The organism is Thiospirillum jenense, from assembly GCF_014145225.1.
GTDB lineage: Bacteria > Pseudomonadota > Gammaproteobacteria > Chromatiales > Chromatiaceae > Thiospirillum > Thiospirillum jenense.
Genome location: NZ_JABVCQ010000007.1, coordinates 1 through 57671 on the forward strand (window position 1 = coordinate 1; position 57671 = coordinate 57671).

The window sequence follows — 57671 nt, forward strand, 5'->3', positions numbered from 1 at the left end:
CTCCAAAAAACGCGCACTATTCTCAATAAACTACTCCGCCGCCGCTTTGGTGACTTACCCGACTGGGCAGTGAACCGATTAGAACAGGCGAATACTGAGCAATTAGAATTGTGGGCGGAGCAGATTTTTGATGCGAATGATTTGGCAGCGTTGCTCAATATGACGGCGGATTGAATATTCGGCACGTTCCTTATCAATCTACCTTTTTTGATTTATCCTATTGCCATGAACGGTAAACACGTCATCGCTAAACTCGAAGCTGCCGGCTGGACGCTCAAGCGGGTGCGCGGCAGTCACCACCTGATGCAGAAAAATGGCGTCACCGTTCCTGTCCCCGTCCACGGCACAACGGATATTGGGCGCAACTTGCTGGCGGCGCTCGAACGGCAAACCGGAGTCAAATTGAAATGAAAATCGCTTATCCCGCTCGCTTCACGCCACAAGCAGATGGCGGATTTTTCGTGCAATTCGTTGATCTCGACAACGCTTTCACCGAGGGCGCGACCTTAGAAGAGGCACAGTTCAACGCCGCTGAGGTGCTGACGCTGATTCTGGAAGACCGTCTGGAGCGTGGCGACGCCATTCCAGCGCCATCACCGCTCACGCCGGACACCTGCGACATTGCGCCCGAGCCATCAGTCCAGTCAGCCATCCTGTTGCGTCACGCTCGCGGCGAGCGGCCGCTGTCTGATTTGGCGCGGGCGCTGGAAATCTCGTGAGCGGCGGCGCAGCGGCTGGAAAATCCGCGCCATTGGCCGACGCTCAAGCAATTGGATCGGGCGGCGCGAGTACTCGGCAAACGGTTGGTGCGGTCGCTGGAGTGAGTGCGCGCCGGCGATTGGCGTGATCCCCGGGCGCTGCCGCCGTGCGTTTTGTAACACCGTTCGGTTTGGCACTCAGTTCGCAGTGCCATGTTTGCGGTGGCACTCAAAAATGAGTGCCAAATTTGCGGTGGCACTGCTCAGAACAGTGCCACGCACCAGTCGGGCGGCGGGGTTGGCGGGCGGATGTGAGTAACGGCGCGGGTTGGCAAAGTTGGCACGCGATCTGCTCAAGTTTGCCCAAGAGATCGCGGCTTGACTGTCACGTTAATTAAAACCGCCGCGGCTCTTATTTCAATCACAGTCCATTACTCATTCAGGAGTTGACCCATGAAAAAGTATCAACAAGGCTTTACCTTGATCGAACTGATGATCGTTGTGGCGATCATTGGTATTTTGGCAGCAATTGCGATTCCGGCGTATCAGGATTACATCGTACGCACACAGGTGACAGAAGGTTTGAACCTTGCGGCAGAGTTAAAACCCGCAGTAGGTGAGGTACATGGTACTCGTGGGGCGTTTCCTGCAACAAATGCAGACGTTGGTGCAGCTGCAAACACCGATATAACTGGTAATTATGTTGACTCTGTTGGGATTAGTGGTGGTGGAACTACGGGTTCTGTAATTGAGATTACATATAATTCTACTGCGCCTTACAGGGCTAGTGCAAAACTTGGCGGCAAGAAATTAACTCTCACTGCTTGTGAGAATGCCGCTGGGGGCGTGGTATGGGTATGTGGATACGCTACCCCTCCAACAGGTACCAGCAACTGCGGTACGCCTGCAACGAATATTGACGCGAAATATCTTCCTACAGAGTGCCGTCTATAACCTAGCCGCATAGGTTGGGTTGCCAACCGCAACCCAACAAACGACCAACTTGCATTGCAATTGATTTAATTAAACGATTGCCCCCGCAAGTCACACAACCCCCGGAGACGGGGGTTTTTTATTGCGCCAATAATCGTAATTCAGTCAATTTGACTAGCGATCAGTTAAATTTGAACTGCGGATTTAATGCGGTTAAAGCCTCCGATAAAATGGGGGCTTTTTTTATTGGGTGGGAATTAGAATTCGCGTTAAACTGCTGTGTAGGACAATTGAGAGGGATAATGCTGTATGACAATGCACACTTATGACAACGACATTATTGCGTGGGCAAATGAACAGGCGCATTTGCTGCGCAGCGGACGTTTTGACTGTTTAGACATCGTGCATCTCGCTGAGGAAATTGAAGACGTGGGCAAAAGTGAACAACGCGAATTAGCGCACCGCATGGCGGTACTGCTCACCCATTTATTGAAATGGCATTATCAACCTGAACGGCGCGGGGCGAGTTGGGAATGCACCATTCGAGAACAACGGCGGGCATTAACTTTGCGTCTCAAGCGCACACCGAGCCTTAAAGCAATGCTGCGTGATCCTGATTGGTGGGAAGAGATTTGGGCTGATACAATCGCTGCTGCCAGTGTGGAAACTGGTTTAGGGCAGTTTCCCAAACATTGCCCTTGGTCAGTAAATGATATTTTTAATGATGAGTGGTGGCCAGAATAGCAGCGTAGGTTGAGTTGCCAATAGCAACCCAACAAACAAAAACCCCCGGCAACGGTGGTTTTTTGTGCCTAATGACCGGCGGCTTGATTCCCCGCGCTGGAGCACGACACGGACGTCGTGCGACCCCGCAGCGAATTGCGTAACGCAGTGGAGCATGAGCGCCACGGCAATTGAAAACAATTGTCCGCCCCGTCCGGTTTGATTTGCAACGTGTAATAATCAATGCTATTATTCATTGCATGACTAAGTTAATCACTACACAACGCGCTTATCAATTCCGCTATTACCCAACAGCGGAACAGGTAACGGCATTAAATCAATACTTCGGTGCCGCTCGTTGGGTCTGGAATGCGTGTTTGGCATGGCGTTCTCATGCGTATAAAGTGCAGAATGAAAAAGTCACAGGTGTTGACTTTTCGCGTGAATTAACCTTTCTTAAAACGCTAGAGTCATTGGCGTGGTTAAAAGCAACGCCGGCAACCGTTTATGCTCAAGTGCTGCGCGATCAAGACAAAGCATTTGCTAATTTCTTTGCCAAACGCGCTAAATATCCCCGCTTCAAAAAACGCACACACGCGCCCGCTATTCGATTTGCGTTGGATCATCGCGTTATTAAAAACAACTACTGCGCTGGTCAATTATTAAAACTACCCGGTTTAGGTGTCTTAAACATTCGCTGGTCACGGTTGCCGACTGGTATTCCCAAGATGATCACCGTGCGGCGTGATTCATGCGGGCATTATTTTGTCGCGTTCTCTTGTGAAGAAACCATTGCACAATTACCGGCTAACACGAATAGCACCGGTATTGATGTCGGCTTAAAAGATGTTATTGTCACTAAACAAGGCTATAAATCAGGTAATCCCCGTTATTTGCGGCGCTATCAACGGCGCTTAAAATCTGCCCAGCGGCGGTTGAGTAGAAAACAAAAGGGATCACATCGCTGGCAACAACAGCGCGTTAAAGTGGCGCGGATTCACGCCAAGATTCACAATTGCCGACAAGACTTTTTGCATAAGCATACAACGCAATTGGTGCGTCAATACGGCGCGATTTCAATTGAAGATTTGAATATCAAAGGTTTAGTTAAAAACCGACATTTAGCTAAGTCAATGCACGATGCAGCTTTAGGCGAATTGCGGCGGCAATTTGAATACAAGACCGCGTGGTACGGGCGCGATTTGTTTATTGCAGATCGTTTTGCTCCGACCTCAAAAACTTGCTCCAAGTGTAAAGCGGTGATGTCTATTATGCCGCTGCGTATCCGGTATTGGATTTGTCCGGTGTGTGGAGCCTTCCATGATCGAGACGTTAATGCGGCCACGGAAGTAGAAGATTACGCTACGGGCGGTAGGCCCGAATGTTATGCGCATCGAGGGCAACAAGCCCCAAGCGCCCAGCAATTAACGTTGCCGGGAATGCTGGTGCCCATTGAAGTGCGAATCAAACCGGCACGACAGACCGATTGTCATGGATGACAAGCGGGCTGGCGTGAGGGGCGGACTCCAAACCGCCTTCCGACCAAAGAAGAGGAGGCACGCATTCGCGCCGGCATTGCTGCCGACCCCGATGCGGTCGAATTAACTGAGGCGCAGTTGGCTGAACTGCGCCCGTGGTCTGAGATGCGCTCGCAAATAATGAAAGAAAAAAAGGAACAACTTGTCGGGCAATTGATTGAATAAACGATTGCCCCTGCAAGTCACACAACCCCCGGCAACGGGGGTTTTTTATTGCGCCAATAATCGTAATTCAGTCAATTTGACTAGCGATCAGTTAAATTTGAACTGCGGATTTAATGCGGTTAAAGCCTTCGATGAAATGGGGGCTTTTTTATTGGGTGGGAATTGAGATATTCGAGCAGGATTGAATCGTTTTGCGCTGCTCGCTCAATGTTCATAAACCTAGCATACTGTGAGAACCGAGGCGCACAAGTTGCAATGTGTTGTCATCCGGTTTTCGATAAATGAGTACTAAATCCGGTTTGACATGGCAATCCCGATACTCTTCCCAATGACCATTGAGCGCATGATCGCGGTACTTCGGAGCCAGCGACTCATCTTCAGCCAGTATTTTAATGAGAGCAATAAAATCTTCTTGCAGCGCCAGGCGATGTAAACCCTTAGCTTCGCGTTTCAAATCACGCTTGAACTGAGTCGTTTGTTTAATGATTCGCATCCAGCACCGCTTGTAATTGGTCGAGAGTGACGGATTCCAGATTGTCTTTCTGCGCTTCCTTCATCGCTAAAATAGTAGCGGAGTTTGGTATTAGCGGCTCAAACGGCAGTACTTTTTCATGGGCGATGTGAATCAATAAAATGCGCAAAGCGTCTGACACTGTCAACCCCATCGTTGCAAGCACAGCGCTGGCTTCTTCTTTAATGTCCGTATCAATGCAAGCGCGAACAACAGTATTTGTTGGCATGATTTTATTCTCTGGTAGCGTAGCAATATAGGTTGGGTTGCCAATAGTAACCCAACAAACGACCAACTTGCATTGCAATTGATTTAATTAAACGATTGCACCCGCAAGTCACACAACCCCCGGAGACGGGGGTTTTTTGTGCCTAATGACCGGCGGCTTGATTCCCCGCGCTGAGGTGTTTAGGCTTTAACTATGAAGATTGGGTTTGATTCAGAAAAAGACCGCCGCAACATTGCCAAGCATGGCGTGTCGTTGGCGTTGGCGGCAGATTTGGAGTGGGATCAGATGGTGTGCCGCGAAGATCATCGGGAAGACTATGGCGAGCTTCGGCTGCAATGCTTCGCACCCATCGCAGATCGGCTGTATTGCCTGATTTGCACCGAAAACGACGACAACTACAGAGCAATTAGCCTGCGAGAGGCTACACCGCAAGAGGTTAAGTATTATGTACGTTACAGACAGCACAGGTAGAGCATACCGCCTCCCAACCGCCGCAGAAGAGGCGCGCATTTGCGCCGGCATTGCTGCCGACCCCGATGCGGTCGAATTAACTGAGGCGCAGTTGGCTGAACTGCGCCCGTGGTCTGAGATGCGCTCGCAAATAATGAAAGAAAAAAAGGAACAACTTGTCGGGCAATTGATTGAATAAACGATTGCCCCTGCAAGTCACACAACCCCCGGCAACGGGGGGTTTTATTGCGCCAATAATCGTAATTCAGTCAATTTGACTAGCGATCAGTTAAATTTGAACTGCGGATTTAATGCGGTTAAAGCCTTCGATGAAATGGGGGCTTTTTTATTGGGTGGGAATTGAGATATTCGAGCAGGATTGAATCGTTTTGCGCTGCTCGCTCAATGTTCATAAACCTAGCATACTGTGAGAACCGAGGCGCACAAGTTGCAATGTGTTGTCATCCGGTTTTCGATAAATGAGTACTAAATCCGGTTTGACATGGCAATCCCGATACTCTTCCCAATGACCATTGAGCGCATGATCGCGGTACTTCGGAGCCAGCGACTCATCTTCAGCCAGTATTTTAATGAGAGCAATAAAATCTTCTTGCAGCGCCAGGCGATGTAAACCCTTAGCTTCGCGTTTCAAATCACGCTTGAACTGAGTCGTTTGTTTAATGATTCGCATCCAGCACCGCTTGTAATTGGTCGAGAGTGACGGATTCCAGATTGTCTTTCTGCGCTTCCTTCATCGCTAAAATAGTAGCGGAGTTTGGTATTAGCGGCTCAAACGGCAGTACTTTTTCATGGGCGATGTGAATCAATAAAATGCGCAAAGCGTCTGACACTGTCAACCCCATCGTTGCAAGCACAGCGCTGGCTTCTTCTTTAATGTCCGTATCAATGCAAGCGCGAACAACAGTATTTGTTGGCATGATTTTATTCTCTGGTAGCGTAGCAATATAGATTGGATCGCCAATCGTAACCTAAAAACAACTGTTTTGCACTGCAAGCAAAACGACTGGTAACGGGGGTTTTATTGCGCCAACAATCGTGATGCAGCAGCGTAGGTTGGGTTGCCAATTGCAACCCAACCAATGACCAACTTGTCGGGCAATTGATTTAATAAACGATTGCACCCGCAAATCACCCAACCCCCGGCAACGGGGGTTTTTTATTGGGTGGGAATTGGGTTAGAGTGATGGGTGGGAGCTGTGCTGATTTGCAAACAGCACTCTGTTTTAACAACCATGCAGTGAACAACACATGAGCAGTGAATACTTAGATCAACAAACATTGCGTCTTTTAATTGAAGAAGCAGTGCATACAGCGCTCGTTAATCACCGTGACCTCATTGAAGCAGCGGTGAGTGAAGCAATTTTAGATTTGAAATTTGGTCTTGCCATTGAAGCAGGCGATCAACATGATTATGTTGCCGCTAATGTCATTTGGGCAAAATTAAACGACACAGCACCATGATATGCGGTTAATTTACACGCAAAGTTTTAATCGTGATCTTGATAAAATTGCTCACTTGCCAGTCATTAAACGACGATTAGCAAATCTGTTATTGCTATTGCAAAACGCGACTACTTTGACTGAATTATCTGATGTAAAGAAATTGCAGGGCTATGATGATTACTACCGTATTCGCATTGGCGATTACCGACTTGGATTGAAAACAGGTGAACACCACATTGAAATCATACGCTTTCTGCACCGTAAAGACATTTATCGTCAATTTCCGTGACGAATTGCCAATCACAATCCAACCAACGACCAACTTGCATTGCAATTGATTTAATAAAACGATTGCACTCGCAAGCACCACAACCCCCGGAGACGGGGGTTTTTATTTAATGCAAAAATAGGACAATGCCAGTATTGTTAACAAATGACTAAATACACTAAACAATTGCAATCATTAAAACAACACCCACATAACGTGCGCTTTGATGATGCTTGTCATATTGCTGAAAGCCTCGGTTTTATACGGCGCGGCGGCAAAGGTTCACATCAGACTTACGGTAAAGAGAACGAACCAATTTTATTGAATTTTCAAAATCGGCACGGCTATATTCCCACCTATCAAGCCAAACAACTGTTAATCATGGTAGAAAAATATGCAGCCTTATTTGATTGAAATGTTGTGGAGCGCAGAAGATAATGCGTATTTGTGTATTGCGCCAGATTTACCGGGTTGTAGTGCAGTTGGTGATACACCCGTTGAAGCAGTGCGTGAAATGCAAGATGCAATGACGGCATGGCTAGAGGCGTGTGTTGCAATGGGGCGTGAACAACCACAACCAATAGCGCAATTCCGGCGGGTCGCATAGCCGCGCCAATTGAGTTGCCAATCACAACCCAACCAATGACCAACTTGTCGGGCAATTGATTGAATAAAACGATTGCCTCCCCCCGCAAGCACCACAACCCCCGGCAACGGGGTTTTTTATTAAGTTAAACAATTGTGCCGGCGGGCACTGAACCTGCTAGAATGATTAAAAGTTTTCGGCATCGTGGTATTGAACAATTCTTTTTAACTGGTTCAAAAGCCGGGATTCAACCACATCATGCCGCAAAGTTAGCCCGTCTTTTGCACCAACTCAATCGTGCCAAACAACCCGCAGATATGAATCTACCCGGCTGGCGATTACATCCATTAACAGGTCAATTAAACGGTCACTGGTCTGTTTGGGTCAATGGTAATTGGCGCTTGATCTTTACATTTCAAGATGACAATGCTGCACTGGTTGATTATCAGGATTATCATTAAATAAACGCAACGATTATGATGCACAACCCCCCACATCCGGGCGAAACGTTACGCGAAGATGTTTTGCCAGCACTTGGATTAACCATTAGTGCGGCGGCACGTCAACTCGGCGTCAGTCGCACGGTGTTATCACGCATTTTGCGCGGACGAACTGGTATTTCACCCGATATGGCGCGGCGTATTGAAGCGTGGCTCGGAATAGAACGCGGTGGACGAGCGGATATTTGGCTAGGAATGCAAATGGATTATGACCTATGGCAAGCACGCCAGCGTCCATTAACCGCAATTGAAAAAGCACCAGATTACCCAATGGCACCAGGTTGCCAATCACAACCCAACTAATGATCAAATTGTCGGGCAATTGATTTAATTAAACGATTGCACCCGCAAATCACAGAACCCCCGGCAACGGGGGTTTTTATTTGGGCGGGAATTGGGTTAGAGTGGTGGGTGGAATCGTTGATAAAATATGAGTAGAGGTGTCTAATCTCAATTCATGGAAATCGAATTTGATCCAGATAAACGCAATAAAACTCTTATTGAACGCGGCTTGGATTTTGCCGATGCGCATCAAATTTTTGCCGGACGATATTTTACCGCCGCAGATACCCGTGAAAATTATGGTGAATTGCGTTACATCACGGTTGGTCAATTGCATGATCGGATGGTGGTGATAGTCTGGACACCGCGTGGCAATCATCGTCGTATTATCAGCATGAGAAAAGCAAATGAACGCGAAAGAAAACGTTACAGCAACCGACTGGATTGATCCAGACGACGCCCCCGAACTCACGGATGATTTTTTTGCTCAAGCGGATGAGTACATTGGTAATCAATTGATACGTCGCGGTTGTACCCAAACGGAAAATACAACGCAGGCGTTGACGATTGCTTATGATAACGATGTCATTGCAGCATTCAAAGCGACCGGAGAAGGCTGGGAAGCGCGTATGAATATGGCATTGCGCGATTGGCTCAATTCCCATTTGTTGAATTAAATAGGTTGTCTGCATTAGTCGGGTGCCCAATCACAATCTAACCAATGACCAACTTGTCGGGCAATTGATTTAATTAAACGATTGCCCCCCGCAAATCACACAACCCCTAGCGACGGGGGTTTTTATTTGTGCGTGAATTGCGTTAGAGTAATGGGTGGAATCGTTGATGAGAGAGAACACGGTATGCAACCGCATAACTATGATGATGACGTGATTGCGTGGGCAAATGAACAAGCGCAGTTTTTGCGCAGCGGACGTTTTGATTGTTTAGATATTCAACACCTCGCCGATGAGATTGAAGACGTGGGCAAAAGTGAACAACGCGAATTAGCACATCGCATGGCGGTATTACTCACACATTTATTAAAATGGTATTATCAACCGGAACGGCGCGGGGCGAGTTGGGCGCGCACGATTCGAGAACAACGGCGGGCATTAACGTTGCGTCTCAAGCGTACACCGAGCCTCAAAGCAATGCTGCGTGATCCTGATTGGTGGGAAGAAATGTGGGCAGATGCAGTTGCTGCTGCAATCGCCGAAACTGGATTGAATATCTTTCCTGAACACTGTGCTTGGACGCCAAATGAGATTCTGACTCCAGAGTGGTTGCCAGAATAGAGAATAGATTGAATTGACAATCACAACCCCATTAATGACTAACTCGCAGAGCAATTGATTGAATTAAACGATTGCCCCCGCAAGTCACACAACCCCCGGAGACGGGGTTTTTTGTTGGGTGGGGATTGGTTTAATGCGGGCTGGCGTGAGGGGCGGACTCCAAAGACTGATTTGTGCATAGTATTATTTTTTGATACTGTCAGGGCATGAACAGTACGCACCGCAAGACGCTCGCGGCGATTTTCGCCAACCCCATCAACGGCAACCTGCCGTGGCGCAAAATTGAAGCGCTGTTGTTAGCCGTCGGCGCGCAGAAAGATGAAGGTGCTGGTGCGGCCGTGACATTTTTTCTCAACGGTCAGCGCGCCGACTTCCACCGTCCGCATCCACAAAAAGAAGCGCTGAAATATCGAATTAAAGCCGTGCGTGAATTGCTCGAAAACGCTGGAATCGAACCATGAATGCAATGACTTATCGCGGCTATGCTGCGCGTATTGAATACGATGCCGAAGATCGAATCTTTGTCGGCCGCTTGGCCGGTATTAAAGATATTGTCGTATTTCACGGCACCACCGTTGATGAATTAGAAACAGCTTTCCACGAAACCGTTGATCATTATTTGGAGGTCAGCGCCCGCACTGGGCGTCCGGCACAAAAACCGTATTCGGGGCGGCTATTGCTACGCATTGATCCAGAAACGCACGCCGCAATGGCAGTTGCCGCCGAATTGTCTGGTTTGAGCCTGAACCAGTGGGCAGTTGGTGCGCTGAAGAATGCTGTGCAACATTAGCCGCAGCAATTGAATTGCCAATTACAACCCAACCAATGAACAACGTGTCGGGTAATTGATTTAATAAACGATTGCCGCCGCAAGTCACACAACCCCGGCAACGGGGTTTTTATTTGCGCATGAATTGAGTTAGAGTGGTGGGTGGAATCGTTGATGAGAGAGAACACGGTATGACACTGCACACCTATGATGATGACGTGATTGCGTGGGCAAATGAACAGGCGCAGTTTTTGCGCAGCGGACATTTTGATTGTTTAGATATTCAACATCTCGCCGATGAGATTGAAGACGTGGGCAAAAGTGAACAACGCGAATTAGCACATCGCATGTCAGTGCTACTCACGCATTTATTAAAATGGCATTATCAACCAAAACGGCGCGGGGCGAGTTGGGAATGCACTATTCGGGAACAACGGCGGGTATTGTCACGCCGTCTGCAAAAGACGCCGAGCTTAAAAACATGCCTTAATGATTCTGATTGGTGGGAAGATGTTTGGCTAGATACCAGAACTGAAACTGCTAAAGAAACAAAAATGGGGTTTAATCAGTTTCCAGAATATTGTCCCTGGTTAATTAGCGATGTTTTGAATCCCGAGTGGTGGCCGGAATAGATTAAGCTGCCAATCACACCCCAACCAATGACCAACTCGCGGGGCAACTGATTGAATGAAACGATTGCCATCGCAAGTCACACAACCCCCGGCAACGGGGTTTTTTATTAGGCGGGAATTGGGTTAGAGTGGTGGGTAAGGGAATGTGCTGGCACACTGTTTTTCACCAGCATTACAAAAGGGATTAAGCAAATTGCCAGCGCTGTGGCACGGGTATTCAATTCAGTGCGGTGCTTCGCATGAGGTTATTTAATAAAACCAGTTGCCAAAAATGGTCTTTAATCTTAAATACACAACGCATTACAAGTCATGTTCAAAACAAAAATATTAAAATTAGCATTTAGCGGGCTTGAAAAAATTCACGTCCTTGATAATTCAAAACCACGCCATTTGGCAGAATTTCTTTTAATGTCACACCCTCGGATGTTGTGTCCCGTTCACGCATTTTGCGGTGATTCAAATAAATAAAACGTTGGCGTGGATCACGATGATAAACATGCACAGTCATGGTTAATGTTAATTCGGGACGCGCCGCGGTATTCGGCGACTTTTTTGCGGTAATTGGCGCCGACTGCACACCAATATCACGACTGGGTGAGCGCGCCTCATCAGTATGCGTCGCCGCTGTCACAACCGTGCGCGATGGTGGCGGATTGCGGCGAATTTCATGCTTAAACGCCTCAATATCGGCGCGGATGTCCGCCGGGATTTGCTGCGGCGGTATCGGTGGCAACGCCGACCGAGCGGGCGATTTTGGCGCGGTTGAAGCGTGCGGTGGGGGCGGGGGCGACTTGCGCGGGCGCTGCTTAACTGGCGGCGCGGCATCCAATTCGGCAAGCGCCGCCGCGATCTCCGCCTCAGTTTGACGCAAAACCGCCTGCCGCAACTCATCCGCCCCGCGGGTCAACGGTGGGCGCTGTTCAGCCGCATCGGGCGCCGGCACGACCACCACCATAGGCGACGGCGGATTGATTGATGCAGGTGAATTGATTGATGTAGGCGGATTGATTGCCGGAGCAATTGGCACCGGGTCAGGTGTGATTGGTACAGGTGGCAAGGGTAATGGACGCAATAATAAATAAACCGCAATTGCCAATGCTGCGCTGGCTAATAACAACGCACTAATCATACCCCAAAACTGCCAGCGTGAATAGAATGGCTGGACATCATCAATGTCAAAATACGTCGCAGTGACATGCGGCACTTGACCTAATGCCCGCGTGTGTTGCGATTTTTTTAATGCTTCCAAAATGTAAGACATGTTGAAGACTATTTAATTACTTGTCCTATTAAAAAACCACTGTCATCCTCAGGCACTATGATTAAATCATCATACAGCACGATGCCATCCTATTCATCATTATTATCTCATACTCCTGTCCAATAAGCCGTTTAATACACTGGCATGTCAGCAACCACAACACAATTCCGTCCGTCCGCTTTGGCTTGATATAATGCTTGATCGGCACGGTGCATTAACTCATCTAAAGATTCTAATGAATGCGCTAATTCTGCTACACCACCGGTAATAGTTACCGTCACTGATGATGCGTTGAATTGTAGGGGCGTGGTGGTCATGGCAATACGAATACGTTCCACCACTTGAGTGCCCTGTTCACCATTCGTTTCAGGTAATAATAACGCAAATTCATCACCACCAAGCCGGGCAACAACATCTACATCGCGCACGATTGATTGACAGGTATGGGTTAATTGAATGAGCGCCGCATCGCCCGCCGCATGACCGTATTGATCATTGATTTGTTTGAAATAATCAAAATCTAATAAAGCCAGCGTCATACCGTGCTGAAAACGTTGGGCGCGTTTTAATTCGGCTTGCGCGGTATAAATAAAATAGCGCCGGTTGAAAGCACCAGTTAATTCGTCAGTCATTGCCTGCTGTTGTAATTCCGCTTGCAATTTTTTGCGGTCGGTAATATCGCGCCATGTTGTAAAAAAAGTCTTTTTACCATTCAGTGTAATAATAGCTAATGACACTTCAACATGAATATATTGACCATCAAAACGCCGATGCATCCATTCAAACTGATTACGCCCATTCTCTTGCGCTTCGACTAATTTTTCTAGTGCTAGGCTCACAGATAACTGACCATTTGCCTGATATTCAGGGGATAATTCTGCTGGCATTTTTCCAATAATTTGGTCGCGCTGTCCGCCTAACATCATTTCGGCAGTATGATTACAATCAATAAAATAACCACCTTGAATCATTAGATACGCATCGGGTGAATCCATAAATAAAATGCGATATTTTTCTTCACTATCACGCAAGGCTTGTTCGGCATATTTTTGCTGCGTAATATCACGCACAACACTGATGACATGAGCCATTTCTTGCAATTGAATAATTTTAGCCGAAATCGCAGCAATACGACGACTGCCATCTTGGTGACAAAACTTACTCTCAATATGATTGCATGCTCCCTGTGTTGCCAGTAATGCCATGACCTTATGACAATCATGCGGATCATCCCACAATTTGAGATCAAGCGGTGTTTTACCTAAAACCTCGGTGCGAGATAACCCAGTCATTGCACTAAAGCCATCATTCACTAAAGTAATTTTACCATCAATATAACGTGTAATTAAAAACGCATTTGGACTGGTGTTAAAAATCAATTTCAAATTATCATGGGCTTCGTTATTTTCGGCTTGTAAACGTTGATTGATTAGAACGATAAACCCAAATGTCCACAAAATACTGACAATAAAACTACTTAAATAAGTGCTGACTTGTACCAACGATGGCGTGAATAAATCTCCAACAGGGCCGCCTAACAGTGGACTAATGCCGCGTACCAGTAGAAACAAGCCATAGCTAAAAAAAACAAACCCTAAAAATCTGGCGGCTTCGGCAATAGCGCGGGTTTTGTACACCGATAACGCATGTGTCATTAAAAAACAAAACAACGCTAATCCAAATGAAATATTAATGCGGCGGGCGAATAGACTGTCATCAAAATAGGTGAAATAAAGCGAAATGGATGTGTAGATAATACTGCTAACAAGCAACAACGGCAGGTTGGCGCGGCGATTAAGAAACCGTAATACGCCAATGTATAGCAACAGCAGGCTAATAAAAAAGAGTAAATTGTTTGCAGAAATAGCGAGTAATTTTATTGGACCAGCACGCAAATAAGTAAATGCAAACCCCAGTGAAAAAGCTAATGTCCCTAATACCCACCAGCCAGTGCCAACACAACTGCGCCCAATGCGATATTGCAGGAATAGCGCAATTACTAACAATAAGTTTGACACCATTAACACAACCGTTAAAGTATAAATGTCTAATTGCATGTATCCTGTATCTCTGTTGTTTATAAAATGATGTTGTTAAAAGATGACGATACGCATCAGTCACACCTGAAATGATAGATTTTTAACTACGCCGTATTCAATCACGCACCACCTGATGCTATTTAACGCCCGCGTATTTCAATTCGACTCCGTCCACCGCTATGCCGCTGCAAATACACCTGCACCCCAATCCGTTCGGTCATTTCCTGTAAATGAGAAATCACGCCAACTTTACGCCCCTGCGCTTGCAACCGATCTAATGCGTCTAATGCCACACGCAAGGTCTCTGCATCCAAACTACCAAAGCCTTCATCAATAAATAATGATTCCACTTTAACACGATGTGATGATAATGATGCCAATCCTAACGCCAATGCCAATGCCACCAGAAATGATTCACCACCTGATAAAGAATGCACCGACCGCCGCTCATCACCCATATCCTGATCGATGACTTCTAATCCCAATCGCCCGCCCTCACGTTCTAACCGATAACGCGGCGTGATTTCAATTAAATGCCGATTAGCATACCCCAGCAAAATATCCAATGTTAATTGCTGCGCATAATTGCGAAACTTTTTACCGTCAGCTGATCCAATCACCTCGTTTAATTCCTGCCACCGCCGAGTTATATTTGCTTGGTTAATAGATCGCACCCGTAATTTAATTGAATCTGCCGCCCGCGCATCATCCTGCCGTCGCACAAATTCACATTCGTTCATTTGCTTGCGCAGGTGTTCTAATTCAGCATTCAATTGCACTTGCTGCTGCGTTAATTGTTCACAACTGACATTTGAATCGCGTTGCCGTGCGTGTTGTTGACACTGCCACTGCCGATCATTCAATAATAATTCAGCTTGATTCAATGCTGTTTTCAATGCCTGCAATGCCGCCTGCTCCCGCGCCATCCAATAATGATCGTGCGCTAATAACTGCCGCAACGTCGCCAAATCAATTGCCATCACTGCCGGCATTTCTATTATCATTTCGCCTGTGATGTCCAATGGTGGCGCATTTAACCACTGTTGTAATACCGCGACAGAGTGCGTCGCTGCCTGCTCCCGCTCCGCCAGTTGCGCCACCGCCGCCGTCACCTTTTCATCGGCGCTGACCAACGCCTGCCGCGCCGTTTGTACCGCTGCAACATGTTGCTCATACACCGCCCGTGCCGCCTCAACCGCCGTCGTCAGTCGCGCTGTCACCGTCGCTACCGCCTCACCATTCAACAACTTGCGCCGCTGGTGTTGCCAATTCGTCAACTGTTGCGTCAATGACGCAAACGTCGTCGTCGCCCGCTCGACCTGCCCCTGACGTTCTGCCGCCGTCACTTGCGCATTCGCCAAATTAAGCACGACCTGCGCCAATGTTCGCTGCTGATCAGTCGCCCGCTGCTGGTGCGCAAGCCACGTCTGCGCCGCCTGTTGTTGGTGTAAATAAAACTGTTGCATATCTGCCAACCACTGCACCCGCCACGCGGTTTGACCTGACAAATTCGACGACTCAGCCCCCGCAAATGCACCGTCCAACCCGCTTAAATACTGATCTAATTGCTGTTGCAAATCAGCCAGACGCGCTGTGTGCTGCAAAACCAACTGTTGTAACTGCGCTAAATCTGCCTGTTGTTTGCCCAACCTTACTTGACTAACCTGCTGCCGCTGTTGCAACTGATTGACCTGTGCCTGCGCCCGCTCGACCGTCTTAACTCGTTGACGTTGCACCGATTCTGCCTCTTTAAGCGCCGTCAATTCGCGGCGCACCGCCTGCTGTTGCTGCGCCAACCACGCCGCCCGCGCTGGCGGGTCAATTGCCGCCAATTCGGTCACGAGTGGTTGTGTTTGCCACACCTGTTCCAATTGCGCAACAGTCGCCGTCACCGGCCCCAGCGCTGCATCAAGTTCCACCGCCCGCTGCCGTTGCGTGACCGCCTGCGTTTGCCAACTCGCCTCAGTCGCCAGCGCCGCATCAAATTGGTCACGCAACGTCCGCACCCGCGCCTGATATTCGGACAGCACCTGCGGCGATATTGCTGTTAATTCAACAAGATAGGGATGCGCCGTCGCCCCGCACACCGGACAAGGTTCCCCCGCCAACAACTGCGCCCGCAACGCGACGGTGTGTTCAGCGGCGGTCAATTCCACCTGTCGCAACGCCTGTTCCGCCTGCGCCAACTCCGCAGTCAACGTCTGACGTTGCTGCACAATCGCCGCCAATTGCGGCACGTTCGCGTCCAATGCCACCGTGATCGCGTCCAATTCGGCACATAATTCGCGCTGCCGCTGCAAGTGCGCAGTCAACTGCGACCAACACTGTTCGGCGTTGTGTAATTGGTCACGACGCATTTCCGCTACACTGCGCTGATTTGCCAACTGATCGGCATCCTGTTGTTCAGCTGCAACATGCGCACTATTCAACACAACCATTGCCGCGTCTAACTGCGCCACCAGTTCAGCATGAGCGCCCGCAGCCGCTGTAACCTGTTGTTCTTGTTGACTTTTATCTGATTGCACCTGCGCCAACTCAGCGGTGAGCGCCGCTACTTGCGATTGCAACGCGGCTGCACTGGTCAGCAGGTGATCCCAGTGCGACCAATCCCGCGCCAGTGCTGACAAATGCGCGTGATCCGCCAACCAAGTGACCAGCGTCTGCTGCTCAGAGTGCAACTGGTCATGGTCATGTTGCAACTGTGCGACCTGTTGATTTGACGCAACAGATGACTGCTCGGCCGTCGCCACAGCCGCTTGCGCAGCCGCGTAACTTGGTTGTAAAGCCGCCACAGCCGCGTCCAATTCCCGCGCCCGATCAAGGTCAGGCGTCATCGCGGTACGTTGTTGCTCGGCTTGCGCCATTGCATCCACTGCTGTGGCCAGCGCACATTCTAACTTGTGTCGCTGATCTGCAACAGCGGTGCGCTGTTGTTGTAAAGTTGTCAAGTGTTGCTGTTGACGCGACAATTGCATCTGCGCCTCATCATGCGCAGTCAAGAGCGGTCGGGCGGTTTGCGCGGTACGCATTAATTGCAATTGATAACGGCGCGGTGCGGCCGCTGCATCATTCAATTGCGCATCAGTCAATTGCTGCTGTGCAATTCGTTCTAATTGCGCTAATTCATCAGCGCGATGATGCCAATCTAATTGCTGTTTAATTGCATTAATGCGATTTTCAATTGCCACATTGATTGCCCGCGTCGCCGCTAAACGCTGTTCTAATTGCGCCCGCTCCGAATAAGACAGTGGTTGTTGTTCAGCGTGTTGACGCGCTAAACTATCCAGACGTTGTTGCTCATCTTTAGCACGATAAAAGGCACGATGAGAGAGCGCGCTGTACAATTCTAATCCAGTCAGTGTTTCTAATAATTCGGCACGTTCATTATCATTCGCTTTCAAAAAGGCCGCGAAATCATTCTGTGCTAATAACACCGAGCGGGTGAATTGTTCAAACGATAAACCGAGCCGTTCAATCATGGCAGTCTGCACTTCGGTTTTCGTGTGAGCAATGCGTTGACCAGCGAGCGTGTGTAATGTATGTTCAGCGAATTGCAATTTACCGCGCCCATGCGCACGGCGGACACTCCAGCGGGCGCGATAGATGTCATTATCATTGCCAATAAAATCCACTTCGGCAAACCCATTGCTGGTGCCGCGTCTTAATAAGGTGCGGGCATCACGCGGAGCAATGGTATCTAATGAAACTGATTGTGTAACTGCGGCGTTTTTATTCGCACTTGGGGCGCGTTGTAATCGGGGTGTTTGTCCATACAATGCTAAACAGAGTGTATCGAGTAAGGTACTTTTACCCGCGCCAGTGGCGCCGCAAATTGCAAATAATCCTGCATTAACTAATGGTGGCTGTTGAAAATCTAATTCAAATTCGCCAGCGAGTGACGCTAAATTCAGACCGCGAATAGCGAGTATTTTCATTGCTATCATTACCTTGTTAAATTATTCACTGCCATCAACCAAGTGAACCGCATCGCTTAAATCACCACCATCATTCAACTTGACTTAGATCAAGGCGGGACATCGGGCAGTCGTGCATAGTGTCGCTACTGTACGCATCATTTCGCGTACCGTGTTAGTTTTATTGCGATTATCAATATAGTCAACAATCGCTGCTACTAACCAGTGTCATTAATCATTTTGCACCAAAGGGCTGCTGCTATGTACTGTAATCAATGCGAACAAACCTATCATCAAACCGGGTGTGTCAATAATCCAGGCATTTGTGGTAAGACTGAAGATGTCCAGTCATTACAAGAGCTATTGCTATACGGATTAAAAGGCATGGCAGCGTATGCGCATCATGCGCGGCGTTTAGGTCAATCCGATGTCGTGGTGTCCGAGTTTATTGAAGAAGCCTTATTTGCCAGCATGACCAATGTTAATTTTGATGAAGAGACTTTATTAGGTTATTGTCTCAAGTGCGGTGAAATGAATTTGCGCGTGATGCAATTACTTGATGCTGGTCATTTAGAACACTTTGGTGAGGCACAACCCTATCAGGTAAAAGAAGGAACGCAAGCCGGCCCCGGTATTTTAGTCACTGGACATGATTTATTAGATTTATGGCATTTATTACAGCAGGTTGAAGGTACAGAGATTAAAGTTTATACGCATGGTGAAATGCTACCAGCGCACATGTACATCCGCTTTCAACAGCATCCCAATTTAGCTGGTCATTATGGCGGTGCCTGGCAAGATCAAAAGAAAGAATTCGCCGCATTCCCGGGGCCAATTGTCGGTACAACCAATTGCGTCTTAATTCCACCCGACAATTATAAAGCACGGTTATTTACCACAAATGCCGTCGCTGTGCCACATGGTCAGCATTTAGCGCCCGGTGATTTTGCCCCAGTTATTGCAGCCGCTCTTCAATGCCCGCCATGCGTTGAACAGATCACCGGTGAATCACAAGTTGGCTTTCATCGCACCGTGTTATTAAAGCAAGCGGGGACAATTGTTAATGCCGTTAAAGCCGGTCAAATTAGTCATTTCTTTGTAATTGGCGGCTGTGATGGTGCAGAAAAAGGGCGCAATTATTTCAGTGATTATGCCCAAGCCACCCCGCCCGATTCATTCATTTTAACATTAGGCTGTGGCAAATTCCGTATTCGGGATTATGATTACGGCACCCATTTAGGATTACCGCGCTTACTCGACATGGGACAATGCAATGATGCGTATGGCGCAATTATGGTAGCAGTCGCACTCGCCGAAGCATTCAAATGCAGCGTAAATGAATTACCGCTCACGCTAGTCATTAGCTGGTTTGAACAAAAAGCGGTGGCGGTCTTATTAACGCTATTGTACTTGGGCGTCAAAGGAATTACATTAGGTCCCAATCCACCAGCCTTTATTACGCCAAATATCTTTAAACAGTTGCAAGCTACTTATGACCTAAAACTCAGTGGCTCTGATGCACAGGCGGATGTGCATCAAGCATTAGCCGCCTAACTTTTTTATGTGTTGGACTAATTAAAATCATGGCGCTTGAATAATGATTTTTTGATTCAAGCGCCGCATGATAATTATCATTACGTCATACATAAATTAAACCCGCTGACTACATGCTATTGGACATTTGGCGCTGAATGGTAGATGCTAGACTAACAACAGTCGTTGATCTAGCACGAGACCGCCGCCATGCGCTATCCACCCAGCGCCGCACTCCCAGACCGTCCCGCCACCCGCAATTTATCTGCCCTCCGTCGTTTATTGCATTTTATTCAACCCTATCGTTGGATATTAACCGCCGCATTTATAACACTCATCATAGCCGCCGGTTCGGTATTAACTTTTGGACAGGTACTGCGCACCCTCGTTGATAGCGGTCTAGCAAGTGGTTCAATTGCTGAACTCAATCACGCACTGCTCTTTTTCTTTAGCATCGTTATCATTACCGCTATTGCCATCACTTTACGCGCTTATCTATTAGATTGGATTGGCGAGCGCGTAGTCGCGGATATTCGCAGCGCCGTTTTCACACGGGTATTACAACTCGACCTGATTTATTTCGAGCGCATTCGCACTGGCGAATTGATTTCGCGCCTCACCAGTGACACCGCATTATTACAAATTGTGGTCGGTTCAACACTCGCAATGGCGGTGCGCAGCGCCCTGTTAATGCTCGGAGGTATTATCATGTTGGCAATTACTAGCCCGGCGTTAACTGCACTCGTATTACTCGGCGTTCCAATTGTCATTGCGCCGGGTTGGTGGTTAGGTTCACGGGTGCGCCGATTAGCACGCGGTAGTCAAGATCGCATTGCGGATATTGGCGCTTATGTTGATGAAACCATTCACGGCATTCGCACTGTGCAAGCGTTTAATCACGAAACGATTGATAGTCAGCATTACGGCGAACGATTAGAAGCGGCGTTTTCTATTGCGCGTGAGCGGGCATGGAATAGCGCGTTATTATCCGGCGTCGCCACCTTAATGACTTTTGGCGCCATTGGATTAGTGATTTGGGTTGGCGGCCATCAAGTATTAACCGGTGAACTCAGCGGCGGGCAATTATCGGCCTTTTTATTTTACGCCGTATTAGTGGCCAGCTCAGTTGGATCATTAAGCGATTTATCGGGTCAATTATTACGCGGCGCGGGTGCTAGTGAACGATTAATGGAATTATTGGAAATGCAGCCGCGTATTACTGCACCGCCAGTGCCAATATCATTAGCGCCGCCAGTGCGCGGGTGTATTGAATGCGAGCAGATGTCGTTTTACTATCCCAGTCGTCCAGAGACCCCAGCATTAGATCAAGTGCATTTCACGATTGCCCCGGGCGAGCGGGTTGCATTAGTTGGCCCATCCGGCTCTGGCAAATCAACTTTATTTCAATTATTATTGCGTTTTTATGATCCGAGCAGTGGGTTTATTCGCTTTGATGGAATTGATTTACGCGCCCTTGATCCCAAAGAATTGCGCACTCATATTGCATTAGTCCCGCAAGAGCCGGTGATTTTTGCCACCAGCGCGTGGGAAAACATTCGCTATGGATTAAACACGGCAACAGATGCGCAAATCCGTCAAGCAGCGACCGTTGCTCATGCAATTGAGTTTATTGAAAAACTGCCGCAGGGTTTTAATACCGATTTAGGCGAACGTGGCATTCGTTTATCGGGCGGTGAGCGTCAGCGTATTGCAATTGCGCGTACTATTTTGCGCAATCCACGATTATTGTTATTAGATGAAGCCACCAGTGCATTAGATGCTGCGAGTGAACAGTTTGTTCAAGCAGCATTAGAACAATTGATGCGTGATCGTACCACTATTGTCATTGCACACCGATTAGCAACGGTGCGTCATGCCGACCGCATTTTGGTATTAGAACACGGGCGCATTGTGGCAACCGGCGACCATACCAGTTTAATGCGGGACGGTGGTTTGTATGCTAAATTGGCGGCATTGCAATTTCAAACAACGGATCAAGTTATTTGAAATGAATAAACCACACGCTGTCAGATGTATAAGATTGTTCTCTCATGTAACATGTTTGACAATGTCAAAAAGACTGGTATAGTACAATTAGTTTTCTGGCAGTGCTTAATCCAGTGCAACAAATAACAATCGCAGATAGCATAAACAGATTGCATTGATTCATTACACCGCCACCGTATATTCACATTCTACTGATTCACAAGGATTTTCATCATGCCGACCCTCACCGAAATTAACTTACATCGCACTTCCCGCGTATTAGACCTGAGTTTTGACGACGCCACTCAATTCAGTTTACCCATTGAATTGTTGCGTGTTTATTCACCATCAGCAGAGGTCATGGGGCATGGACCCGGACAGCGGGTACCGCAATTAGGCAAGGAAGCAGTGAATATTGAGCGTATTGAACCGGTTGGTAATTATGCCGTGTGTTTGCATTTTGATGACGGTCATAATACAGGCATTTTTTCTTGGGAATATTTATACAAATTGGGACGCGATCAAACCCAATTATGGACTGCGTATTTAGCCGAACTCGAAGCGGCTGGTTATCAACGCAAAACTGACCGTCCTAACTAATCACAACGTGCATCATTTTTTAATTAAACCACTTATTTTATTTTGATTTTGAGGAATCACACATGTCCGAAGAAGACTCACGGACGCATTTTGGCTATCAGCAAGTCCCAATTGAAGAAAAACAGCAACGGGTGCGTGCCGTTTTTGATTCGGTGGCAGATCGCTATGATGTGATGAATGATTTAATGTCATTAGGTATTCATCGCCTATGGAAACGCAGGGCTATTAGTTTAGCCGGCGTGCGGCGTGGTCAACATGTATTAGATTTAGCCTCCGGCACCGGTGATCTTGCAGCGAGTTTTGCGCAGATTGTCGGCACCAGTGGGCGCGTGATTATGTCTGATATTAATCAAGCCATGTTAATGCACGGGCGCGAGCGTTTAGATAATCGTGGCATTGTCGGTAATTTAGAGTATATTCTAGCCAATGCCGAGCACTTACCCTTTGCGAATAACAGTTTTGATTGCGTCACCATTGCATTTGGCTTGCGTAATGTGACACATAAACAAGAAGCACTCAATGAAATGCAGCGGGTATTGCGTCCTGGTGGGCGGGCATTGGTATTAGAATTTTCTCATCCTACGAATGCACCTTTGCAGCGCATATATGATTTATATTCATTCTCCGTGCTGCCATTACTCGGGCGGTGTGTTGCCGGTGATTCTGATAGTTATCGCTATCTTGCCGAGTCCATTCGGATGCACCCCGATCAACCCCATCTTTTATCCATGTTGGAACAGGCTGGGCTAGAACGCTGCGAGTTTTTTAATTTAACAGGCGGTATTGTTGCCATTCATCGTGGTTATAAGTTATGAGCGAATCTTTATTTGCCATTCCCGATCCCGTTTTATTAGTGCTGCAAGAGAGTGTGAATCGTTTTTTAGCATTGGATCCTGAAGGTGCTGAACGCCTTTCTACGATGCAAGGGCAGGTGTTGCTTATTGAAGTATTGGGACTAGAAACGCGGTTGTTTGTTGTCCCGGGGCGACGGTCATTGCAACTGTTTAGTGCTTATGATGCCGAACCGGATTGCACTGTACGCGGGACACCAGTGGCATTATTGCGTTTAGCACTTGGGCAGCGGCGTGAAGAACAACTCTTTTCGGGTGATATTGAAATCATTGGTGATAATCACAGTGCGCAACGATTGAGTGATGTATTTAAACACCTCGATGTGGATTGGGAAGAATTATTAGCGCAAGTGGTTGGAGATCATTTAGCGCATCAAATTAGTAGCCAAGCGCGTACTGGTGGTCATTGGTTGCAGCGCAGTGCTGAACGCTTGACGCATGAGGTACGAAACTATCTATATGACGATGGTCAATTATTAGCAACCCATTACGAGTTACAGCGGTTTTTAAATGATGTTGATCATTACCGTGATGCAGTAGAACGCTTGGCAGTGCGAATTGAACATTTAACGCCGCGTATTCTTGGTATATCCACATTATGACACCAATTCGCCAAACATTGCGGTTGCTGCATATCAGTGTGGTTTTATTACGGCACGGATTAGATGAGGTGATTCTAGCCACTCACTTATTCCGCCCGCTGCGGTTTTTATTATTTATATCTCCCTGGTATTGGCTGCGCAAACCATTACCCGCTTATCCAGTGCGGGTGCGGGGTGCATTGGAAGAACTCGGCCCAATTTTCATTAAATTTGGTCAATTATTATCCACGCGCCGCGATCTATTACCCGATGATTGGGCAGATGAATTGGCGCGGTTGCAAGATCGCGTTGCGCCCTTTCCATCTGATCAGGCACGGGCATTAATTGAAAAAGCCTGGGGGCAGCCAATTGCGACGGTATTAAATGATTTTAATGACGTGCCACTCGCTTCAGCATCTATTGCGCAAGTGCATACGGGTCGTCTTAAAGACGGCCGCGAAATTATTGTCAAAGTATTACGTCCTGGTATTGAAAAAATCATTGATCGTGACATTGCGCTAATGTACAGCATGGCGCGACTACTAAATCGCTATTCGCGTGATGCACGGCGCTTGCGTCCAATAGAAGTGGTCAGTGAATATGAAAAAACCATTTATGGTGAATTAGATTTGCAACGCGAAGCAGCGAATGCGTCACAATTACGGCGTAATTGGTTAAATCATTCGGCATTGTATATTCCTGATGTGTATTGGGATTGGACGCGACCCAGTGTCATGGTGATGGAACGCATTTATGGTACACCGGTTAGTGATATTGCGACATTAAAAGCTCAGGGAATTAGTATGCGTTTATTGGGTGAACGCGGCGTGGAAATCTTTTTTACCCAAGTATTTCGAGATAATTTTTTTCATGCCGATATGCACCCGGGCAATATCTTTGTCGAATCAAACGGGCGCTATATTTCGGTAGATTTTGGGATTGTTGGCAGTTTAACTGAAGCAGATCAACGCTATTTGGCAGAAAACTTATTAGCCTTTTTTGACCGTAATTATCGCCGCGTTGCTGAATTACACGTCGAATCTGGTTGGGTACCGCCAGGAACGCGAGTGGATGAATTCGAGGCAGCAATCCGTACCGTGAGTGAACCGATTTTTGAAAAACCGCTGGCTGAGATTTCTTTTGGTCATTTCCTCGTTCGGTTATTCCAAACGGCACGGCGTTTTAATATGGAAATACAACCACAGCTCGTGTTATTAGAAAAAACGCTATTGAATATTGAAGGGTTAGGACGGCAGTTATATCCTGAATTAGACTTATGGACTACCGCTAAACCTTTTATGGAACGTTGGATGAAAGAACGTTTAGGACCCAAGGCATTATGGCGGCGTACTCGCGCTAATCTTGGTCCAATGAGTGAACATTTACCTGAATTACCGTTATTAGCATGGCGGGTGCTATCTGGATTAGATCATACGCAGCAAGAAGCGCGCTTGCGTCGAGAAGAGAATGAACGGCGTGAACGTGAACAACGCGAGCGGCGCACGTTAATTGCTAGTTTAACTGGGGTTACTTTTATTTTATGTGGTACCTTGTTAATCCTGCTAGGACCTGGTGAATTATTAGAGCCATTGACGGCAAAAGTATTTGGTATAGTCAGCGTTATTAGTGGTGCATGGTTATTATTGCAACAATGGCGAATGATGGCATAAACAGCATTGATATAATGAATACCAAATATCCAACACTCAGTGCATTTGCCAATTATTTTTATCGTTGATGAACAACATTGAATTGCCCTGCCTTTTAGGTCATTATTAATATGCCTGTTTTGTCATTACGCGGTGTTACCTTAGGCTACGGTGGCGCTCCATTGCTCGATGCCATTAATCTAGACCTTGAACGCGGTGAGCGCATTTGCCTAATTGGGCGTAATGGCGTTGGTAAATCTACCTTATTGAAACTCATTGCCGGCGAATTACCGCCCGATAGCGGTACAATACATGCCACGTCGGGATTGCGTCTGGCACGTTTAGAACAGGAAGCTGAAATTAATATTGCTTTAAATAATGATCAGCGGGTACTTGATTTAGTCGCGGCAGGATTGGGTGAATTAAGCACATTAATTAGTGATTACTACCGGCTTAGTCATCAACTGAGTACGGCAGCAACGGATGCTGAACTAACGCAATTGGCAGTTATTGGTCAACAATTAGAAAGCCACGGTGGCTGGGAAATTGAACAACGTGCCGAGCGGGTGATTAGTCGTTTGGGATTGGATGCGGATGCGCGTTATTACGCATTGTCGGGCGGCTTGCGGCGCCGCGTATTATTAGCCCGCGCATTGATTCGTGATCCTGATGTATTGCTGCTTGATGAACCAACTAATCATCTTGATATTGATACGATTGATTGGTTAGAGGAGTTTTTATTAAACTATCATGGCACACTTTTATTTATTACACATGACCGCCGTTTTTTACGCCGATTAGCCACCCGTATTTTAGAATTAGATCGCGGTCAACTCACCGATTGGCCGGGAGATTACACGAATTTTACTCGCCGTCGTGAAGAACGCTTACATGCAGAAGCAATGAATCGAGCGCGGTTTGAACAGCAATTAGCGACCGAAGAAATCTGGATTCGGCAAGGGATTCAAGCGCGGCGCACTCGTAATGAAGGGCGGGTGCGCGCATTAGAAATGATGCGACGTGAACGGGCAGCGCAGCGGCAACAATTGGGTACAGCGCGAATGCGATTGGATAGTAGCGAGCGCAGCGGGCGATTAGTAATTGAAGCGCAAGCGGTACAGTTTAATTGGTCAGCCGATCAACCCCCACTCATTACCAATTTAAATACCATCATTATGCGCGGTGATCGCGTTGGGATTATTGGCGCGAATGGCGCGGGCAAAACCACGTTATTAAAACTGCTGCTCGGTGAATTAACGCCAACGCAGGGCGAATTGAAACGCGGCAGCAATTTGCAAATCGCTTATTTTGACCAATTACGCGCCCAATTAAACCCAACTGCCAATGTGTGCGATAACTTGGCCGGTGGACGCGACCGAATCGAAATTGCCGGGCGTAGTCAACATGTCCTATCCTACTTAAAAGACTTTTTATTTACACCAGAGCGCGCTCGTCAACCCGTCATGGCATTATCTGGCGGTGAACGTAATCGTTTACTATTAGCTAAACTGTTTTCATTACCCGCCAATGTATTAGTATTAGATGAACCGACCAACGATTTAGATAGTGAAACATTAGAGTTACTGGAAGAGTTATTGCACCAATTTGATGGCACATTATTATTAGTGAGTCACGATCGTGAATTCCTCGATCATTTAGTGACGACAACTTTGGTATTAGAAGGGCAAGGGCGCGTTAATGAATACGTCGGCGGTTATACTGATTGGTTGCGGCAGCGTCCACCATCGCCATCATTATTGGCGCCAATACGACCCGCAGTGACAACGCGTTCAACAACATCTGCACCCGTTAAATTAACTTTTAAGCAGCAACGTGAATTGGCGGCGCTTCCAGCGCAGATTGAATTATTAGAACAAGAGCAGAGCCTATTACGGCAACGATTATTAGAACCGGGGCTGTATCGGCAAGCTGGCAACGAAGTCGCCGGAATTCACGCTCGCTTATTGGCACTGGAAGTGGAATTAAATACGCTGTATCAACAGTGGGAAAATTTAGAAACAGTAAAACAAGCAAGCGGCGGATAATTCAATATGTTTTTATAGCGCATGTAAACATTTAGCATCTATTCACTTTATTATTTATTGTTAATTCTAAGGAGCCGCGTTTTGAAATTTACCGCTGAAGAATTTCGTCATTGGCACAATCGCAGCATTACATTGTTAGGCATGTCCGGCGTTGGTAAAACGTATTTATCGGGTATTTTGCGCAGTCACGATTGGTTTCATTATTCAGGTGATTACCGCATTGGTACGCGGTATTTAGACGAACCGATTTTAGATTTAATTAAAACGCAGGCCATGTGCGTCCCTTTTTTGCGCACCTTATTGCGTCGTGATTGGATTGCTATTACTAACAACATTAAAGTTGATGATTTAGGTCCAGTCTTAAGTTTTATTGGACAGTTGGGCGATCCTGACCTCGGTGGAATGAGTTTAACGGAATTTAGTCGTCGCCAGGCGCTATACCGCGATGCGGAAATTCGTGCAATGCGTGACGTGCCGGAGTTTATTGACAAGGCGCGTCTGATTTATGGGTATCGCCATTTTGTTAATGATGTTGGTGGAAGTTTATGTGAATTGGATGAGCCGTCGGTGATTGATTTATTAGCACAACACACGCTGATTTTATACATTCGCGTTCCTGAAGAAGATGAAATTAAATTAATTCAGCGCGCCCAAGCGGATCCCAAACCATTGTATTTTCGCCCGGCATTCTTAAAAACAGCGGTTAAAGAGTATTTACAACTGGAACAGTTAGAATACGTTGCAGATATTGATCCTAATGCTTTCACCCGCTGGGTATTTCCCCGTTTATTTCATTCGCGGGTGCCACGCTATGAAGCCATTGCACAACCCTATGGCTATACCGTCAGTTCTAATGAAATAGCAAGCATTCGTGATGAGCAAGATTTTTTGACATTAATTGAATCTGCCATTGTTCGTCAAATATAAGTAGGGGCTGTGCAATTGTAGATTTGTCGCTCAAATTGTAGGATGCGGTGCGCTTGCACACCGTATCACTCGCGGCAAGTTTATTGGTGTGCTTTTTAGCTCAACACATTTTACGCAAGCGCAATTGCTTAAACTCCCAAATAAAATGATGTCAGACGCTAGTATTTATTTTCAAAATGATTCTGTGACACTTATTAAAGGTAATATACTGGCGACGAATGTAATTGAGAATCATAGCATTGATCTAATAGTGACTTCCCCGCCGTACAATGTTGATATTCAGTATAATTCTAATAAAGATGATTTATCTTACGCTGAATATTTAGAATTTTCTCAAGCATGGTTGACCAGATGTTTTCATTGGTTAAAAGACGATGGACGTTTGTGTTTAAATATTCCGCTGGATAAAAACAAAGGGGGGCAGCAAAGTATTGGGGCTGACATCACCACAATTGCCAAACAGATTGGTTTTCAATACCACTCTACCATTATTTGGAATGAAGGCAATATTTCACGGCGCACTGCGTGGGGGTCGTGGTTGAGTGCGTCGGCGCCCTTTGTTATTGCCCCGGTGGAATTAATTGTCGTGTTGTATAAACATGATTGGAAAAAAACGAGCGGGAGTCGCATCTCGGATATTAATAAAATTGAGTTTATGGATTGGACAAATGGGTTATGGAGTTTTAATGGTGAAAGCAAAAAGCGTATTGGTCACCCGGCGCCATTTCCACTTGAATTACCGAAACGCTGTATTAAGTTATTTAGTTTTGTGGGGGATACGATATTAGACCCATTTAGTGGGAGTGGTTCGACGATAATTGCAGCGGCACTGCATCAACGCCAAGCAATTGGCATTGAAATTGATAGCAGTTATTGCGAACTCAGCAAACAACGGTTGTTAGATTGCACTCGTCAGAATTGTTTGGTGCTTGAGGATACGGAATGACACAATCTATTAAAGACTTACTCATTACATACTTTAAAAATCATCCATTCCAAGATTGTGAACATGGGCCCGTTGTGGATTGGGTTACAGAACAGTGGCTGCTTGAACATGATAACCCGCCGCGAGACCCATGGCGGAGCATTCGTCATCTTCATGAAGAGGGTTTTTTAATCAAAGTTAGCAAAGGAATATACCGTTATGATCCCAATTATATTGTAAATAACCAGCTAGAGAACTTTACTGACGAACAAAGAAAAGCTATTTTTGAACGCGATCATTATCGTTGTGTTATTTGTGGACGCGGTTATGCTGAGGGTGTTGAAATCCATGCTGACCACATTAAACCGAAGAATAAAGGTGGCGAGGCGAGTATTTTAAATGGACAAACGCTGTGTGCTGAACATAACCTGAGAAAGAAAAATTATCAGCAAACGGAACTAGGGAAACGAATGTTTATTCGCTTGGATGAGTTGGCAACAGCAAATCAGGATGATAATTTAAAACAATTTTGTACTGAGATTTTCAGAGTATTTGAAAAATATCATATTGACGATCACATTAAATAATAAATGCGGATCATTTAAATTTTATAAAATTCAGCAGAAAATTAATGCTATTCAATAATTTATTTCACTTTATGATTCCGCCGTTGTGCCATTAACGTCTCAATTGCGGCGACCTCTTTTGGCACCTCACGCGATAGGATTTCATTACCGCCGGCGGTAATTAACACGTCATCTTCAATCCGAATGCCAATGCCGCGATACTCCATTGGCACGTCAGCATCGGGTGCAATATAAAGCCCCGGTTCAATAGTCAAAACCATGCCCGGCGTGAATTGTCGCCACTGTTGATTCGGTTTGTAATCACCGACATCATGCACATCCAATCCTAACCAATGCCCGGTGCGGTGCATGTAAAAGGGTTTGTATTGCTCTTCTTTAATTAAACGCGGCACATCTTTGCTCTGTCCAGCCAATAAACCCAATTTCACTAATCCGCGTGTTAATACCTTGACGGCCGCCTCATGCGGGGCATTCCAATACTGTCCGGGAATCGCGCAAGCAAGCGCGGCGGCTTGGGCATTTAAGACCAATTCGTATAATTGACACTGCGCAAAATTAAAGCGCCCATTGACGGGAAAGGTGCGGGTAATATCGGATGCGTAACCATTGAATTCGGCGCCGGCATCAATTAACACTAAATCCCCATCGTGCAATGGTGCATCATTACTGACCGAATGCAGAATGCAGGCACGTTCACCGCCGGCGACGATGGGTGAATAGGCTTGATGGCGGGCGCCGTGTTGGGCGCAGGTGCAAATAAATGCTGTTTCTAATACCGCTTCAGTGCTGCCGGGTTGGCAGGTGGTCATTAACGTGCGATGGGCAAGAGCGGAGATTTTAGCCGCCCGCCGCATTAAAGTTAATTCAGCCGGGCTTTTAATGAGTCGCAATTCGTGCAGGATACGATCTGATGAGACGCATTCACTCGGTGCAGTGATTCCACCTCGGGCTTTATTGCGTACTACGCGCAGCCATTGCATGATTTGCGCATCAAATTCTGCATTAACAGCGAGTGGATAAAACACGCGCCGGCGATTAGACAACAAGTCAGGAATCTTTTGTTCTAATTCGGCGAGTGAATAGGCAACATCGGCTTGATATTGCGCAACTGCCCCATCAATTCCAATGCGTTCTCCATCCCAGCGTTCGCGTTCGGGATCACGCGGGCGGCAAAATAAGGTGTATTCAGCGCCGCGTTGGCCGGGGGTAATGACGGCAATGGCGTCGGGTTCGGGAAACCCGGTTAGCCAAATAAAATCGCTGTCTTGGCGGAATGGATAGGTGACATCCCGGTTGCGGATCATTTCATGGGCAGCGGGTAGAATTAAGACGCTGTCGCTGCCGAGTTGATTAATGACTTCGCGGCGGCGGCGGCGGTATTCCTGCGCGGTGATTCCTAATGCCATGCAATTAAACCTAATTAAATAAACGGTCAGAATTGGGTATTAAATCCCCACTCGCTGCACGAGCGTCTTTTTCAAAAACGGGGCTGTTAAGTTTTTGATTAACGCCAAAAGTGACGCAGTTTAGAGTATAAGTAATTGATTTTCTTATCAATGGCGCTGTATATCGTAAGCAACCCGACTCTTGGAAAATCAAACACTTAGAGTCCAACTGCGTAATTCCTGAAATCATCACCACCGGCAAACACGGTGTCGGCATTGTGCACCGCCAGGGCAGATAAATGGCAAAGCGGTTTATTCTTAATCCACCTTTTCAAAGGCAGAGCGGTTAATCAGCATTTAACAGCCCTGCCTTTCTTTTCAAAAGGCGGTCATTCGCTATTGCAAACGGGGAGTTAACTCATCACACGCTACGAATATGACTGGGTTGATCACGCAATAGATACGCCTCCTCTTCAGCACTGAGTTCGATTTCATCAAAGCCATTAAACATCGGGCGCAGATGTTCAACAAATGAATGCCCGGTGGTCAACATATACACATGCACCACCACGAATACTAATAACGCATAGGCCGCGCCGGTGTGAATCATTGCAATGCCGTATAGCCAATCCGCCGCTTGCGGATGATCGCGCCATACAAAGTAGAGCAAATACAATAGCCCTGAAACCCAAATCACGGGAAATAACATCAATTTGAGACTCAAATACGCCAGCGCCTGCAATGGATTATGTTTGCGCCAATAGGCTTTGCGGTACGGGTGACGCTCGCCTTTGAAAATGCCGTAAAAATAAAACCGCGCTACCTTAATGATGCCATTGCGCGTCGGGATGTAATGTTTCCATGTCCCGGTGGTGAAGTGCCAAAAGATGGCGAAAATCCACAATAAGATCAGCAATAACGCGCAAATAGTATGCAGTGTCACGGCGGTACTGAAACTCACCCAATGGTGAATACCGTGAATAGCAAAGCCGGTGAACATCAGCATGAAAATTAACGCCATTTGCATCCAATGCCAAAAGCGTTCAAAGCGGGTGTAAATCAATACAAAACGGGAAATCATGCGTGCGGTTCTCCTTGATGACCAAATTTGCGCAATAAACTATGACCGGTAATACCGGTGGCGGCGCTGACTAATGCAACAATGGCGAAAACATCTAACCAATGATTGCCGTCGCGGCCGGGTAAATAAATCCCGCTGACGCCGGCTAAGCGACTGTCTTTTTGATGACAGGCGCTGCATTTTAATGCCTGTTCTTTCGGCGCCACCATGTGCGTAATTGGCCAATAAGAGTAGGTTTCAATAAACCCGAATTGCCCCGAATACGGCAGATTAAAGGCTTTCATGCCATGCGCAATGGATTTGCTCATATCATAATTGCCCCAATACGAATCGCTGTCCTCGCCCCACAGGTGATTATAAACCAGCGTGCCATAACCAATATCGGCCGGCTGCCAAGTGTGCATTCGTTTGAATGGCCAAATCCGCGAGCGGCCGTCGTAGCGTGAACCGGTAAAGCTATTAATTGCAATTGGTTGTTTATTCAAATCAAAGCGCGTGTCAATCGTGGTGTATTGCATTTGTCCATCAAACCACGCATACAGCGGCACGAGGTTTTCATCATAGGTGAAATTGCCTTTAATTGATTTATACACATAGCGATGTTCACCATTGCCTTGAATATAACCGTGTTCGTGATAGCCCTCGCCATTGCGCGTTTTACCCGCCGTGCGCCAATCCCAATCAATCATGGTCGCCACGCCGCCGCGTGCAAAGGTCGGGATGTGGCAGGTTTGACACGCCACCGAGGAGACGTGATCGTTGAGTTTAATGGCGGCAATTGAGTTGCTCGGGTGCGGTTCGAGACCGTGACAGGATTCGCAACTGGCCACGTCGCGGCGCTGCCCGGGCTTGCCGACGCCTTCGGTATCGCGGGGATCAATGTCGTAGCGGCTGCCCGCCCAAACATGCTCGCGGGTGATGTGGCAGGCGGTGCAGGCGAAATTCTCGCCCTCGGGTGACATGTGAACGTCTAATTCACGCGGCGGATTGGTCAGCGCGGTGGACAGATCGCCGTGTTTGACATTATCGCCGCCGCCGCCCTGAAAATGACAGGTGCCGCAATTAGCACGTTTTGGTAATTCAACATGCTGCGCCACCTTTTTCCAATCAATTGGCGCCAATCCTTCAAACATCACCGAGCAGGCCGCGCTGCCATTACTATTCGGCGTTTTATAATAGGTGCCGGTGCTGTCATGACAGACTAAACAATCAATGTTGTTTTGATTGGTGAAATCAAAGTTCTCATCTTTCCAGCCATAGCCGGCGTGGCATTGTGCGCACATGCCTTCATTGCCGCGTGAATTGGTGCAAAAGTTATTGATTAAATACCGTTTGCCCAATTGTTGACCGGTTTTAGGATTGACATAATCCCACGTCCAATGAATGTTGCGCATGAATTGATGACCGGTTTCGGTGTGACAACTCAAGCAGGCTTTGGTCACTTCCGGCCCCGAAGTGAATGGCTGTTTTAATGCCTCGAACTTGCGATGGTCAGCCGTCGTACCCGTGGCCGAGTCGGAGATTTGCACCCGCTGCTTGTCCAAACTGACCGGCGGGGTCGGCCAATTGCGACTGCTGGTGGCGTGTGCGGGGGAGAGGAGGTGCGGGAGATTCGCAGCCAGTGCGACGAAAAAGATGAATGCCGCGTAAAGCGGTCGAGCGGATCGCATAAGACAGGCTCCGTGAAGGCGTGATGGGGAAGAACCAGTGCGCCCGATACAGCCTGTGACGCGCCGCCTCCAGCATAAGCCAAGTCTGCTAACTCTGCACGATCATCACGTCACCGCGGCGCCGCGTCTTGGCAATTCCATCCCGATACTGCAACCGCATTTCGGTTAGAATGCCTGTTCATACGCATTTATAAACCATGACCGTCACCGCCCGTCGGTTGCGGCACTGGCTAGATTGTCGGATGGCGGCGGTCGGTCATACACCTGAAGAATTGGATAGCACAGTGAAATTGATAATTAAAAAACCTCGCCCCCGTCGCCGCTTAGATTTATTTCGTGTTTTGTGTCTGTTTATTTTATTAGCCGCACCCTTATCGGTGCTGTATCAAATCTCAGTGCATCATTTCGGCATTACCCCCACGCTGGTGTTAGCCGATTTACCCAAACTGCGCCAGCCATGACGGGTTAATAGCGAATAAAATAAATATTTTCACCTAAGCGCGTGGGAACAGATGATTAAGGCGTAATCTGCAATGGAAACGCCGGGCAAGTCACCTTTAGCATGGCATTTATCCCCCCAATTGATTGATCGTTCTCACCACAGCGCGGCGGAACGATCAATTGAATTACCAAATCACATTAAATCGTAATATGAAATCCCGCATCAACATACAGCACATCACCGGTAATGCCGGCCGCTAAATCCGAACACAAAAACGCCGCCGCATTGCCCACATCATCAATACTCACATTCCGCCGCAATGGCGCGCGATCTTCGGCTTGTTTTAACATCGAGCGAAAATCACTAATCCCCGACGCCGCCAACGTGCGAATTGGCCCCGCCGACACAGCATTCACCCGAATCCCCTCCGGCCCGAGCGCCGCCGCCATGTAACGCACATTCGCCTCCAAACTCGCCTTCGCCACGCCCATCGCGTTGTAATTCGGCACCGCCCGCAGCGCTCCGAGGTACGTCACCGTCAACAACGCCGCCTTACGCCCGCGCATCAGGTCACGTCCCGCCTTCGCCAGCGCGGCAAAACTGTAGGAACTAATGTCATGTGCCAACGCAAACCCCTGCCGCGTCACCGCATTCAAATAATCGCCCTCCAATTCCTCACGCGGGGCAAACGCGACGGCGTGAATAATCCCATCCAGCCCATCCCACTGCTGCCCGAGCGCGTCAAAACACGCGGTAATCTGCGCATCACTGCCAACATCCAGCGGCAACACCCCCGCCGCACCGCATTGTCCCGCCAATTCCTCCACCCGCCCGCGCAACTTGTCGCCCTGATACGTCAACGTCAACTCCGCCCCCTGCTGGTGCAACGCCTGCGCAATCCCCCACGCAATCGAACGATTACTCGCAACGCCGGTAACCAAAAACCGTTTATCAGTTAAAAAGCCCATCATGCTATCCTATTGTTTTTACGTTTATTTTAAATCAGATCAATCGCAACTTCATTGCGGCATTTGCCAGTGGCAATTACAGCGCAACGGTGCGATTATATTGCCATGAACTCGCCGCCTCACCCTACCGCATCTGCCGCAATTAAAACAATGCACGCGCCCCGGTCGCTTCCCGCCGCTTTATCATTCACCGTTTTATTACTGGTATTGAGCGGCTGCGAATTGAACACCGCCTGGAATAATCCCTATCCACCCGAACACGCGCAGTCTAATCGCATTGACAGCGCCTTTAGTGAACAACCGGCGCATCTTGACCCGGCGCGCTCTTATAGCGCAGATGAATACGCCTTCATTGCACAGATTTATGAACCGCCGCTGCAATATCATTTTTTACACCGCCCGTATCAATTAGAGCCACTCACTGCCGACTCATTACCCGTGCCGCGCTATTTCAATGCCAAAGGTGAATCGTTATCAGCCGCCGCCCCGACCGATCAAATTGCCAGCAGTGAATACGTCATTCGCATTCGCCCGGGCATTCAGTATCAACCCCACCCGGCCTTTGCGCAAGATGCGACGGGCAATTATCGTTATCATCACCTCACCCCCGCGCAATTGACCGATATTAAAACCTTAACAGATTTTCCCGCCACTGGCACCCGCGAATTAACAGCGGAAGATTATGTCTATCAAATAAAACGCCTGGCCACGCCCTGGCGTCATTCGCCCATTGCTGGATTATTAACTGAACGCATCGTTGACTTTGCCGATTTAACTGCGCACATTACCGCCGCCGCGCCGCCGGCAATTGACGGCAACCGCCCGTTTTTTGATTTACGTTCACTCCCATTTCGCGGCGCCGAAGTGATTGATCGCTACAGTTATCGCATTCGTATCAACGGGCGTTATCCACAATTTTTATTCTGGTTAGCCATGCCCTTTTTCGCACCTATGCCCTGGGAAGCCGAAGCCTTTTATGACCAACCCGGCATGGCAAATAAAAACCTCACTTTAGATTGGTATCCCATTGGCACGGGGCCCTTTTTTCTCAGTGAAAACAATCCCAATTTGCGCATGGTTTTAACCCGCAATCCTCATTATCATGCCGAGCATTACCCCACCAGCGGATCAGATGAAGATCGGGCGGCTGGATTATTAACTGATGCCGGCCAACGCCTGCCCTTTATTGACCAAGCGGTGTATAGTTTAGAAAAAGAAACCATCCCGTATTGGACCAAATTTTTACAGGGGTATTATGACAGTTCCGGCGTCTCGTCTGATGCGTTTGATCGCGCCATTCAATTCGATAACGACGGCAGCGCGGCCCTCAGTCCCGAATTAACCCAGCAAGGTATTCAATTAACCACCGCCGTCAATACCTCGATTTGGTATTTGGGATTTAATTGGCGGGATCCAGTCGTTGGTGGCACGTCAGAGCGCGCCCGTTTATTACGTCAAGCCCTCGCGATTGCGATTGATTTTGAAGAATACATTGCCATTTTTGCTAATGGTCGCGGCATGATTGCGCACAGCCCTATTCCACCCAGTATTTTCGGTTATCGCGCTGGTGAAGCGGGCGTTAATACCGCTGTTTATACTTGGGAACAGGGTCACGCTCGGCGGCGTAGTTTAATAGAGGCGCAGCAATTACTCACCCAAGCGGGGTATGCCAATGGTCAGGATCCAACGACGCACAAGGCATTAACGTTGTATTATGAAGCAATGGATAGCGGCCCCGATAGCAAAGCGCAATTGAATTGGATGCGCAAACAATTTGCCAAACTCGGCATTGAATTGGTCATTCGCGCAACGGATTATAATCGCTTTCAAGAAAAAATGCGCGATGGCAGTGCGCAAATATTTATGTGGGGTTGGAATGCCGATTATCCCGATCCCGAAAACTTTTTCTTTTTATTATATGGGCCGAATCGCAAACAAACTGGCGGCGAGAATGCGGCGAATTATCACAACCCCGAATTCGACCGCTTATTTGAACAAATGAAAGACATGGATGATAGCCCGGCGCGGCAGGCAATGATTGACCAAATGATTGCTATTTTGCGCCATGATGCACCCTGGGCATTCGGTTTTTTCCCGCAATCCTATAGTCTTAATCACGCTTGGCTGCATAATGTGAAACCTAATTTGATGGCCAATAATACACTCAAATATCGCCGCGTTGATCCGATTCAGCGTGACCAATTGCGCACACGGTGGAATCAACCCATTCTGTGGCCGCTCGGGGTATTCGCAATTTTATTGGGCGGGTTATTACTGCCGGTCATCTTCATCATTCGCCACCGCGAGCGGCGGAGTGCCTACCAATGACTGCTTATTTAATCCGCCGTATTTGGCAAGCGCTGCCCATTTTAATTGGCGTTAATGTACTAACTTTCATGCTGTTTTTCGTGCTGAATTCACCCGATGATATGGCACGGATGCAATTGGGCGATAAGCGGGTGACGCAGACGGCAATAGACAATTGGAAAGCAGAACACGGCTATCATTTGCCGTTATTATACAATGCCAGCGCCTCGGGTATTGAGACTGTCACCGATACTATTTTCTTTCAAAAGTCGGCTAAATTATTTGTGTTTGATTTCGGTTTATCGGACAGCGGCCGGGATATTGGTTATGACATCAGCCAACGCTTATGGCCAAGTTTTGCGATTGCCGCGCCATCATTGGTCATTGGTTTAATGGTCAATATCAGTTTAGCATTACTAATTGTCTTATTTCGCGCCACAGTGATTGATCTAATGAGCGTTGCAGTCTTGGTCGTGCTGCTCTCTATTTCAGGTTTATTTTACATCATCGCCGGTCAATTCGTGATGGGCAAATTATTACACCTCGTGCCAATCTCCGGCTATGACACCGGATTAAATGCCATTAAGTTTTTAGTATTGCCCATTCTCATTGGCGTGGTGGCCGGCATTGGCAGCGGCGTCCGTTTATATCGCACCTTCTTTTTAGAAGAAATCGAGCGCGATTACGTCCGCACCGCCCGCGCTAAAGGCGTGCATGAATGGGTGGTTTTATTTCGCCATGTATTCCGCAATGCGTTAATTCCGATTTTAACTGGCGTGGTGGCGATTTTACCACTGTTATTTATGGGCGCATTATTAACCGAATCCTTTTTTGGCATTCCCGGCCTCGGCAGCTATACGCTCGATGCCATTAACCGCCAAGACTTTGCCATTGTCCGTTCAATGGTATTTTTGGGCGCCGTTCTCTACATTGTTGGATTAATATTAACCGACATTTCCTACACCATTGCAGACCCGCGTATTCGGCTTGCCAACTCATGACTCTCGTGATTTTAACCACTGATGCGCTGCTGTTTTTATTAGTTATTGGCATCATTAGCTTTGGCATCTATGCCGCACGGCGTGAACATTTACGCGCCCCGTGGCGGCATGTTGTGCGCTCATCCATTGCCGTTGCCGCGCTCATCATTTGCAGCAGTTATCTCATCATCGGGCTATTGGATTCAATTCACCTGCGCACCAGTCCGACCGCGACTCAAGTTGTTTCTGTATTCGATCTGTGGTGCGATTCATTGCGCACTCGGGATGAAAAAACCTATTCAGCGCCGTTCGCCACGCACGCGCTGGCTAAAGAAACTGTGATGCAAGCGGACGGCACTGTGATGCGCGTTTATCCACGTTTACAATACGGCGGGGCGCATTTAATTGATCCAGTCCACGACCGCAATAGCGATATTTTGCGCACTGCACTATTGGGCATGATTCAAGGTTTATTTGCCTGGACGTTGGTAGTTTTAGCGGTAATTCAATTATTTGCGTGGCATTCGCGGCAGCCATTTAATACCGCGCTGACTGCCGTGTGGCGAGGTGACACTGACATCCCCTGGCGCACTGCGTTTATCACTTGTGCGGCACTGTTCATTGTCGGGTTTATTTCCGCTGAATTATCCCAGCATTATCACATTCTCGGCACCGATAAGGTCGGCGGTGATGTGTTTTATCAAAGTTTAAAAGGCATTCGCACTGGTTTAGTCATTGGCACCCTGACCACATTAGTCATGTTACCCGCCGCAATTGTATTAGGCATCATGGCCGGTTATTTTCGCGGGTGGGTAGATGATGTCATTCAATATTTATACACCACGTTAAGCTCCATTCCCGGCGTGTTATTAATTGCCGCCGCCATTTTAATGCTGCAAACTTACATGACCAATCACGCGGAAGACTTTAATAGTCTGGTCGAGCGCGCCGACCTGCGATTATTATTCTTATGTTTAATTCTGGGCATCACCAGTTGGACGGGATTGTGTCGGTTATTACGCGGCGAAACACTCAAATTGCGGCAAGCCGATTATGTGCAAGCGGCGCTATCGCTCGGCGTGCGGCATTCCACCATTTTAAGTCGGCACATCCTGCCCAATGTTTTACCGCTGGTGATGATTACTTTGGTATTAGATTTTAGTGGTCTGGTATTAGCCGAAGCGGTATTATCCTACGTCAATATCGGGGTTGATCCGACCATGCACAGTTGGGGCAATATGATTAACAGCGCCCGTTTAGAATTAGCGCGAGAACCCATCGTTTGGTGGTCACTCACTGCCGCGTTTTTATTCATGTTTATATTAGTATTAGCGGCCAATTTATTTGCCGACGTGGTGCGCGATGCCTTTGATCCACGAATGAGCAATCGCCGATGACTACGCCCCTGCTTGCCATTGAAAATCTATTCGCCGTTCAAAATTTATCTATTCATTTTGAACGCCACGCGCAGCCGCCAATTGCGGTGGTCAGCGGCGTTGATCTGCACCTGCAACGCGGCGAAACGCTGGCGTTGCTGGGCGAGTCGGGTTGCGGTAAGTCCTTGACTGCATTGGCATTAATGCGGCTGTTACCACCGGCAGCGCGCATCAGTGGTGGGCGGGTGCAGTTGGAGGCGACCAACCTGCTGGCGTTGCCCGAAGCGCAGATGCGGCAGGTGCGCGGCGGGCGGCTGGCGATGATTTTTCAGGAGCCGCAGACCTCGCTCAACCCGGTGCTGACGATTGGCGCGCAAATTGCTGAGGCGGTGCGGCTTCATGCCAAACCCGCTGATCGGCAGCCGGCGCGAGTCACACGACGGGTGTTGCAACTGCTTGATTCAGTAGGGATTTCAGCGCCAGCACGGCGGATGCGCGACTACCCGCACCAGTTGTCCGGCGGCATGAAACAGCGCGTGATGATTGCGATGGCGCTGGCCGGTGATCCGCAGGTGTTGATTGCCGACGAGCCGACCACCGCGCTCGATGTCACGATTCAGGCGCAAGTGCTTCAGTTAATCAAAGACTTACAGCGCGACACTGGCTTGGCCGTGTTACTGATTACGCACGACCTCGGCGTCGTGGCGGAAACGGCGGATCGGTTGGCGGTGATGTACGCTGGGCAACTGGTAGAAGTCGCTGATTGTGCGCAGTTTTTTGCGGCACCGGCGCATCCGTACAGCCGCAAATTATTAGCGAGTGTGCCGACGGCGGCGCAGCGGCACGGCAAATTGGCGGCGATTCCCGGCCGCGTCCCGCCGCTTGACCAGGTGAGCGGCGGCTGCCGGTTTGCCGAGCGGTGTTTTGCCGTCCAGCCGCGTTGTCAGTCAACCGTACCAAATTGGCAACAGGTGCAAAATGCGCAACAGGTGCGCTGTCATCTGTGGCAAAACGGCGCAGTTGACTGGACGCGCTGGGACACGGCGCCGCCCGCGTCGGTAGTCACGACGCCGCCAGTTGCCGAAATCACGCCGCCCGCGCATCTGCTTGAAGTGATTGATTTGAAAGTACATTTCCCGATTCAACGCGGGTTATTCAAGCGCACGGTTGGGGCGGTGCGAGCAGTGGACGGGGTGAATTTGACGCTGGCCGCGGGTGAAACGCTGGCGCTGGTGGGCGAATCGGGCTGTGGTAAAACCACCGTCGGTAAGGCCATTTTGCAACTGGAGCGCCCGACGGGCGGGCAGGTGCGCTACGCAGGTGTGGAGTTAACGCAACTGCGGGGTGAGGCATTGCGGCAACAGCGGCGGGCGTTGCAGATCGTGTTTCAAGACCCGTTCGCCGCCATGAACCCGCGTTTGCTGGTCGAGGACATCGTGGGCGAAGGGTTGCAGGCGCTCGGGATTGAACCGCAGCGGGCACGGCGGCGGCAGCGCGTGACGGAACTGCTTGATTTAGTTGGGATTGATGCGACGGCGTTACAGCGTTACCCGCACGAGTTTTCGGGTGGCCAGCGGCAGCGGATTTGCATTGCGCGGGCGTTGGCGGTGATGCCGCAGGTGCTGATTTGTGACGAGCCGACCAGCGCGTTGGATGTGTCGGTGCAGGCGCAAATTCTGAATCTACTCAAGGAGTTACAGCAGCAACTTGGCATCAGTTATTTGTTTATCACGCACAACCTCGCCGTCGTTTCCTACCTCGCGCAGCGCGTGGCGGTGATGTATTTGGGGCGCATTGTCGAACTGGGCATGGCGGCGGAGGTGCTGACCGCGCCGCGTCATCCGTACACGCAGGCGTTGCTGTCCGCGGTGCCGGTGATTGATCCGTCCGCTCGTCGCCAACCCGTGCGGCTGAGTGGCGACCTGCCGTCCCCGATCACGCCGCCGTCGGGCTGTCATTTTCACCCGCGCTGCCCGCTGGCGCGCCCGCAATGTGCGCAAATGGAGCCGCCGGTGGTGGCAGTGAGCGCGACTCAACAGGTGCGGTGTTTTGCGGTGCAGTGGTCAAATCATTGCGTCAAACCGGCCAATGATGCCAAATGAGTGACAAATACCTATGTGGCAACCGTCATGTTTATCGCATTAAATCGCCGCCGCTGCCGTAAACAACCTGTAGGTTCGGATAAACTTGATTGTTCTTTTCACGGGTGACTGCAATGCGTATCAATGACTTTAAAGTAAGAACGAAAATTCTATTCGGTGCATTATTACTGGTTATTATTACTGTCGTGCTGGGTGGATTGGCGCACCTGTACACAGGACAGATTGCTGGGGCGTTATTTGGCATTACGGATAATAATGCCAAAGCAGTGGAATATGCCACCGGGGTGGAACGGATGGCGCTGCAAACTATTTTAGAAGAAAAGAATTATTTGTTATTAGAACAGGACGAAATTCATCAACGTGCCGAAAATACGGTTAAACAACTGCTGGATTTTTTGGATCAGGTGGATACGTTAGCGCAGACGTACAACAATCAAGACTTATTAAAACAATCGCACACCGCCCGTCAAGAAACCAACCGCTATGCCGACGAATATCGCAAAGGGGTTGCGGCATTAAAAACCAATCAACAGCGCGTCCAAGTGATGAATGAAAAGGGGCGCGTGGTGATTGATGCCGCGCAGCAGTTTATGGAAATTCAAGAAAATGCCTATGCGGATGTATTAACTAAAAGTCAGGCGGCGATTAATCAGGCAGTAGCAACCTATGGTATCACTGCGCAACAATCAACAACCGATGTCAATCAATTGGATGGCTATGTGCAACGCTACATTGCCACCGTTGCTATTCGGATGACAGCCAATCGGATTATTCGCTTGGAAAAAGAAGAGATTCGCGCTAAAGATCGGGTTGCTTGGAAACAGATGCAAGATTTATTGCCGCAATTGATGACGCAATATGATGCGTTGGAAAAAATCAGCACCACGCAAGCCGAACATGACTTAATTAGAATTGCGCGTACAGCAACGGTTGAATATCACAAGGCGGCGGAGAATTGGATTGCCAATGATACCGAATTAGCGGCAATTCTTAAACGAATGCAAGAATACGGTGATACAGTCATTGCAGCCGCTCGGGGTGCGCAAACAGCGGGTTATCAACAGTTAGATATTGCACGCCAATCCGCCCAGCAATTAACTCAACAAGCCCAATGGATTATTTTAGTTGCAATTGTAATTGCTACGCTTTTGGGAGTTGGAATTGCGCTGATTTTGTCTACGTTGATTACCGGACCAATTGTGATCGGCGTTGCGTTTGCTAAAGCCATTGCCGAAGGGGATTTAAGTCAAGAGTTGGATATTGACCAACATGATGAAATTGGGCAATTGGCAACCGCATTAAATCACATGGTGAGACGCTTACGGCAAATTGTCGGAGAAGTGCGCGTGGGAGCTGACAATTTATCATCGGCATCGAGTGAAGTTAGCTCGACAGCGCAGGCATTAAGTCAAGGTGCGACTGAACAAGCAAGCAGTGTTGAATCCACGACAGCCAGTATTGAAGAATTGAATTCGTCGGTGCAGCAAAATACCGATAATGCGCGTACTACTAATGCCATTGCGCGTAATTCAGCAATTGAAGCGCGGCAAGGTGGTGAGGCGGTGGCGCGCACGGTGCAGGCCATGAAAGAGATTGCGAATAAAATTGGGATGATTGAAGAGATCGCGTATAAAACCAATTTGTTGGCATTAAATGCGGCAATTGAAGCGGCGCGGGCGGGTGAACATGGTAAAGGCTTTACGGTCGTGGCGGCGGAAGTGCGTAAATTGGCAGAGAATAGTGGAATGACGGCGCAGGAAATTAACCAATTGGCGACGCAAAGTTTATCTATTGCTGAGGAGGCTGGTGAAGTATTAAAAAAGATGGTGCCGAATATTGTGAAAACGGCAGATTTGGTAGAAGAAATCACGGCCGCATCGGGTGAACAAGCAACCGGTATTGGACAAATTACTGATGCGATGGGGCAATTGGATAAGGCGACACAACAGAATGCTGCATCATCAGAACAATTAGCGGCTACGGCTGAAGAATTGAGTGGACAGGCAGTGCAATTGCAAGAAACGATGGCTTTTTTTAGAATTGATTCTAATCAAACCGTTCATCCGCGGCTGCCCGCACCCATTCATCATGCCGCCCATCCGCCAACCAAAGGGAATGGAAAAGGTAACGCAATGAGTGGCAAACGCAATGGTCGTGAGCGTATTAAAATGGAAGAGCATGATGATTTTACCGCCGGCGATTTTGAACGGTTTTAAGCGCCAATTAAGCGGCATTAACTGTGATGAATCGTGTCAACTATTCATTTAATAATGTGATGACGATCAACAGCCTGGTACGCGATTTGTGCAATGAAATGGGCTGAATACTGACACAACGTCTTGAATGAGGATTAATCAATGACAGTGCGCGTGGCAATTGCCGGGGCGGCCGGTCGGATGGGGCGGGTTTTAATTAAAACGCTCCATGAAACGCCCGGGTTAATGGTGACGGTGGCGACTGAAATGGCCGGCAGCAATTTGCTCGGTTGTGATGCGGGTGAATTGGCGGGGATTGGCGCAATTGGGACGCCATTACGCGCAAATTTGCACGATCTTGTGGCAGAATTTGATGTATTAATTGATTTCACCACCCCGGCGGCGACGCAGCACCACCTTGCCCTGTGCCATAACGCAGCGCGGCGCATGGTGATTGGCACGACGGGATTGTCGCCTGATCTGCACCAGCAACTTGCTCGCGCCGCGCAGGACATCGCTATCGTTGCCGCGCCTAATATGAGTATTGGCGTCAATTTATGTTTCAAATTGCTCGACATCGCCGCTCGGGTGATGGGACAAGAAAGCGATATTGAAATTATTGAGGCGCATCACCGGCATAAAATAGATGCGCCCTCGGGGACGGCATTAAAAATGGGCGACATCATTGCAACCGCATTGGGGCGTGATTTAGCTGAGGTTGCAGTCTATGGGCGACACGGACACACTGGTGTGCGTGATCGCCACACCATTGGGTTTGAAACGATTCGCGCCGGTGATGTGGTGGGTGAACATAGTGTTTGGTTTGTTGTGGATGGCGAGCGAATAGAAATCACCCATAAAGCCAGTCACCGTATTAACTTTGCCAATGGTGCGGCGCGGGCGGCTAATTGGATTGCCCAACAAAAATGCGGATTATTTGATATGCAGGATGTTTTAGGATTGCGTGACACGTCATTGCGGTTTGGTGAATAACGCAATGATATTAGAAATAAAAGTTCATTGGAGTTGTGCGTTTTTAATCCTATTATGAAGGACGAGTTGGCGCATTAGTGGATTGATGCTTAACTGGCTTTTAATGACAACGAGCGATGAACTGATGCGGGTTGTGGCAATCAATATCCTTCACAATGTTTGCCATGACTGCAATGATGACTTGAAGCATGATTAAAACAAGTGCGTTCTACAATTAGCTCGCACCTAATTTATTAAAAACACTGAATCGCGCTTTTGAATAGCGCCTAGATAATTTGAGTGATGCGTTATGGCGACATCTGAATTTTCAGATAAAAAATTTCTTATCGTAGATGATTTTGCCGACATGCGTTCCGTGTTGCGCAATATCTTGCGTTCAATGGAAGTGGTGCAAATTGATCTGGCGTCCAATGGTCAAGAAGCCATCTCCCGCCTAGAAAAGCGGCGTTATGATGTGATCCTATGTGATTATAATTTGGGCGAAGGTCGTGATGGTCAACAGATATTAGAAGAAGCCCGCCATCGGCAATTGATCGGGATTGATACCATCTTTATTATGATTACGGCCGAAAACACCCGTGATATGGTCATGGCCGCGGTTGAACATACGCCGGATACTTATCTCACTAAACCGTTCACCCGTGAATTATTACAAACCCGCCTGAACAAATTATTCGGGCAAAAAGCCAATTTATCAGCCATCAATCGTCATTTGCTCGCAAAAGATTATACCGCGGCAATTACAGAAATGGATGCACTGATTGCAAAAGCACCTAAGAACGTGTCCGAATTATTAAAATTGGAAGCGGAAATTTGCCTCTCGGCCAATCGCTATGATGATGCAATGGCGATTTATCAAGATGTATTAAGTGAACGCGACGTGCGTTGGGCGCGCCTCGGCATTGGTAAAGTCTTGTTTTACACTAAACAATACGCGCAAGCAGAAGAAAACTTCACCAACTTATTGGCGCTCGATAATAACTTATTAGAAGCGTATGATTATCTGGCTAGAACTCAAATGGCATTGGGTCGTTTTCAAGATGCCGAAAAAACACTCACCACGGCGGTGCGCATTTCTCCACGGGGATTTAAGCGCCAATGTTTCCTAGCCGATGTTGCCCTGACCAATGGTAATACAGAATTAGCCGAAGTTGCTTATACACATGCCAGCAGTATTGGGCGCCATTCCATTCATAATCACCCATCTATTATGGGCGGGCTGGCAAAGTCATTAACAGCGAATGGCAAACATCCAGAAGCATTAAAGGTCGCTGGACAAATTCAAACAACCTTCCCCACCCATCACGAAGCGATTTTTTACGAAGCAGCGGTCACAGCAGTTATTAAAACGAATCAAGGCGAGCGTGCCGCTGCCGATGAGGCATTGAAAATTGCCGAGCAAGCAATGGGAGAATCTGGCATTGCATTATCGTCCACATTAGGTTTAGAAATGGTGAAAACCTATTCGCAATTAGGGGCGCATGACAAGGCAAAACGCATTCTCGAAAAAACCATCGCAAATAATCATGATGACGAAGATTTTCTGACTGAAGTGAAGCAAGTCTGTCATACCGCCGGTATTGCAGAAGATGGCATTCGTACCATCCGCGAAATTCAACAAGAAATTGTTAAAACCAATAATGCCGGCGTACAGTTAATTAAACAGGGACAGTTCGATGCTGCAATCCACTTACTTGAACAAGCGGCTGATGACATGCCTGGCAATAAAACGGTCAATCTTAATGCTGCAAAAGCCTTAATAATGAAAATGGAAAAATTAGGTCCAACTGCCGCTGAAGTACAACAGGTGCGCGGGTTTGTAGAACGTGTGCAGCGCGTGGCGCCAGATGATTGGCGATTGTCAGACGTCGTTTCTCATTTACAGAAGCTCGCTAATAAGGTTTAAGCACATGGCGATGGACTTTCCTGATATGTTGGCTTCTTCGATTCACGATATTAAAAATTCGTTGAGTCTTATTTCAAATACTCTATCCGATTTAACCACTAATGCGGATAATCATTTTGCCGATTCGCGTCAGGTCAATTTATTACAACATGAAGTACTGCGCGTGAATAATAATCTCGTGCATTTGCTGACGTTGTATAAATTAGGCAATAATGGTCTGATGATTGATATTCGGGCGCATAATGTCGAAGAATTATTAGAGGAAGTGGTGGCAAGTAATCAAGCTGTTTGTACTGCACTCGGCATTGATCTGCGTTATCAGTGCGATCCAACGTTATCAGGGTATTTTGATTTTGAATTAATGCGCAGTGTGATTGAAAGCAGTATTGGTAATGCGCAGCGTTACGCCCGCAAGCAAATTTTGTTGACAGCCAATCACGAAGATAATTATCTAGTCATTCGTATTGAAGATGATGGCACCGGCTTCCCCGCCGCCTTATTAGAATTACCCAAAGAATCCGAATATGCAATTAGTATTATGCAGTTTTCGGGACGTACACGCCTCGGCTTATTATTCGCTTATAAAATTGCCCAGTTACACCATGTGAATGATCGCACTGGTCATATTCAATTGCGCAATCGTCGCACTTTACCCGGCGGATGTTTTGAACTGTGGTTGCCCTAATTTATTCACCCGTTAAAAAGAATGTGCTACGATCCACTATGGATAGTGCGTGGCGTGTTTGTTTGATATTTGGGTTATTAGTTGGATTATTAACCGCGCCGTTTCAGGCAATGGCTAGTGATGTACATTTGTTAATTGACGTATCCGGCAGCATGAAACAAAACGATCCAAATAATTTGCGTGTTCCCGCGTTACGCTTAGTGAGTGAATTAGCCCCTCTGAATGCGGATATGGGCGTGTGGTTATTTTCGGAACGACCAGAGGTATTGGTGCCATTCGGTAAAGTGAATGCGCGCTGGAAAACCACTGCCCGCAATCGTTTATCGCGTATTCATTCACGTGGGCAATTCACTGATATTGAAGCGGCATTAACAACAGCAAGCGCCGGCTGGTCAGCAGCGACAGATGATGATACACGCCATATTGTGTTATTAACTGATGGATTAGTGGATGTCGCTCCGCCAGCGGCCGATCAGACAAATAATGAATTGAATGCCGCCTCACGCTCGCGTATTCTGAATAAACTATTACCTGAATTAAAACAAGCCGGTGTGAAACTGCATGTTATTGCCCTATCCGATCAAGTGGATAATGAATTGATGACAGAATTAACAGCACAAAGCGGTGGCTGGTTAGAACACGCAAAAGATGCGGCGGCATTGCAACGCGCATTTCTGCGGTTATTAGAACAGACCAGCCCGCCGATCACCGTACCAATTCAAAAGGACAATCGTTTTACAATTGATGCGAGTGTCACTGAGTTCACGCTATTAGCATTCCGCCGTCCTGATCGCCCGATTGAATTGGTGACGCCCGCTAAAGAAACGCTGTCAGCTGACCGGCATGATAAAACCGTCGCATGGCGTAAAGAAAATGATTATGATTTAGTGACTATTAGCGCCCCGGCGACTGGAGAGTGGCAATTACAAGGCAGTCTTGATCCAGATAATCGTGTTGCGGTATTAACGGATTTGGGGATGGAAATGACCGCCGTGCCAGTGAATATCCCGGCGCAGGCGCCAGCGTGGCCATTAAACATTTGGTTAACCGATCATGGTCAACGAGTGACGCGCATTGATTTTTTGCAATTAGCAGCCGCCAAGGCATCATTGATTCACGCGCCGGATACTAATAAAGTTTATCCAATTAGTTTGGCATTAGACCCGCAGCAAGCGAATTATCATGCCAATGTGGCAGTTGGCAATTTGCCGGCCGGTGATTATCAATTGCAGGCACAGGTGATTGGCGGCACCTTTCAGCGTCAATTAACTCGCCAATTGCGTATTGCCGCGGTGCCAATTGAAATCAATTATACTTTGCAATTGCCTACCGCTGCCCAACCGCAAGCAACGTTGCAAATCACGGTGACGCTTGATCCGTCGGCGGTGTCGTCGGTGTCGGGCTATGTGCATTTGACCGCCACGACGGCGCAAGCGTCTGATTTAGTGATTAATTTTGACGGACAAACGCAGGCAACGGCGGAATATTGGCTGCCGCTGACTCAGCCGGGTGAGTATCAAGCACGGGCGCGGTTGCAGGCGATGTCGCTGGCGGGGGTGCCGCTCGCTATTGCCCCGCCGGATCAACGGTTAACTCTTGATTTTCCAGCAGTATCCGGCGCTGATGATGCGGCAGCCAGTCGCGTTGAAGCGGTGGATTGGCCGCAGTTGGGGTTGATGGTTGGTGGCGCTAACATCTTGTTTTTAGTACTATTATGGCTAGTATTCCGCTTGACACGCCCCAAGTTGGCGACTGATGCCAATTTGACCTCAGCAACCCCGACTGGGCGGCGGTTAATTAAACGAACGAAATAAAAAAATTGCTGTTGGGACATCAAAACCATGACAACGCTTGAATTAGCAAGCGTCATTTTGACGAGTGAGTTTGCATTCGCAACGGTATTGATTGCGTTTTTATTACGCCGTCAACAGCGGCAAGTTCATCATGCGCAAACCGTTGAAGTGACGGCGCTGCATGAAGAATTAACCACCCATGAGCCGACGCGCCGTGAGGCGTTAATGGATATTTTTGAAACTACTTATGGATTGCGCGGGCGGGCTTTAGCGGCACAGGTGGATGAATATCTCGGCCGTGAAAAGGCGTTTTATGAAGCGATGTTAAATGTGTATTTACGCCGCGATGGTAAACAACTCAAAGATGTGCCACAGGAATTGCTCAAGGTATTATCGCCCTGGGTTGAGATTGCGCCAACAGCAATGCGTAATGACATTGTTGGGGCATTACAAAGTGAAAATGTGCGCTTGGCTACTGAATTAGAAACCAACCGCTACACCATTGCTAAGTTATTAGATGAATACAACGCTGCATTTCACCGTCATCAAATAGATAAGTCAGAAGAAAGTGCTTCTGTGCCACCGCCGCAAGAATTGTCCACTATTCAATCCACCGCGCCGGTGCTATCTGATGACGCTAGTGATGAGCTAGATTTTTCTTCGGAATCAATTGCCCCAACTGATGTGAATTCTGACATTGATAAATCACCGCGCCCAATGCCCGTTGCAGAGAAAGCGGAGAAAGATGATTCACGCGATGCGGATGGGTTGGCAGATTTATTTGACTCAACCGCGCCAGTGGCGGGATCAGTACCTAAATCATCACCTACGAATTAGCATCATAGATACGCTTAATTTGGTCAATTTAATAGTGCAGTCAATTGAATTGACGCATTTTAGTTGAGTCGTTGCAATTCAGGCGGGGTGAAGTGGGCGTCACCTCGGATACATTTTAATTAAATGGAAGCGTCCCGTTATGAATGATACTTTGAGTAAAATCCGTGCTAAAGCGGAACACGCATCGGATTCACAGGTCACGCAACAACAAACTCAGCAGGTGGCGGCGGCAATTCGAGCGCGAGCGGCGGCACCATTATTCGCGGCATTTAACGATATTAAAAACGAGTTTGTCCGCGTGGATTTATTAAAACAAATCTGGCCAACTGATTTTGATCGCCGTAATGATCGAGTGATTGGGTTGGTAATTGAAATCATTGGTGGCGATGCGCATCCGTGTGGATTGAAACTGCAAATCCCGGGCGGGCATCGTAGCTTTGCGGTTGAATTAGCGGCAGATGGATCAATTGCGTACACCTCCACCCGCGAGGCGCAAGGTGGCCGGCCACAATACATTACGTTTCAAAACGAAACGCAGTGGATGGAGTTCTTTTATAAAACGATGGCATATATCCTTGAAGTTTAATTGCCATTCCATTTTGTTATCTCAATTAATCACTCACACGCGCTCGTTGCGAATAATAATAACGGTGGCGGCTGTTTTATTATTGATAACACCTGCGCACCCGACAGAATCGCCGCCCACGCCGTCTGCTGCGCCCGTGCCGTTGGTGGAATCTGACCCTGATGTGTTGCGCTGGCTGCCGCCGGGTTATCCTATAACGCGAGTGCAGGTCAACGCGCAAGCCTATCCCTGGCGCTCGATTGGGCGGGTGACGACCTACGGCGGGCAACAGTATTGCACTGGGACGCTGGTGGGCGAGCGGTTGGTGTTGACGGCGGCGCATTGCGTGTGGCGTTTGCGGCAATTTCCCTCTGAAATCAATTTCTTAGCGGGATTTCAACGCAACCAGTACGTCGCCCATGCCAAAGCCCAGCGACTGCATTTTGCGCCCAATTACGCCGGTCCACCGACCAGTCCCGCGCCGCATGACGCCAATCCTCAAGCGCTGGAGGCGGCATTTGGCGATGATTGGGCATTGGTGGAATTGGGCGAACCGATTGGTCAGCAGGTCGGTTTTCTCGACTGGTTGGCGTTGGATGAGGCGCAGGTGGCGCAACTGGGCGGTTTGGCGCAGGCACAATTTGCGATTTCGGGCTATCGCAGCGACCGAGCGTTCGTGCAAACGGTGGATCACGGCTGTCGTTTGGCGGGTTTTACGGCGGCGGGGCGCTTGATTGTGCATGATTGTCCGCTGATGCCAGGCGATTCCGGCGGGCCAATTTTGCTGGCACAGAACGGGCAATATCGAATTGTTGGCATGGACGTTGCTGGAGTACCCGATAAAACGAGCGTGGTGCCGGCGCTGCGCAATCAACCGCGCATGAAACGGGGGTTTGCGGTGCCCATGACCAATTTAGCGGCGACCTTTGCCGCGCTGAAACAGTTTTAATTTAATTTTTAATAGCGGTATTTTAATTATTAGTGATCGGTTCCACGCGCTCGCCCGAGAACAAAAACAGTTCCAGCGCAAGAGCAATTAAATCGTTTTTTATTCATTAAATGAGGTGAATAACACACCAAGAATTGTCTTTGCAAAAACAGCGAGTTCATACCGCGCCGCCGAATGCAGCGGCAATTACCACGATGTTTTGGCAGCAATGATGCTGACCGCGCTCTTGATGAGGATTGATTGACAATGACCACCACGCATGATGGTAAAAACCGTACCCGCAACGCCAAATTACTTGCTTGGGTTGATGAGATGGCGCGATTGTGTACACCCGACCGCATTTATTGGTGCGATGGCTCGCAAGAAGAATATGAGCGCATTTGTCAGCAAGCAGTTGAAAGCGGCACCTTTATTCGATTGAATCCAGACAAACGCCCGAATAGTTTTTTAGCCCGCTCGCATCCAAGTGATGTGGCGCGAGTAGAAAATCGCACCTTTATTTGTTCAGAAAAAGAAGAGGATGCTGGACCAACTAATAATTGGATGGCACCAGCGAAAATGCGGGCGCGCTTAAAAGAATTATTTAGCGGTTGTATGCGCGGCCGCACCATGTACATCATTCCGTTTAGTATGGGTCCACTCGGCTCACCAATGGCACATATCGGAATTGAAATCACCGATTCGGCTTATGTTGTCGCCAATCAACGTATTATGACGCGCATGGGTCAAGCGGCGCTCGATGTATTAGGTGAAGATGGCGAATTTGTGCCGTGTATGCACTCAGTCGGGGCGCCATTGGAAATTGGTGAACAAGATGTTCCCTGGCCCTGCACGCCAACTATTGAAGATAAATACATTACCCATTTCCCCGAAACCCGCGAGATTTGGTCATTCGGCAGCGGCTATGGCGGCAATGCGTTATTAGGCAAAAAATGTTTTGCATTGCGCATTGCATCAGTCATGGCCCGCGATCAAGGCTGGTTAGCTGAACACATGTTAATTCTCGGCGTTGAGCCCCCCAATGGCGGTGCAAAACGCTATGTCGCGGCGGCATTTCCCAGCGCCTGCGGTAAAACTAATTTCGCCATGTTAATTCCCCCAACGGGATTAGAAGGTTGGAAAGTCACCACCGTCGGGGATGACATCGCGTGGATTAAACCTAATCCTGATGATGACACCTTTTATGGCATCAATCCCGAATACGGTTATTTCGGCGTCGCCCCCGGAACGAATGCCACGTCTAATCCCAACGCATTAGCCACCTTACGCGCCAATGTCATTTTCACCAATACCGCATTAACCGACGATGGCGATATTTGGTGGGAAGGATTAACAGATGAACCGCCGGCGCATTTAATTGATTGGCAGGGTAATGATTGGAATCCCGGTTGTGGACGCATGGCCGCGCATCCCAATTCACGTTTCACTGCCCCGGCCGCGCAATGTCCATCTATTGACCCTGAATGGGAAAACCCGCGTGGCGTGCCAATTAGTGCCTTTTTATTTGGCGGCAGAGTGAGTAAACATTTTCCATTAGTTTTCCAAAGTTATAATTGGGAACATGGCGTTTATATGGCGGCGACAATGGGATCAGAAGCCACCGCGGCCGCAATTGGGCAAGCGGGAATGCGCCGCGATCCAATGGCGATGTTGCCATTCTGCGGCTACAACATGGCTGAGTATTGGAAGCATTGGTTGCGCATTGGGCGGCGCGATGCGGCCACGCCGCCGTACATCTTTCGTGTTAATTGGTTCCGCAAGAATGAACACGGGCATTTTATTTGGCCAGGATTTGGTGAAAACATGCGCGTATTGAAATGGGTTATTGATCGCTGCGATGGGCGGGCTGGAGCAATTGAAGGGCCGCTCGGCTGGTTGCCAGCTTATGAAGATATTGATTGGACGGGGATTGATTTTCCGCGTGCAGCGTTCTTTGCCATGATGAATATTCATAAAGAAGTGGCACGGCAAGAGACGGTAGATCAGGAAGAGTTATTTACCCGATTTGGCGATCATTTGCCGCGTGAAATGGAATTGCAACGCGAATTGCAATTGGCGCGTTTGTATCATTCACCCGAGGTTTGGGATTTATCACGCGCACGGCGGCGTTAATTCACGGTGATAATCAAGCGGCGCGAAATGTTTATTCGCTATTGCGTGAAAAGTGTCGCCGCCGCTGGTTGATGCCGTTAAAATAGCAATTTAGCACTTGATAACAGATGATCGCGTCATTGCATGGTTGGGAATAGTTGTTTCGCCGTCGTATTCGCGCTAGACTTGGCCGCACTAGGGACTGTCACAGTCTTGCAGTTAAGCGCGTGGAGTGGGAAAAAACCTTGCCCCAGGCTCGTTGAGAGGCGGTCGGGTAGGGCGGGAACTCCAATCGGCAGTTTTATGCAAACCCCGTTTTCGGGGTTTTTTTATCGTTAATGAGCTATTGCAACCACGATTTAGACAACTTTAAAGATTCACGCCAATAAATAAACATCATCAACATGCGGTCGGTTAATCCACATCTATTACAACTTGCGCGCTCGGCAGTCGCTTCATTGGATTGCGAAGTGATTGGCGTTGAGTGCATTCAAGCCGGCGGTGGTCATTTAACCGTGCGCGTGTATATTGATAAATCTGACGCCGCTATCACTGTAGATGATTGTGCTGCCGTTAGTCATCAATTAAGTGGGCTATTGGATGTCGCCGACCCCATCCCGGGGCAATATGATCTGGAGGTCTCTTCGCCGGGATTGGATCGCCCGTTATTTGAAACAGCGCATTTTATTCGCTTTACTGGTCAGCGCGCCCGGGTGCGTTTGACTGCTAAATTTGCCGATCGGCGCAATTTTGAAGGGCTGCTCGCCGGGGTTAATCACGATCAAACACGGCTGCGGCTTGATGTCAATGGTGAATTATTTGAATTGCCATTTGATTTAATTGATAGCGCCCGGTTGGTGCCGCATTTCTAATCCGGGGAACCCGCAATGAGCAAAGAGATTTTACATGTCGTCGAAGCGGTATCGAATGAAAAAGATGTCCCTAAAGACATCATTTTTGAAGCAATGGAAGCCGCACTCGCATCTGCCACGCGCAAAAAACACGGCGGCGATATTGATGTATGCGTTCATATTGACCGCGAAACTGGTAAATATAGTGCTATACGGCGGTGGGAAATCATTACTGATCCAGATGGGCAACCATTAACTGCGCCGGGGCGGCAAATCACTTTTTCCGCAGCATGTGAATTAGAACCCAATGCGGTTGTCGGTGGTTATATTGAAGAATCAATTGAAGCGGAAGTATTTGGGCGAATTGCGGCGCAAACAGCCAAACAAGTGATTGTGCAAAAGGTGCGTGAAGCCGAGCGCGCTAAAATTGTTGAAGCATTTCGTGATCGTGTGGGTGAATTAGTCACCGGTTTAGTGAAAAAAGTCGAGCGGGGCAGTATTCTGCTGGACTTGGGTGGTAATGCTGAGGCGTTAATTCCGCGTGACCAGATGATTGCGCGTGAATCCGTCCGCTCGGGTGATCGGTTGCGTGGTTTATTATACGAAGTGCGCTCCGAACCCAAGGGACCGCAATTGTTTATTAGCCGCACCGCCCCCGAGTTATTAATTGAATTATTTCGTTTAGAAGTGCCAGAAGTGGGTGAAAATACGATTGAAATTCTCGGCGCCGCCCGCGATCCAGGGTTACGCGCTAAAATCGCCGTGCGCACCAGTGATCCGCGCATTGATCCGGTCGGCGCCTGCGTTGGAATGCGCGGTTCTCGGGTACAAGCGGTGTCGAATGAATTAAACGGCGAGCGCGTAGATATTATTCTGTGGCATGAAAATCCGGCGCAATATGTGATTAATGCGATGTCGCCAGCTGACGTGGTTTCAATTATTATTGATGAAGATGCGCGTTGTATGGACGTCGCTGTGAAAGAAGAAAATCTCTCCCAGGCCATCGGACGCGGCGGGCAAAATGTTCGCCTTGCTAGTCAATTAACCGGCTGGGAATTGAATGTGATGAGTGAAGCGGCGGCGGCGGCGAAGAGTGAAGAAGAAGGGCAGCGGTTAATTGCTAATTTCACTGCCCAGTTGGATGTTGATAGCGATATTGCGGCGGTATTGGTTGAAGAAGGCTTTACCAGCGTGGATGAAATCGCGTATGTGCCATTGGCGGAATTACAGGCGATTGCTGAATTCGATACGGTGACGGTGGAATTATTGCGTCAACGTGCGAAAGATCGCTTATTAACCCGGGCAATTGCGACTGAAGAAAATATTGATCCGGTTCCCTCTAGTGAATTATTAACCATGCCCGGTATGGATGATGCCCTCGCTTATCAATTAGCGCAGCGTGGAGTCACAACCATTGATGATCTTGCCGAACAAGCGGTGGATGAGTTAATGGATATTGACGGGATGGATGAAAAACGTGCGGCGGCGTTGATTATGAAAGCGCGTGAGCCATTGTTTGCCGACGAGTTGAGGCGCGACTAGGTTGCAGAGGTGTTGAAGTGAGTAGCGAAGTAACAGTAAAACAATTAGCCACAACCGTTGGCATCCCAGTCGAACGCCTCCTCGCCCAGCTACATGAAGCCGGCATCAAAGCCGACACGGCTGATGCGCTCATTACTGAACCGGAGAAGGTGCAGTTGTTGACGTATTTGCGCCGCAGTCATGGCAAGCATGAAGTGACCGAAACGGCCACGCCCGAGCGGGTGACGATTCAGCGTAAATCGATGAGTGAGTTGCGCCAAACAGCCGCGGCGGTGACGAGTAATCGTGCTGCGGCAACGCGCCCAAATCCGGCGCAGCAGCGGGCGTCTAAAACGGTTAGTGTCGAAGTGCGGCGGAAGCGAACGTATGTGCGGCGCAGCGAGGCGGCGGCCGGTGAGTCGCCAATACCCGCCGCACCTGAGGTCGCGCCGTCAGTGGCGGGGGCAGAGGCGCCGGTGATGAACCAGCCGCCGCCGGCCGTTCCAGTTCTAACTGATGTCATGCCGCCGACGGTGGCGATGACTGCGCTACCGGCGGTTGAGACTGCGCCAGTGCCACCATCTGATGACGCACCCGCGGTGACAGTCACGGCGGCAGTCGCCACGCCACCGTCGGAATCTGAGCCGTCAGTGTCACCAACATCAGTGTCACCAACATCAAATGATGCGCCGGTCAGCGCCGCGCCAGCAGTGACGGCAAAATCTACCACTGCACCGGCGGGGCGTTCTGGTCGCGCACCGGCTAACACGCAGTCCCCGACAACTGGACGGCAGCGCTCTGGTCAGGCGGCGAATAAACCCGCTGGTGCTGGCGCAGCACCAGGGGGTGGACGCGGTTCACGGCGGAATGCGCCTGCGGGTGGTGCTGGTCGCCCAGCGCCGGATCAACGCCGTCAAGCGGCACCGGTGGATGGTCAACGGCGGCGGGCAGAATTGGAGGCGCGCCGTGCTGAAGATGATGCGCGGCGGTTGGCCGAGCGGGAGGATTTGGATCGTCAACAGAAAAAAGATGA

59 protein-coding genes (1 of these 59 running past the window's edge) are annotated in these 57671 nt (G+C 48.5%); 48 read left to right on the top strand and 11 right to left on the bottom strand.

Annotated features, from left to right (window positions below):
• The 7 genes from HUK38_RS15580 to HUK38_RS04180 form a co-directional block, all read left to right on the top strand.
• On the top strand, positions 1 to 174 hold a 174-nt coding region (locus HUK38_RS15580), incomplete at its 5' end, for a DUF4351 domain-containing protein (RefSeq protein WP_182582778.1).
• A gap of 51 nt (positions 175 to 225) precedes the next feature.
• A complete protein-coding gene (locus HUK38_RS04155) occupies positions 226 to 411 on the top strand; it encodes a type II toxin-antitoxin system HicA family toxin (RefSeq protein ID WP_182582780.1) in 186 nt (61 codons plus the stop codon).
• On the top strand, positions 408 to 719 hold the full coding sequence (locus HUK38_RS04160; RefSeq protein ID WP_202985509.1) for a type II toxin-antitoxin system HicB family antitoxin: 312 nt from the start codon (positions 408 to 410) through the stop codon (positions 717 to 719). The genes HUK38_RS04155 and HUK38_RS04160 overlap by 4 nt, the downstream gene beginning before the upstream one ends.
• Positions 716 to 847 carry a hypothetical protein gene (locus HUK38_RS15350; protein WP_275285002.1) on the top strand — a complete coding sequence of 44 codons (132 nt, stop codon included), beginning with the start codon at positions 716 to 718 and terminating at the stop codon, positions 845 to 847. The genes HUK38_RS04160 and HUK38_RS15350 overlap by 4 nt, the downstream gene beginning before the upstream one ends.
• 304 nt (positions 848 to 1151) lie before the next feature.
• A complete protein-coding gene (locus tag HUK38_RS04165; protein ID WP_182582782.1) occupies positions 1152 to 1652 on the top strand; it encodes a pilin in 501 nt (166 codons plus the stop codon).
• 288 nt (positions 1653 to 1940) lie between these two features.
• A complete protein-coding gene (locus HUK38_RS04170) occupies positions 1941 to 2375 on the top strand; it encodes a DUF29 domain-containing protein (RefSeq protein ID WP_420825162.1) in 435 nt (144 codons plus the stop codon).
• Positions 2376 to 2614: 239 nt separating this feature from the next.
• Positions 2615 to 3853: an RNA-guided endonuclease InsQ/TnpB family protein gene (locus tag HUK38_RS04180; RefSeq protein WP_238787452.1), complete on the top strand. Its 1239-nt coding sequence runs from the start codon at positions 2615 to 2617 to the stop codon at positions 3851 to 3853.
• A 415-nt stretch (positions 3854 to 4268) separates the two neighbouring features.
• On the opposite strand, the gene HUK38_RS04185 is transcribed toward HUK38_RS04180, so the two are convergent.
• Both HUK38_RS04185 and HUK38_RS04190 read right to left on the bottom strand, forming a co-directional pair.
• Positions 4269 to 4550: a type II toxin-antitoxin system YafQ family toxin gene (locus HUK38_RS04185; protein WP_182582785.1), complete on the bottom strand. Its 282-nt coding sequence runs from the start codon at positions 4548 to 4550 to the stop codon at positions 4269 to 4271.
• On the bottom strand, positions 4537 to 4797 hold the full coding sequence (locus HUK38_RS04190; protein WP_105074971.1) for a type II toxin-antitoxin system RelB/DinJ family antitoxin: 261 nt from the start codon (positions 4795 to 4797) through the stop codon (positions 4537 to 4539). The genes HUK38_RS04185 and HUK38_RS04190 overlap by 14 nt, the downstream gene beginning before the upstream one ends.
• A 192-nt stretch (positions 4798 to 4989) precedes the next feature.
• On the opposite strand from HUK38_RS04190, the gene HUK38_RS04195 reads away from it, so the two are divergent.
• Complete coding sequence (locus HUK38_RS04195; RefSeq protein ID WP_182582787.1) at positions 4990 to 5268, top strand: BrnT family toxin; 279 nt, start codon at positions 4990 to 4992, stop codon at positions 5266 to 5268.
• Positions 5243 to 5446 carry a hypothetical protein gene (locus tag HUK38_RS04200; protein WP_182582789.1) on the top strand — a complete coding sequence of 68 codons (204 nt, stop codon included), beginning with the start codon at positions 5243 to 5245 and terminating at the stop codon, positions 5444 to 5446. Before HUK38_RS04195 ends, HUK38_RS04200 begins: the two co-directional genes overlap by 26 nt.
• A 210-nt stretch (positions 5447 to 5656) precedes the next feature.
• On the opposite strand, the gene HUK38_RS04205 is transcribed toward HUK38_RS04200, so the two are convergent.
• The gene (locus HUK38_RS04205; protein ID WP_182582785.1) at positions 5657 to 5938 is read right to left on the bottom strand and encodes a type II toxin-antitoxin system YafQ family toxin; all 282 of its coding nucleotides are present in this window, start codon (positions 5936 to 5938) and stop codon (positions 5657 to 5659) included.
• Positions 5925 to 6185, bottom strand: a complete 261-nt coding sequence (locus HUK38_RS04210) for a type II toxin-antitoxin system RelB/DinJ family antitoxin (protein WP_105074971.1) — start codon at positions 6183 to 6185, stop codon at positions 5925 to 5927. The genes HUK38_RS04205 and HUK38_RS04210 overlap by 14 nt, the downstream gene beginning before the upstream one ends.
• 331 nt (positions 6186 to 6516) lie before the next feature.
• Here HUK38_RS04210 and HUK38_RS04215 point away from each other — a divergent pair, with 331 nt between their 5' ends.
• From HUK38_RS04215 to HUK38_RS04270, 12 genes are all read left to right on the top strand, one after another.
• The gene (locus HUK38_RS04215; protein ID WP_182582791.1) at positions 6517 to 6729 is read left to right on the top strand and encodes a hypothetical protein; all 213 of its coding nucleotides are present in this window, start codon (positions 6517 to 6519) and stop codon (positions 6727 to 6729) included.
• Position 6730: 1 nt separating this feature from the next.
• Positions 6731 to 7000, top strand: a complete 270-nt coding sequence (locus HUK38_RS04220) for a type II toxin-antitoxin system RelE family toxin (RefSeq protein WP_182582792.1) — start codon at positions 6731 to 6733, stop codon at positions 6998 to 7000.
• 144 nt (positions 7001 to 7144) lie between these two features.
• Positions 7145 to 7393: a type II toxin-antitoxin system HicA family toxin gene (locus tag HUK38_RS04225; RefSeq protein WP_182582794.1), complete on the top strand. Its 249-nt coding sequence runs from the start codon at positions 7145 to 7147 to the stop codon at positions 7391 to 7393.
• Positions 7374 to 7586, top strand: a complete 213-nt coding sequence (locus HUK38_RS04230; protein ID WP_182582796.1) for a type II toxin-antitoxin system HicB family antitoxin — start codon at positions 7374 to 7376, stop codon at positions 7584 to 7586. Before HUK38_RS04225 ends, HUK38_RS04230 begins: the two co-directional genes overlap by 20 nt.
• Before the next feature lie 161 nt (positions 7587 to 7747).
• Complete coding sequence (locus tag HUK38_RS04235; protein ID WP_182582798.1) at positions 7748 to 8026, top strand: type II toxin-antitoxin system RelE/ParE family toxin; 279 nt, start codon at positions 7748 to 7750, stop codon at positions 8024 to 8026.
• A gap of 15 nt (positions 8027 to 8041) precedes the next feature.
• Complete coding sequence (locus HUK38_RS04240) at positions 8042 to 8368, top strand: HigA family addiction module antitoxin (protein WP_182582800.1); 327 nt, start codon at positions 8042 to 8044, stop codon at positions 8366 to 8368.
• A gap of 154 nt (positions 8369 to 8522) precedes the next feature.
• Positions 8523 to 8795: a BrnT family toxin gene (locus HUK38_RS04245; RefSeq protein ID WP_182582802.1), complete on the top strand. Its 273-nt coding sequence runs from the start codon at positions 8523 to 8525 to the stop codon at positions 8793 to 8795.
• Positions 8755 to 9024: a BrnA antitoxin family protein gene (locus HUK38_RS04250; RefSeq protein ID WP_182582804.1), complete on the top strand. Its 270-nt coding sequence runs from the start codon at positions 8755 to 8757 to the stop codon at positions 9022 to 9024. Before HUK38_RS04245 ends, HUK38_RS04250 begins: the two co-directional genes overlap by 41 nt.
• Positions 9025 to 9174: 150 nt before the next feature.
• Positions 9175 to 9642 (top strand): DUF29 domain-containing protein, encoded by a 468-nt coding sequence (locus HUK38_RS04255; protein ID WP_238787465.1) that lies wholly within the window; start codon positions 9175 to 9177, stop codon positions 9640 to 9642.
• A 206-nt stretch (positions 9643 to 9848) separates the two neighbouring features.
• Positions 9849 to 10103, top strand: a complete 255-nt coding sequence (locus HUK38_RS04260) for a type II toxin-antitoxin system HicA family toxin (RefSeq protein WP_182582808.1) — start codon at positions 9849 to 9851, stop codon at positions 10101 to 10103.
• Positions 10100 to 10432 carry a type II toxin-antitoxin system HicB family antitoxin gene (locus tag HUK38_RS04265; protein WP_182582810.1) on the top strand — a complete coding sequence of 111 codons (333 nt, stop codon included), beginning with the start codon at positions 10100 to 10102 and terminating at the stop codon, positions 10430 to 10432. The genes HUK38_RS04260 and HUK38_RS04265 overlap by 4 nt, the downstream gene beginning before the upstream one ends.
• A gap of 137 nt (positions 10433 to 10569) precedes the next feature.
• Positions 10570 to 11043 carry a DUF29 domain-containing protein gene (locus HUK38_RS04270; protein ID WP_476718482.1) on the top strand — a complete coding sequence of 158 codons (474 nt, stop codon included), beginning with the start codon at positions 10570 to 10572 and terminating at the stop codon, positions 11041 to 11043.
• 340 nt (positions 11044 to 11383) lie between these two features.
• Here HUK38_RS04270 and HUK38_RS04275 read toward each other — a convergent pair whose 3' ends face one another.
• From HUK38_RS04275 to HUK38_RS04285, 3 genes are all read right to left on the bottom strand, one after another.
• Positions 11384 to 12304: a general secretion pathway protein GspB gene (locus HUK38_RS04275; RefSeq protein WP_182582813.1), complete on the bottom strand. Its 921-nt coding sequence runs from the start codon at positions 12302 to 12304 to the stop codon at positions 11384 to 11386.
• Positions 12305 to 12435: 131 nt separating this feature from the next.
• Complete coding sequence (locus tag HUK38_RS04280; protein ID WP_182582815.1) at positions 12436 to 14361, bottom strand: sensor domain-containing diguanylate cyclase; 1926 nt, start codon at positions 14359 to 14361, stop codon at positions 12436 to 12438.
• Between the two features lie 122 nt (positions 14362 to 14483).
• Positions 14484 to 18278: an AAA family ATPase gene (locus tag HUK38_RS04285; protein WP_182582817.1), complete on the bottom strand. Its 3795-nt coding sequence runs from the start codon at positions 18276 to 18278 to the stop codon at positions 14484 to 14486.
• 240 nt (positions 18279 to 18518) lie between these two features.
• Between HUK38_RS04285 and hcp the strand changes: the two genes are divergently transcribed.
• From hcp to HUK38_RS04335, 10 genes are all read left to right on the top strand, one after another.
• Positions 18519 to 19811 (top strand): hydroxylamine reductase, encoded by a 1293-nt coding sequence (hcp, locus tag HUK38_RS04290; RefSeq protein ID WP_182582819.1) that lies wholly within the window; start codon positions 18519 to 18521, stop codon positions 19809 to 19811.
• 189 nt (positions 19812 to 20000) lie between these two features.
• Complete coding sequence (locus tag HUK38_RS04295) at positions 20001 to 21797, top strand: ABC transporter transmembrane domain-containing protein (RefSeq protein WP_182582822.1); 1797 nt, start codon at positions 20001 to 20003, stop codon at positions 21795 to 21797.
• A 213-nt stretch (positions 21798 to 22010) separates the two neighbouring features.
• The gene (locus HUK38_RS04300) at positions 22011 to 22376 is read left to right on the top strand and encodes a gamma-butyrobetaine hydroxylase family protein (protein WP_182582823.1); all 366 of its coding nucleotides are present in this window, start codon (positions 22011 to 22013) and stop codon (positions 22374 to 22376) included.
• Positions 22377 to 22438: 62 nt separating this feature from the next.
• A complete protein-coding gene (ubiE, locus tag HUK38_RS04305) occupies positions 22439 to 23191 on the top strand; it encodes a bifunctional demethylmenaquinone methyltransferase/2-methoxy-6-polyprenyl-1,4-benzoquinol methylase UbiE (protein WP_182582825.1) in 753 nt (250 codons plus the stop codon).
• On the top strand, positions 23188 to 23829 hold the full coding sequence (locus HUK38_RS04310) for a ubiquinone biosynthesis accessory factor UbiJ (protein WP_182582827.1): 642 nt from the start codon (positions 23188 to 23190) through the stop codon (positions 23827 to 23829). The genes ubiE and HUK38_RS04310 overlap by 4 nt, the downstream gene beginning before the upstream one ends.
• Positions 23826 to 25478 (top strand): ubiquinone biosynthesis regulatory protein kinase UbiB, encoded by a 1653-nt coding sequence (gene ubiB, locus HUK38_RS04315; RefSeq protein WP_182582829.1) that lies wholly within the window; start codon positions 23826 to 23828, stop codon positions 25476 to 25478. Before HUK38_RS04310 ends, ubiB begins: the two co-directional genes overlap by 4 nt.
• Positions 25479 to 25588: 110 nt before the next feature.
• On the top strand, positions 25589 to 27502 hold the full coding sequence (locus HUK38_RS04320) for an ATP-binding cassette domain-containing protein (RefSeq protein ID WP_182582831.1): 1914 nt from the start codon (positions 25589 to 25591) through the stop codon (positions 27500 to 27502).
• An 81-nt stretch (positions 27503 to 27583) separates the two neighbouring features.
• The gene (locus HUK38_RS04325) at positions 27584 to 28429 is read left to right on the top strand and encodes an ATPase (protein ID WP_182582833.1); all 846 of its coding nucleotides are present in this window, start codon (positions 27584 to 27586) and stop codon (positions 28427 to 28429) included.
• 250 nt (positions 28430 to 28679) lie between these two features.
• The gene (locus HUK38_RS04330) at positions 28680 to 29375 is read left to right on the top strand and encodes a DNA methyltransferase (RefSeq protein ID WP_202985510.1); all 696 of its coding nucleotides are present in this window, start codon (positions 28680 to 28682) and stop codon (positions 29373 to 29375) included.
• Positions 29372 to 29941 (top strand): HNH endonuclease, encoded by a 570-nt coding sequence (locus HUK38_RS04335; RefSeq protein WP_182582838.1) that lies wholly within the window; start codon positions 29372 to 29374, stop codon positions 29939 to 29941. The genes HUK38_RS04330 and HUK38_RS04335 overlap by 4 nt, the downstream gene beginning before the upstream one ends.
• Positions 29942 to 30000: 59 nt before the next feature.
• Here HUK38_RS04335 and HUK38_RS04340 read toward each other — a convergent pair whose 3' ends face one another.
• The 3 genes from HUK38_RS04340 to HUK38_RS04350 form a co-directional block, all read right to left on the bottom strand.
• Positions 30001 to 31347, bottom strand: a complete 1347-nt coding sequence (locus HUK38_RS04340; protein WP_194365891.1) for an aminopeptidase P N-terminal domain-containing protein — start codon at positions 31345 to 31347, stop codon at positions 30001 to 30003.
• Between the two features lie 400 nt (positions 31348 to 31747).
• A complete protein-coding gene (locus tag HUK38_RS04345) occupies positions 31748 to 32407 on the bottom strand; it encodes a cytochrome b/b6 domain-containing protein (RefSeq protein WP_182582840.1) in 660 nt (219 codons plus the stop codon).
• A complete protein-coding gene (locus HUK38_RS04350) occupies positions 32404 to 34077 on the bottom strand; it encodes a tetrathionate reductase family octaheme c-type cytochrome (protein WP_182582842.1) in 1674 nt (557 codons plus the stop codon). Before HUK38_RS04350 ends, HUK38_RS04345 begins: the two co-directional genes overlap by 4 nt.
• Positions 34078 to 34274: 197 nt before the next feature.
• Here HUK38_RS04350 and HUK38_RS04355 point away from each other — a divergent pair, with 197 nt between their 5' ends.
• Complete coding sequence (locus HUK38_RS04355) at positions 34275 to 34538, top strand: hypothetical protein (protein WP_182582844.1); 264 nt, start codon at positions 34275 to 34277, stop codon at positions 34536 to 34538.
• 178 nt (positions 34539 to 34716) lie between these two features.
• On the opposite strand, the gene HUK38_RS04360 is transcribed toward HUK38_RS04355, so the two are convergent.
• The gene (locus tag HUK38_RS04360) at positions 34717 to 35487 is read right to left on the bottom strand and encodes an enoyl-ACP reductase FabI (RefSeq protein WP_182582846.1); all 771 of its coding nucleotides are present in this window, start codon (positions 35485 to 35487) and stop codon (positions 34717 to 34719) included.
• Positions 35488 to 35637: 150 nt separating this feature from the next.
• Here HUK38_RS04360 and HUK38_RS04365 point away from each other — a divergent pair, with 150 nt between their 5' ends.
• From HUK38_RS04365 to infB, 16 genes are all read left to right on the top strand, one after another.
• Complete coding sequence (locus HUK38_RS04365; RefSeq protein WP_182583060.1) at positions 35638 to 37815, top strand: ABC transporter substrate-binding protein; 2178 nt, start codon at positions 35638 to 35640, stop codon at positions 37813 to 37815.
• Positions 37812 to 38795 carry an ABC transporter permease gene (locus HUK38_RS04370; protein WP_182582848.1) on the top strand — a complete coding sequence of 328 codons (984 nt, stop codon included), beginning with the start codon at positions 37812 to 37814 and terminating at the stop codon, positions 38793 to 38795. The genes HUK38_RS04365 and HUK38_RS04370 overlap by 4 nt, the downstream gene beginning before the upstream one ends.
• Positions 38792 to 40171, top strand: a complete 1380-nt coding sequence (locus HUK38_RS04375; RefSeq protein ID WP_182582850.1) for an ABC transporter permease — start codon at positions 38792 to 38794, stop codon at positions 40169 to 40171. The genes HUK38_RS04370 and HUK38_RS04375 overlap by 4 nt, the downstream gene beginning before the upstream one ends.
• Positions 40168 to 42252, top strand: a complete 2085-nt coding sequence (locus HUK38_RS04380) for an ABC transporter ATP-binding protein (RefSeq protein WP_182582852.1) — start codon at positions 40168 to 40170, stop codon at positions 42250 to 42252. The genes HUK38_RS04375 and HUK38_RS04380 overlap by 4 nt, the downstream gene beginning before the upstream one ends.
• A gap of 113 nt (positions 42253 to 42365) precedes the next feature.
• Positions 42366 to 44468: a methyl-accepting chemotaxis protein gene (locus tag HUK38_RS15055; RefSeq protein ID WP_182582854.1), complete on the top strand. Its 2103-nt coding sequence runs from the start codon at positions 42366 to 42368 to the stop codon at positions 44466 to 44468.
• Positions 44469 to 44609: 141 nt separating this feature from the next.
• The gene (gene dapB / locus HUK38_RS04390; protein ID WP_182582856.1) at positions 44610 to 45440 is read left to right on the top strand and encodes a 4-hydroxy-tetrahydrodipicolinate reductase; all 831 of its coding nucleotides are present in this window, start codon (positions 44610 to 44612) and stop codon (positions 45438 to 45440) included.
• A gap of 289 nt (positions 45441 to 45729) precedes the next feature.
• Positions 45730 to 47346: a tetratricopeptide repeat protein gene (locus HUK38_RS04395; RefSeq protein WP_182582858.1), complete on the top strand. Its 1617-nt coding sequence runs from the start codon at positions 45730 to 45732 to the stop codon at positions 47344 to 47346.
• A gap of 4 nt (positions 47347 to 47350) precedes the next feature.
• Complete coding sequence (locus HUK38_RS04400) at positions 47351 to 48031, top strand: sensor histidine kinase (RefSeq protein ID WP_238787466.1); 681 nt, start codon at positions 47351 to 47353, stop codon at positions 48029 to 48031.
• A 23-nt stretch (positions 48032 to 48054) separates the two neighbouring features.
• Complete coding sequence (locus HUK38_RS04405) at positions 48055 to 49845, top strand: VWA domain-containing protein (protein WP_182582860.1); 1791 nt, start codon at positions 48055 to 48057, stop codon at positions 49843 to 49845.
• Between the two features lie 27 nt (positions 49846 to 49872).
• Positions 49873 to 50661, top strand: a complete 789-nt coding sequence (locus HUK38_RS04410) for a hypothetical protein (RefSeq protein ID WP_182582862.1) — start codon at positions 49873 to 49875, stop codon at positions 50659 to 50661.
• Between the two features lie 139 nt (positions 50662 to 50800).
• A complete protein-coding gene (locus HUK38_RS04415; RefSeq protein ID WP_182582863.1) occupies positions 50801 to 51247 on the top strand; it encodes a hypothetical protein in 447 nt (148 codons plus the stop codon).
• Between the two features lie 82 nt (positions 51248 to 51329).
• On the top strand, positions 51330 to 52175 hold the full coding sequence (locus HUK38_RS04420) for a trypsin-like serine peptidase (protein WP_238787467.1): 846 nt from the start codon (positions 51330 to 51332) through the stop codon (positions 52173 to 52175).
• A 246-nt stretch (positions 52176 to 52421) separates the two neighbouring features.
• A complete protein-coding gene (locus tag HUK38_RS04425; protein WP_182582867.1) occupies positions 52422 to 54287 on the top strand; it encodes a phosphoenolpyruvate carboxykinase (GTP) in 1866 nt (621 codons plus the stop codon).
• A gap of 383 nt (positions 54288 to 54670) precedes the next feature.
• A complete protein-coding gene (gene rimP, locus HUK38_RS04430; protein WP_182582869.1) occupies positions 54671 to 55138 on the top strand; it encodes a ribosome maturation factor RimP in 468 nt (155 codons plus the stop codon).
• 15 nt (positions 55139 to 55153) lie between these two features.
• The gene (nusA, locus tag HUK38_RS04435; protein WP_182582871.1) at positions 55154 to 56659 is read left to right on the top strand and encodes a transcription termination factor NusA; all 1506 of its coding nucleotides are present in this window, start codon (positions 55154 to 55156) and stop codon (positions 56657 to 56659) included.
• Between the two features lie 17 nt (positions 56660 to 56676).
• Positions 56677 to 57671: the beginning of a translation initiation factor IF-2 gene (gene infB / locus HUK38_RS04440; RefSeq protein ID WP_182582873.1), read on the top strand. Its footprint extends 2242 nt past the window's final position; the window shows 995 of its 3237 coding nt (coding positions 1-995); its start codon is at positions 56677 to 56679; its stop codon lies off the right edge, out of view.

What these genes read in the sequence shown, in the direction of transcription:
- HUK38_RS04320 (WP_182582831.1), top strand. Translation starts at nt 25,589, where the DNA reads ATGCCTGTTTTGTCATTACGCGGTGTTACCTTAGGCTACGGTGGCGCT.
- HUK38_RS04260 (WP_182582808.1), top strand. Translation starts at nt 9,849, where the DNA reads ATGAACAGTACGCACCGCAAGACGCTCGCGGCGATTTTCGCCAACCCC.
- HUK38_RS04235 (WP_182582798.1), top strand. Translation starts at nt 7,748, where the DNA reads ATGATTAAAAGTTTTCGGCATCGTGGTATTGAACAATTCTTTTTAACT.
- dapB (WP_182582856.1), top strand. Translation starts at nt 44,610, where the DNA reads ATGACAGTGCGCGTGGCAATTGCCGGGGCGGCCGGTCGGATGGGGCGG.
- ubiE (WP_182582825.1), top strand. Translation starts at nt 22,439, where the DNA reads ATGTCCGAAGAAGACTCACGGACGCATTTTGGCTATCAGCAAGTCCCA.
- HUK38_RS04165 (WP_182582782.1), top strand. Translation starts at nt 1,152, where the DNA reads ATGAAAAAGTATCAACAAGGCTTTACCTTGATCGAACTGATGATCGTT.
- HUK38_RS04415 (WP_182582863.1), top strand. Translation starts at nt 50,801, where the DNA reads ATGAATGATACTTTGAGTAAAATCCGTGCTAAAGCGGAACACGCATCG.
- HUK38_RS04380 (WP_182582852.1), top strand. Translation starts at nt 40,168, where the DNA reads ATGACTACGCCCCTGCTTGCCATTGAAAATCTATTCGCCGTTCAAAAT.
- HUK38_RS04375 (WP_182582850.1), top strand. Translation starts at nt 38,792, where the DNA reads ATGACTCTCGTGATTTTAACCACTGATGCGCTGCTGTTTTTATTAGTT.
- HUK38_RS04160 (WP_202985509.1), top strand. Translation starts at nt 408, where the DNA reads ATGAAAATCGCTTATCCCGCTCGCTTCACGCCACAAGCAGATGGCGGA.
- HUK38_RS04195 (WP_182582787.1), top strand. Translation starts at nt 4,990, where the DNA reads ATGAAGATTGGGTTTGATTCAGAAAAAGACCGCCGCAACATTGCCAAG.
- HUK38_RS04265 (WP_182582810.1), top strand. Translation starts at nt 10,100, where the DNA reads ATGAATGCAATGACTTATCGCGGCTATGCTGCGCGTATTGAATACGAT.
- rimP (WP_182582869.1), top strand. Translation starts at nt 54,671, where the DNA reads ATGCGGTCGGTTAATCCACATCTATTACAACTTGCGCGCTCGGCAGTC.
- HUK38_RS04370 (WP_182582848.1), top strand. Translation starts at nt 37,812, where the DNA reads ATGACTGCTTATTTAATCCGCCGTATTTGGCAAGCGCTGCCCATTTTA.
- HUK38_RS04245 (WP_182582802.1), top strand. Translation starts at nt 8,523, where the DNA reads ATGGAAATCGAATTTGATCCAGATAAACGCAATAAAACTCTTATTGAA.
- HUK38_RS04360 (WP_182582846.1), bottom strand. Translation starts at nt 35,487, where the DNA reads ATGGGCTTTTTAACTGATAAACGGTTTTTGGTTACCGGCGTTGCGAGT.
- HUK38_RS04410 (WP_182582862.1), top strand. Translation starts at nt 49,873, where the DNA reads ATGACAACGCTTGAATTAGCAAGCGTCATTTTGACGAGTGAGTTTGCA.
- HUK38_RS04425 (WP_182582867.1), top strand. Translation starts at nt 52,422, where the DNA reads ATGACCACCACGCATGATGGTAAAAACCGTACCCGCAACGCCAAATTA.
- HUK38_RS04180 (WP_238787452.1), top strand. Translation starts at nt 2,615, where the DNA reads ATGACTAAGTTAATCACTACACAACGCGCTTATCAATTCCGCTATTAC.
- HUK38_RS04185 (WP_182582785.1), bottom strand. Translation starts at nt 4,550, where the DNA reads ATGCGAATCATTAAACAAACGACTCAGTTCAAGCGTGATTTGAAACGC.
- HUK38_RS04155 (WP_182582780.1), top strand. Translation starts at nt 226, where the DNA reads ATGAACGGTAAACACGTCATCGCTAAACTCGAAGCTGCCGGCTGGACG.
- HUK38_RS04350 (WP_182582842.1), bottom strand. Translation starts at nt 34,077, where the DNA reads ATGCGATCCGCTCGACCGCTTTACGCGGCATTCATCTTTTTCGTCGCA.
- HUK38_RS04230 (WP_182582796.1), top strand. Translation starts at nt 7,374, where the DNA reads ATGCAGCCTTATTTGATTGAAATGTTGTGGAGCGCAGAAGATAATGCG.
- HUK38_RS04295 (WP_182582822.1), top strand. Translation starts at nt 20,001, where the DNA reads ATGCGCTATCCACCCAGCGCCGCACTCCCAGACCGTCCCGCCACCCGC.
- HUK38_RS04225 (WP_182582794.1), top strand. Translation starts at nt 7,145, where the DNA reads ATGACTAAATACACTAAACAATTGCAATCATTAAAACAACACCCACAT.
- HUK38_RS15055 (WP_182582854.1), top strand. Translation starts at nt 42,366, where the DNA reads ATGCGTATCAATGACTTTAAAGTAAGAACGAAAATTCTATTCGGTGCA.
- HUK38_RS04220 (WP_182582792.1), top strand. Translation starts at nt 6,731, where the DNA reads ATGCGGTTAATTTACACGCAAAGTTTTAATCGTGATCTTGATAAAATT.
- HUK38_RS04200 (WP_182582789.1), top strand. Translation starts at nt 5,243, where the DNA reads ATGTACGTTACAGACAGCACAGGTAGAGCATACCGCCTCCCAACCGCC.
- HUK38_RS04310 (WP_182582827.1), top strand. Translation starts at nt 23,188, where the DNA reads ATGAGCGAATCTTTATTTGCCATTCCCGATCCCGTTTTATTAGTGCTG.
- ubiB (WP_182582829.1), top strand. Translation starts at nt 23,826, where the DNA reads ATGACACCAATTCGCCAAACATTGCGGTTGCTGCATATCAGTGTGGTT.
- HUK38_RS04240 (WP_182582800.1), top strand. Translation starts at nt 8,042, where the DNA reads ATGATGCACAACCCCCCACATCCGGGCGAAACGTTACGCGAAGATGTT.
- HUK38_RS04280 (WP_182582815.1), bottom strand. Translation starts at nt 14,361, where the DNA reads ATGCAATTAGACATTTATACTTTAACGGTTGTGTTAATGGTGTCAAAC.
- HUK38_RS04365 (WP_182583060.1), top strand. Translation starts at nt 35,638, where the DNA reads ATGCACGCGCCCCGGTCGCTTCCCGCCGCTTTATCATTCACCGTTTTA.
- HUK38_RS04345 (WP_182582840.1), bottom strand. Translation starts at nt 32,407, where the DNA reads ATGATTTCCCGTTTTGTATTGATTTACACCCGCTTTGAACGCTTTTGG.
- HUK38_RS04205 (WP_182582785.1), bottom strand. Translation starts at nt 5,938, where the DNA reads ATGCGAATCATTAAACAAACGACTCAGTTCAAGCGTGATTTGAAACGC.
- HUK38_RS04285 (WP_182582817.1), bottom strand. Translation starts at nt 18,278, where the DNA reads ATGAAAATACTCGCTATTCGCGGTCTGAATTTAGCGTCACTCGCTGGC.
- HUK38_RS04335 (WP_182582838.1), top strand. Translation starts at nt 29,372, where the DNA reads ATGACACAATCTATTAAAGACTTACTCATTACATACTTTAAAAATCAT.
- HUK38_RS04300 (WP_182582823.1), top strand. Translation starts at nt 22,011, where the DNA reads ATGCCGACCCTCACCGAAATTAACTTACATCGCACTTCCCGCGTATTA.
- HUK38_RS04355 (WP_182582844.1), top strand. Translation starts at nt 34,275, where the DNA reads ATGACCGTCACCGCCCGTCGGTTGCGGCACTGGCTAGATTGTCGGATG.
- HUK38_RS04250 (WP_182582804.1), top strand. Translation starts at nt 8,755, where the DNA reads ATGAACGCGAAAGAAAACGTTACAGCAACCGACTGGATTGATCCAGAC.
- HUK38_RS04190 (WP_105074971.1), bottom strand. Translation starts at nt 4,797, where the DNA reads ATGCCAACAAATACTGTTGTTCGCGCTTGCATTGATACGGACATTAAA.
- HUK38_RS04210 (WP_105074971.1), bottom strand. Translation starts at nt 6,185, where the DNA reads ATGCCAACAAATACTGTTGTTCGCGCTTGCATTGATACGGACATTAAA.
- HUK38_RS04275 (WP_182582813.1), bottom strand. Translation starts at nt 12,304, where the DNA reads ATGTCTTACATTTTGGAAGCATTAAAAAAATCGCAACACACGCGGGCA.
- hcp (WP_182582819.1), top strand. Translation starts at nt 18,519, where the DNA reads ATGTACTGTAATCAATGCGAACAAACCTATCATCAAACCGGGTGTGTC.
- HUK38_RS04395 (WP_182582858.1), top strand. Translation starts at nt 45,730, where the DNA reads ATGGCGACATCTGAATTTTCAGATAAAAAATTTCTTATCGTAGATGAT.
- nusA (WP_182582871.1), top strand. Translation starts at nt 55,154, where the DNA reads ATGAGCAAAGAGATTTTACATGTCGTCGAAGCGGTATCGAATGAAAAA.
- HUK38_RS04340 (WP_194365891.1), bottom strand. Translation starts at nt 31,347, where the DNA reads ATGGCATTAGGAATCACCGCGCAGGAATACCGCCGCCGCCGCCGCGAA.
- HUK38_RS04170 (WP_420825162.1), top strand. Translation starts at nt 1,941, where the DNA reads ATGACAATGCACACTTATGACAACGACATTATTGCGTGGGCAAATGAA.
- HUK38_RS04255 (WP_238787465.1), top strand. Translation starts at nt 9,175, where the DNA reads ATGGGTGGAATCGTTGATGAGAGAGAACACGGTATGCAACCGCATAAC.
- HUK38_RS04400 (WP_238787466.1), top strand. Translation starts at nt 47,351, where the DNA reads ATGGCGATGGACTTTCCTGATATGTTGGCTTCTTCGATTCACGATATT.
- HUK38_RS04215 (WP_182582791.1), top strand. Translation starts at nt 6,517, where the DNA reads ATGAGCAGTGAATACTTAGATCAACAAACATTGCGTCTTTTAATTGAA.